Here is a 57,034-nt window from a genome sequence, read left to right as displayed (position 1 = left end):
TCGGCGTCACGTGGTGCAAGGTCGGGTCGTCCGTGTTCGGATGCAGTTTCAGGCCCAGCTTGGCCATGGCGCGGATCGGGTGGTCGAGGGCCCAGCGCTCGGGCGCCAGGGTGCGCAGATAATACGAATTGGTCGGCACGACGGTAAACACCAGGCCCCGCTCCACGCAGCGCTGCGCCAGCTCAGGGTTATCGACGATCGTGTAGCCATGGTCGACCCGGTCCACCTGCAGCTGCTCGATGGCCGTCGCCACGTTCATCCACGGCATGCCGAATTCGCCCGCGTGGGCCGTGCACTTGAAGCCGGCCTCGCGCGCGGCGCGGTAGGCTTCGATGAAGAGTTCCGGCGGGCGGTCGTTTTCGCGGTAATCGATGCCGATGCCGATCACTTCCGGCGCGCGGTGTGCCTTCATCCATTCCACCATCTGCACGGCTTCGGCGGGTGCCGCTTCGCGGTCGATGCTGGGGATCAGGCGGCCGATGACGCCGAAATCGCGCTGCGCGTCGCGGATGGCGGCCACGATGGCGTCTTGCGCTGCGTCATAGCGCAGACCCGACACGCGCACCGTGCCGGTGGGGTTCCAGAAGAACTCCGCGTAGCGCACGCCGTGGCCATGCGCGTCTTCCAGGTATTCGTAGGCCAGGCAATACAGGTCCGTGGGCGAGACGATCAGGTGCGCGTCGAGCGCGCGCAGCACGCGCAGCACGCCCACGGGCTTGTCGCCGCGCGTATAGAAGGCGTCGATTTCCTCGGGGGTGACGACATTGCCCGTCTTGGCGGCCAGCGCGCGGAAAGTGGCCTGTCGCACCGTGCCGAACAGGTGGCAATGCAGCTCCACTTTCGGCATGGCGCGTAAAAACTGTTCGATGCTCAGGGCAGGCAGGGTGTCGGCAGGGTTACTCATGAAGCTCGCTTCGCTAGTGGATAAAGACTCAAAATCACATCAGGATGGCCGTCAGGCGGCGCATCAGCAGGTCGATGGCGGCGGGGCCATCGGCCAGCATTGCCACCTGCGCGTTGATGGGTGCGCGGCGCGGCACGCGGAACTCGCACACCGTCATGCCGCGCGTCAGTTCGCCCGTCAATTCGATGGCCACGTGAGCCGGCTGGAACTGGAACAGCTGCGGCGCTTCCAGATACAGCGCTACCACGGGGTCGTACATGGGCATGGGCACGGAGCCGTCGTCACTGCGGATGCGCACATACGCTTCCAGGTAGCCGGCCAGACGCTGCGCGCGCGGCGTGCCGATGGCGCGCAGCTGCTGCACTTGCGCATTCGTCACCAGCAGCTGGCGGCACAGGTTCAGGCCGAACATGCGCAGCGGGATGCCGGATTTGAACACCTGGGCGGCCGCTTCCGGGTCCGCATAGATATTGAATTCGGCCGCCGCCGTATGGTTGCCCTGGTCGGTCGAGCCGCCCATGAGGACGATTTCGACGATTTTTTCGGCGATATCGGGGGCGCGCGTCAAGGCCGTGGCCAGGTTGGTCATCGGCGCAATCGCCATGATGGTGATCTGGCCGGGATACTTGCGCACGGTGGCGATCAGCGCGTCGACGGCGTGGCCGGGAGCATCCGTGGCGGCACCGGGCGGCAGGATGTCGCCCGTGGTCGGCATGCCGCTGTCGCCGAGAATGCGCTGCGCCGTCTCGATCACGCCGGCCAGCGGTTCTTCGCAGCCGCGGTAGATCGGTACCGTCAAGCCGTCATGGGCCTTGATGCGCAAGGCGTTGTCGTAGGTGATGGCGACGGGCGCATTGCCCGCCACCACGCTCACGCCCAGCCACTCGATGCCGGGATTGCTGCCCAGCAGCAACATCGTCAGCCAGTCGTCGAAGCCGGGGTCGGTATCGAGCCAGATCTTTTTCAAGGGGGTATCCATGATGGTCTCCGGTTAATACATCAGGCAGCCAAACACAGGGCGCTGTCGGATGGCAGGACGAACGAGACGGCCGTGCCTTCGCGCCAGGTGGCGCCGCCGGCCGCGCAGATGCCCTTGACCTGGCCCAGCGGGGTTTGCAGCAGGTATTCGACGGTGTCGCCCAGGAAGCCACGCGCCAGCACGGTGCCCGGATACTGGGCGGCGACATCGTCGGCGGCGCAGACGCGCACCTTGTCCGGGCGCCAGCCCAGCACCGTCGTGCCGGCATTCACCGGCGCCGTGTACGGCAGGCTGGCGCCCGCATGGTGCAGCGCGCCGTCGCGGTAGTCGAACAGGTTTTCAAAACCCATGAAGTTGGCGACGAAGCGCGTCGACGGCGTATTGAAGACGGCTTCCGGCGCGGCCAGCTGCTCGATGCGCCCGCCGTTCATGACGACGATGCGGTCGGACAGGGCCAGCGCTTCTTCCTGGTCATGCGTCACGTACAGCATGGTGATGCCCAGTTCGCGCTGGATGCGGCGCAGTTCGGCGCGCATCTGCACGCGCAGCTTGGCGTCCAGGTTCGACAGCGGTTCGTCGAGCAGCAGCAGTGCCGGTTCGACGACGATGGCGCGCGCCAGCGCCACGCGCTGCTGCTGGCCGCCGGACATCTGCGCCGGCAGGCGCGTCTCAAAACCCGTTAGTCCCACGGCGGCGATCACGGCTTCCACCTTGGTTTTCAGCAGGGCTGGCGCCACCTTGCGCAAGCGCAAGCCGAAAGCGATGTTGTCGTATACATTTAGGTGAGGGAACAGCGCATACGACTGGAAGACCATGCCGATATTGCGCTTGTTCGGCGCCAGCTTGCCGATTTCGCGGCCGTCAAGCACGATGCGGCCCGATTGCATCGGCATCAGGCCGGCGATGGCGCGCATGGTCGTGGTCTTGCCGCAGCCGCTGGGGCCCAGCAGCGAGATCAGTTCGCCCTGCTCGACGTGCAGGTCCAGGTCCTTCACGGACGTCGTGTTCTTGGCGTAGCCGAGGTTCAGCTTGTGCAGTTCCAGATAACTCATGGTGTGTTGCCTCTTACATGTATTTAGAAATGCCCAGCACCTTCTCGGTCACCATCACGAAGGCCATGGTGAACAAGACCAGCAAGGTCGACAGGGCAGCGATCGACGGGTCGAAGCTGTTTTCCATATGGCCCAGCATCTCGATCGGCAAGGTGCTGATGCCGGGGCCCGTCAGGAACAGCGACACGGGCACCTGGTTGAACGAGGTGACGAAGGCGAGGAAGAAGGCGGCGATCACGGCGTTGCGGATATTCGGCAGCACGATCATGAAGAAGGCGCGCAAACGCGAGGCGCCCAGGGTGATGGCGGCGTCCTCGATATCCACGCGCAAATTCACCAGGCTGGCGTACACGACGCGCACCGAGTATGGAATCAGGAGCGCGATATGGCCGATCAGCAGGCCCACGTAGACGGGCGCATTGATCGTCAGCACCAGGTGGTGCAGCAAGCCCAGGCCCACGAGGATGGCGGGAATGATCAGCGGCGACGTCAGGATCTGCCGGATGGCGCCGATGCCGGGCGGCGGCATGCGCGAGAACGCATACGCGACGGGTATGCCCAGCAGAAGGGCGATGACGGTGGCGATCAGGCCGATCTCCAGGCTGGTCTGGAAGGCGCGGCGGAACTCGGGCGCCGACCACACTTCGATGATCCAGCGCAGCGAGTACGATTCGGGCGGGAAGGCCAAGGTTTCGCCGCCGGAAAAGCCCGCCAGCACGACGATGGCGAAAGGCCCCAGCAGAAACAGGAACACGAGCCACAGGACGGCGCGCGAGAAGACACTTTCTTTCATACGGAACTCCGGCTCGAGGAAATACGTTTAAGGCCGGCATTCACCAGCAGGGTCATGCAGACGAGGATGACGGCGATCACATTCGCGGCGCCAAAGTCGCTCTCCACGCTGACCTTCTGGTACAGCAGGGTTTCCAGCATCAGCACCTTGGTGCCGCCCAGGAGGGCCGGCGTCACGTAGGCCGTCACGCAGCCCGTGAAGACCAGCGTGCCGCCGACGACCAGGCCTTCCTGCGTCAGCGGCAGGGTGACCTTGCAAAAGACTTGCCATGGATTGGCGCCCAGGGTGGCGGCGGCCGGTTCCACGTCGCGCGGCAGGTTTTCCAGCGCGCCCGCCAGCGACATCAGCATCAAGGGCAGCAGCAGCTGCAGCAGGCCGACAAAGACGGCAAATTCGCTGAACAGCAGGCGCAGCGGCTCTTCCGTAAAGCCCATGTTGACGAGCGCTGCGTTGACGGCGCCGTTGCGGCCCAGCAAGACGATCCACGCGTAGGTGCGCGCAATCGGCGAGACCATCAGCGGCAGGATCATCATGCCCACCACCAGCCCGCGCCACTTCGGCGACACGCGCGCCACGGCCTGCGCGGCCGGGTAGCCGAGAAGGATGGAGGCGAGCGTCACCAGCGCGGCGATGCGCAGGGTGCGCCAGAAGATGGTGCGGTTGAATTCCTGCGAGAAAAATTCAACGAAGCGGTCCAGGCCCCACTGCATGCCGTCGCCGACGCGGAAGGCGTCGACCAGCAGCGCCAGCACGGGCAGCAGGAAGCAGACGACGATAAAGATCAGCGCGGGCAGGACCAGCAACAGTCCCAGGCGCTTTTTTGGATCAGCAAACATGGTGTTCTCTCCTCGTCACCACTATTTGCTCATGGCCTTGTTCCACTGCGTCATCCAGTTCGTGCGCTGCTTGAGGATGGTTTCCGGCTTGACGAATTTCAGCGAACCGATTTGATCGGGACCATAGGTATTGAATTGCGCGGCGGCCGTCGACAGGCGCACGTCCTTGTTGACGGGCGAGTCGACCAGGTTGGTCGCCAGCTGCGTCTGCACTTCCTTGGACAGCCAGAAATCCATCAGCTGGTAGGCCAGGTCCGCGTTCTTCGAGCCGGCGACGATGCCCATCACGTTCATGCCGGCCGCCTGGCCTTCGGCCGGGATGCTCCACTTCAGGGGCAGGCCCGTCTTGAGCATCTGCGACCAGGTAAAACGCGCCACGGGCGCGGCCCAGATTTCATCCTGCGCGAACAATGCCGCCAGCTGCGCGCTGTTCTTCGAGAAGGTGACGACGTTGCCCTTCATGCCGACGATCTTGGCAAAGCCGGTGGCATAGTCGTCCGTCTTGCCGCCCCAGGCCGCATCGGCCATGCGCAGCATCAGGGGGCCCTGCGTGGTGCTCACGTCGGGGAAGGCCACGCGGCCCTTCAGTTCGGGACGCCACAGGTCTTTCCACGACGTCAGCGGGGCGATCTTGTCGCTGCGGTACACCAGGCCCACGGAATACAGGGTGTAGCCGACGGCGTAGTTGCCGCCGATGGGGTTCTTCGCCACGTCGTACAGGGCCTTGTAATTGCTCAGCTTGGAGTAATCCATGGGCTGGATCACGCCCTTCTGCGCCGCTTCCAGCATGCCGGAATCGGACAGCAGCACCAGGTCGATCACCGGATTCTTCGCGTGCACCACCAGCTTGGCGATGCGGTCCGCGTTATTCCCCGTTTCCACCTTGATATCGCAACCGCATTTGGCCTTGAACGGCTCGTACACATACTTCATGAACAAGGGTTGGGCAATCGGGTAGGCCGAAATGACCAGCTCGCGTTTTTCCGCGTGGGCGGCGTTGGCCAGCAAGCCTAGGCTCAACGCCAACATGAGGTGCTTTTTCAAGATGCTTCCTTTCAGGGGACGGCGCTGCGGGACAGCGCCTGTAAAGATGAATCAGACTCAGAAATAATGTCGCATGCCGACGATCAGGACGCTTTGCGTCTTGCCGCCGGAGGCGCCGAAGCCGAACACGCGGGCGAACGTGGCATCGCCAGCCGCTTTCTGGTAGCTCCAGGTGACGGCGACGTCGGTGCGCTTGGACAGGAAGTAATCGGCCTGGAAGTTGACCTGGTGCCATTTTGGCGTCTTGTTAACCACATCATATTTTCCTGTAGTAAAGAAATACGATGCGCCCAGGTTCAGCGCTTCCGTCAACTTGTGATTCACGTTCAGATCCACGTTTTGCAGGGTCAGATTGCTCTGATCCATGTAGTGGTAGCGCACGTTGGTGTACAGCGCGCCGAACTTGGTCCTGCCCACATTATAAAAGCCTCCGGTGCCGGCGATGGCCTGGTCGTTCACGCCGGCGCCGCTGACGGTGCTCTTGTTGAAGATCAACAAGGAACTGCCATAGTCATTGCCGATGGCGCCATTCGGCGCGTCCGGGGCATTCGGGTGGTCCATCTTGGTGTAGGCGACGGCCCAGCTGAAGGCATCGACTTTGTAGCCGGCACCCATGCTGTAGACGCGGTTGCGGTTGGAATCTGCCGGATTTTCGCTGAAGCCATACAGGCCCGTGAACGACAGGTTGCTGATGTTCGGGCTGACATACTTGACGGCATTTTGCACGCGCAGGTTGTTGTAGCCATTGTCGTTGTCGCCGATGTGCACGCCGTTACTGGCGATGACCACCGGGCCCAGCAGGTCCTTGACGGCTTCGTACTGGCGGCCCAGGGTCAGGGTGCCCTTGTCATTGCTCGACAGACCCACGTACGACTGGCGGCCGAACAGGCGGCCGCTTTGCGCCGCCGTGCCCGTCATCACGTTGAAACCGTTCTCCAGCACGAAGATGGCCTTGGTGCCGTCGCCCAGGTCTTCCTGCCCGCGGAAACCGATGCGCGGGTTCTGATTCGTGCCGCTCAGCGCATGCGTGCGGCTGCCCTTGCCTTCATCCGAGACATAGCCGATACCGGCCGACAGCAAGCCATACACTTGCACGCTGCTTTGTGCCTGCGCAACCCCCTGCGCCGCCAGCAAGCCACCCACTACCATCGTTCCAGTCATCCATTTGTTCATCGCCGCCGCCCTAAAAAGAATAAACCCTGAGTTTTTTTGGAATTATTGTTGTTGCCTGCGTCCCTTGCATGCTGGCTGCCGCGTGTGCCGGCGCCGCCTGGCAAGCACTTCTCTGAAAATTGTTGCTTTCAAGACAAGTAAAGACCAGTCCAGAATATGGTAAATTGCGGGATAAGAAAATTTGTTTATTTTTATAAATCCATTACTTTTTCTAATAAGCAACGCCCATGCATGAGTTGAGCAAGAAAATTTCCTTACGACATTTACAAGCGTTTTCCACCCTTGCCCGGGTAAACAGCTTCAGCAAGGCTGCACAGGAATTGTGCGTGACCCAGCCCGCCCTCAGCGCGTCGATCAAGCTGCTGGAAAATCAGCTGGGAAAAAAGTTGTTTAACCGCACAACCCACCAGCTGGACCTGACGCGCGAAGGCAAGCTGGCGCTCGAATATGCGACCCATTTGCTCAATACGGCGAGCAATACCTTTGCCGATATCCAGCGCGCCATCGGCAGCGGACGGCACCGCATCCGCATCGGCGCCATCCCCTCGGCCATGGCCATGACGGCGGCCGTCGTGGCGCGCTACAGCGAGCAGCATGGCGATGAAGTGGAGATCGTCCTGTCGGACATGCCCAACGATGGCTTGCTGCACGCCCTGCATTCGGGCCAGCTGGATTTTTGCGTGGGCATCGAAGTACCCGGCTCCGTCTCGCTGGAAAGCGTGGGCCTGTTCGAGGATGAGCTGGTGCTGGTGACGGCGGGACGCCATGCGCTGGCGCCGCTGAAGGAAGTGCGCTGGGAACAGCTGGCGGGCCAGGAAATCGTCGTGTTTACCAAGGGCAGCATCTGGGAGTTCGCTTCCAGCGCCCTGCGCCAGCACGGCTTGAGCCCGTCCAGCCTGTACCAGATGATCCACAGCGAGTCGCTGTATGGCGTGGTGCGCGCCGGCATCGCCGTGGGCATCATGCCCAGCCTGTACACGACCTTCCTCAACGACGAGGAACTGCACGTGGCGCCCCTGCGCCAGCCCACCTGCAAGCGCAAGATCGCCTTGATGCGGCGCAATGAAATCAGCCGCAACCACCATGTCGACGACTGCTTTTCAGCGCTGCGGCAGGATTTGCAGCAGGTCGACCAGTGGTTTTGATTGCCACTGCCGGGGTCAGCCCCCCGTTCGCGTCGACGCCCGCTCAGGCGCTGCAGGTGGAGAGGGGCTGACCCCAGCCCTTGCGATTACTGCGGTGCTTTGAGCAGGTTCGCCAGGGCCACATACTGCTCCAGCCCCACCGTTTCCGGACGCAGGGTCGGGTCGATGCCGGCCGCCTTGATCTGCTCTTCCGTGAACATGCCGGCCAGGCAGTTGCGGATCACCTTGCGGCGCTGCGAGAACGCCTTCATGACCACCGCTTCCAGGGTTTCCTGGTCGCAGGCCAGGCGCTGGGCCACGGGGATCATGCGCACGATGGCCGATTCCACCTTCGGCGGCGGGTCGAAGGCCGTCGGCGGCACGATGAACAGCAGGGACATGTCATAACGCCATTGCAGCATCACGGACAAACGGCCATACGCCTTGCTGCCCGGCTCGGCCACCATGCGCTCGACCACTTCCTTTTGCAGCATGAAATGCTGGTCCTGCACCAGCGGCGCGAAGTCCGCCAGGTGGAACAGCAGGGGGCTGGAAATGTTGTACGGCAAGTTGCCCACGATGCGCAGCTTCTGGCCGGCCGGCACGGGAATTTGCGCGAAATCAAACTTCAGCGCATCGCCCGAGTGGATCGTCAGCTTGGCCGGATTGAAGGTCTTTTCCAGGCGCACGATCAGGTCGCGGTCCAGTTCCACCACGTGCATCTGCTTCAGGTGGCGCAGCAGCTGCTCCGTCATGGCGCCCAGGCCGGGGCCGATCTCGACCATGGCATCGTCCGGCTGCGGCGCGATGGCGGCCGTGATGTCGTCGAGGACGAAGCGGTCATGCAGGAAGTTCTGGCCAAAGCGTTTGCGGGCAACGTGTTTCATATTCTGTTCTTCTATAAATGCGGGTAAGGCGCGGTGATGCGGATGAGTAGTTCAGGCCGCCTGGCTGGCGCGCAGCATGTCGAGCGCCGTCTGCAGCGCGTGCCGCATGCTGTGGTCGTCGGCCAGGCCCAGTCCCTGCGCGGCCAGGTCCAGCGCCGTGCCATGGTCGACCGAAGTGCGTATCAGCGGCAAGCCCAGGGTGATATTGATGCCGCGCCCGAAGGTGGCATATTTCAATACGGGCAAGCCCTGGTCGTGGTACATGGCCAGCACGCAGTCGGCGTCCGCCAGGTATTTGTGCTGGAACAAGGTGTCGGCCGGATACGGCCCGCGCGCATCGATGCCGCGCGCTTGTGCCGCAGCAATCGCCGGGGCGATGACATCGATTTCCTCGCGTCCCAGGTAACCGCCCTCGCCCGCGTGCGGGTTCAGGCCGGTCACGAGGATGCGCGGCGCGGCGATGCCGAATTTCTGTTGCAGATCCAGCTGGAGAATGTCCAGGGTGACGGCCAGGCTGTCCGCAGTGATGGCAGCGGACACGTCCTTCAATGGCAGATGCGTCGTGGCCAGCGCCACGCGCAGGGTCGGTTCGCCGTGCCCCGGTTCGCCGGCCAGCATCATCACCACTTGCGGCGTGCCGGTTTTTTCCGCCAGGTATTCCGTGTGGCCGGAAAAGGCCACGCCCGCGTCGTTGATCGTGCTCTTTTGCAAGGGTGCCGTGACCATGGCGCCGAACCAGCCCGCCTGGACACCTTCCACGGCCGCGTCCAGGGTCGCCAGCACGGAGCGCCCGTTTTCCTTGTCGAGCACGCCAGGAATGACATTGTTGACGGTGGGAATGTCGATCACGGCCAGGCGGCCGGGGCCGAACTGGGGCAAGCCGCTGTTGCGCACGGCTTGCAGGGACAGGGCCGCCAGGCGGATCTCCGGGTCGATCAGGCTGGCCGTCAGCGCCAGGAAAGCGGCGTCGCCCAGCAGGATGCAGTTGACCTCGTCGCGCATGGCCCAGGCGGCGCGGATCGAAATTTCCGGGCCGACACCGGCCGGCTCGCCACAGGTGATGGCGATGGCGGGACGGCGGGATGCAGGCAAGTTACTCATGCGCAAACAGTCAGCAGCATTACTGGTCGTCCGGACGGAATTCGACGTAGGCACGGTCGCGTACTTCGCGCGCCCAGTTTTCCGTCGCTTCTTCCAGTTTGCGTTCGCGCAAGGCATTGCGGGCGGCGTTGCGCTGCTTCTCTTTCGACACGTCGTCGCTCTTGCGCTCCAGCACTTCGATCAGGTGGAAACCGAAGCTCGATTCGATCGGCTCGCTCACTTCGCCCGGTTTCAGCGCATTCATGGCCGTCTCGAATTCCGGCACGGTATCGCCCGGATACAGCCAGCCCAGGTCGCCGCCCTTGGCGGCCGAGCCGTCGTTCGAGAACAAACGGGCCAGGTCTTCGAACTTGGCCGCCTTGTTGTCGAGGCGCTCTTTCAATTCCAGCAACTTGCGCTTGGCTTCCGCGGCCGACAGGGTCGGCGTCACTTTCAGCAGGATGTGGCGGGCATGCGTCTGCTGCACGGCAGCGACGGCTTGCGCCTCGGCGGCACTGCGGCGGTCCACCAGCTTCAGGATATGGAAGCCCGTGTTGCTCTTGATGATGGGCGTGATCTGGCCCGGTTTCAATTTCAGCAACTGTTCCGTGAACAGAGGCGGCAAGCGGTCGCTATTGCGCCAGCCGATATCGCCGCCGCTCAGCGCATCGCTGGCGTCGGAATACGTGGCGGCCATCTTGGCGAAATCGGCGCCCGTGCGCAGCTGGCGGCTGACTTCCTCGGCACGCGCGCGGCGCGCGGCGATCTGTTCCGGGCTGGAGTTTTCCGGGATACGCACGAGAATTTGCGCCAGGTTCAGCTCGACCTGTTCGCTGGCCGCCGCTTTTTCCGCTTCCAGGAAGTTGTCCACTTCGGAATCGGAGATCTGGATCTTGGCATCGACTTCATGTTCGCGCAGGCGCTGCATGATGATTTCATCACGAATTTCTTCGCGGAAAGTCGCAAACGGCGTGCCTTCCTTTTCCATCTGGTTGCGCAAGTCCTGCACCGTCATTTTTTGCTGTTCAGCAATACGGCCGATGGCGCGGTCCAGGGTCAGGTCATCGACGCGCACGCCCATTTCCTTGGCCAGCTGCATTTGCGCGCGCTCGACGATCATGCGCTCCAGCAATTGACGACGCAGGTCGGCAGGGTCGGGCAGGGGCACGTTCTGCGCCTTCATGCGCTGTTCCACGTTCTTGATGCGGGCCGCGACTTCGTTGCGCGTGATCACATCGTCATTGACGACGACGGCGATGGAATCGATGGTCTGGCCGCTGCTCGACGCTGGCGGCGTGAAACCCTTGACTGGCGCAGCTGCAGGTTTCGCTGCGGCGGGCGCGGCAGCGGCCGGTGTGGCAGCAGCTGGCGTGGCGGCAGGCGCTGGCGCAGCCTGTTGCGCCCAGACACTACTGGTCGTGGCGCCGGAAATGGCGCACAGCAGAACCGTTGCAATTTTGAGTTGGTGCATACTGGCATTACGCATAATGTGTAGAGCGCTCATGAGTTCAAGTGAATAAAAAAACCGGTTCGCGCCAGCGCCGGGAGTCCGGCGGCGGCGACGGTGACCATCTTAACGGAGTGGCTGGCTCAGTGCCTGATAGCCAGGTATGGTTTTGGTAAATGTTTCCAGCCCATTCGCCCCCAGGCCCAGGCCATTCGACAGGCCCGTCAGTTCCAGCTGGAAGAAGATCGGCGTCGACGCATTGTTGGCCGACGTCACGAAACGCTGGGCGCCCATGCGGAACACCCAGCAGTCGCCCTTGTATTCCAGGCCGATCAGGCTTTCCAGCATGCGGCGGTCCAGCAAGGAATAACTGATGCGGCCCACGCCATACAGGCGGTCCGTCAGCGGCCATTGCGTCGACACTTCCATGTTGCGCAAGCTGCCACGCTGAAAACGGTTGCTAAAATTCAATACTTTCTTCGGACCGGGCTGATATTGCAGCGCGTAGTTGTAACTCATCAGCTGGCGGTCGCTGGGATTGTACTGCACCAGGCTGTCGACGGTCCAAGTCTCCGACACGCGGCCCGTCGCCGCCAGCAGGATGTCCGAACGCGACTGGTTGACCGGCGTGGTCGAGTTGAGCTGCACGCGCTGGTCGGCAAAATAGAAACGCTGGCCGAAGGTCAGGCGCATGCGCTCGGCGCCATCGGGCTGCAGGAAGCGCGAGACGACGGCCGCCGTGACCTGGTTGGCATCGCCGATGCGGTCGCTGCCGACAAAGCGGTTTTCCGTGAAGATCTGCGTCAGGTTGAACGTGCCGTCGGCCGTATCGAAATTCGGGAATTGCGACTGGTCGCGGTACGGCGTGTAGACGTAGAACAGGCGCGGCTCCAGGGTCTGCGTGCCGCCCTTGGCGCCAAACAGGTTCGTGTCGCGCTCGAACACCAGGCCGCTGTCGACCGAGATGGTCGGCACGGCGCGCGTCAGCGAGGTATTCGCGAACTGCGCCTTGGTCGTCGCATCGTTGTCCAGCTGATACGCACTGGCGTTCAGCATCAGCTTGGGCGTGATGAAGTAGCCCGGGCGGACGATGGGGAAACTGACCTGCGGCACGGCCACCACGCGCGAACCCTGCACCAGGGTCGGATGCACGAAACGCGTCGCTTCCGCATCGAAGGTCCAGTCGAAGCCGCCCCAGACGTCGTATTTGCCCGCGTGGAAATTCACCGATGGCAAGCGGTCATACGGACGCGTCACGAACAGGGACGGGTCCGTGACGGCGGCGGGATCCTGCAGCACCTGGTAGTTCTGCACGCGCGCCGTCAGGCTCCAGTCCTCGGTGCGGTAATCGGTGCGCAGTTCGCGCAGCAGCTGGCGCTCCGTGGCCGACGCCACGTTTTTCGAGAAATCGCTCGGGTAATTATTGTCCGATGCGTCGCGCACATCCCAGCCATAGGTCCAGCCCTTGGCCAGCGCCTGCTCATGCTTGGACTTGATCATGTAGCGGTCGGTCTTGGTCTGCTTGTCGTTAGGCAAGAACTCGAACGACGTTTCACCGCTGTACAGGCCGGCGTCCGTCTCGCCCATGTAGCGTCCGATGGCGCCCAGCTGGATGCCGCGCCGCTGTATGTATTTCGGGAACAGGGTCAGGTCGCGGTTGGGCGCGATATTCAGGTAATACGGTACCGTCAGCTCAAAGCCGTTCTTCGAGGCAAAACCTGGCGTCGGCGCCAGCCAGCCCGAGCGGCGCGCGCCTGACAGCGAAAACGAGATGCCGGGCGTGCCCAGGATCGGCACGTCCTTGAAGTAGATGATGGTCTTGCCGCCCGTACCCACGTCGCGGCCCGTATCGAGGTTCAGGGTGCTCGACTTCAGGTACCAGTCGGGGTTCGGGCCTTCGCAGGTACTGTAGGTCCCGTCGATGACATTGGCTTCGTCGGGATTGATGAAGTCGACGCGCTCGGCCTTGCCCTGGCCATGGCCCACTTCAAAGCGGTAGGTGGGATTGAGCAGGAAACCCTTGCCCGTCTCCATGTTCAGCTTCAGCACGTCGCCCGTGTAGTAATCGCCGAAGCGCCACATCTTGATGTGGCCCTCCGCCTCGAACTGATCTTCAACTTGTTTGTAACAAGCTGTATCGGCCGTCATTTTTGTGGTTTTTCCGCGCTCGATCACGACATTCTTGTCGAGATTGATCTCCCTTTCCGGTCGGCCGTTCATGCTTTCCGCCGTCATGACGGTGGGCGCGTCCGGGTCTTCCACATGGACCGGGCGTGGCGCCTTCTGGGCGTGGACGGGCACCGTCGTGGCGGCGACGAGCGCGCTGATGGCGAAAGCCCAGCGCTGCGAAGGGGGGGAGGCCGAAAACCAGCTCATGAATTGGAAGGGGCAAGCACCATTGACAGGCGATTTTTTAATTTGAATCCCTTATTATATGGGAATACGCATCATCAACCCGATTCCACAGGCCGCTTAATGTCATTCTCCTCCAATTCCTCCACCGCGCCGGTCACCGCCGACGCTCGCCTGACCCTGTTGAAAGCCTGGTTGACCTCGCTTAACCTCGTCGCACCCGATTCCGCCCGCCCCGCTTCCAGCGATGCCAGCTTCCGTCGCTATTATCGTCTTGACATCTTACCTGACAATACTACATTGCCAGGCAAGACACTGATCGCCATGGATGCGCCGCCCGAGCGCGAAAACGTGCCCGCCTTCGTCAAGGTGGCCGGCCTGCTGAAGGCGGCCGGCGTGTCCGTGCCCGAGATCATCGCGCAAGACCTGGAGAACGGCTTCCTGCTGCTCTCCGACCTGGGCACGACCACCTACCTGGACGCCCTGAACCACGACAATGCCAGCGTGCTGTATGCCGAAGCGCTCGAGTCGCTGATGAAAATCCAGCTGGCCAGCCAGCCAGACGTGCTGCCCGAATTCGACCGCGCCTTCATCCTGCGCGAAATGCATCTGTTCCCGGAATGGTTCATCGGCAAGCACCTGGGCGCGACCTTGACGGATGTACAACAAACCCAGCTGGACAAGGTCTTCGAAGCCATCACGGCGAATATCTTATCGCAACAGCAAGTATTCATGCACCGCGACTACCATTCGCGCAATTTGATGCACATCAACGATGGCTCCCTCCCGAATCCCGGCATCCTCGATTTCCAGGACGCCGTCTTCGGCCCCGTCACCTACGACATCGCCTCGCTGCTGCGCGACGCGTATATCCAGTGGGACGAGGAACTGGTGCTCGACTGGGTGATCCGCTACTGGCAGCGCGCCAAGCAGCTGGGCTTGCCGGTGAATCCCGACATCGACGCCTTCTACCGCGATTTCGAGTTTACGGCCCTGCAGCGCCACCTGAAAATCCTCGGCCTGTTCGCGCGCCTGAACTACCGCGACGGCAAGGACCTGTACATGGGCGACCTGCCGACCGTGCTCGACTACGTGCGCAAGACAGCCAATCGCTACACGGAACTCAAGCCGCTGGTGCGCTTATTGGACGCCCTGGAGAATAAAACGCCCCAGGTCGGCTATACATTCTGATGACACCGGCTCGGCGCCCCCGTACTAGCGTACGGTTGCGCTTCTTGGCCACAAGGGGGCGCCGAGCCTCACTGCCGCTCGCTACGGTTTTGTCCGGTGTCATAACCACAGAAAAATTACTGAACAAATCAGAAAAGACTACCCATGAAAGCCATGATCTTCGCCGCAGGCCGCGGTGAACGGATGCGTCCGCTCACCGATACCTGCCCCAAACCGCTGCTGAAAGTGCGCGGCCGTCCGCTGATCGTCTGGCACGTGCTGAATCTGGTGCGCGCCGGCATCACGGACATCGTCATCAACCATTCGCACCTGGGCCATTTGATCGAGGAAACCCTGGGCGACGGCAGCGCCTACGGCGCGCGCATCGCGTATTCGCCCGAGACCACCCCGCTGGAAACGGCGGGCGGCATCGCCCAGGCGCGCCACCTGCTGGGCGAGGAACCGTTCCTGGCCATTTCCGGCGATATCTATTGTCCGTATTTTGATTTCAAGCAAGTGCTCGACGTGCTGGCCGACAAGGACGTGCTGGGCACGCCATACCCGGCCGACCAGCGCGACATCGCCTGGACCTACCTGGTGCCCAATCCCGATTTCCATCCCAAGGGCGACTTCGGCCTGACCTTGTTTTCGATCAACAATACGGACGAGACGAAATGGACCTTCGCCAATATCGGCGTCTACCGTCCTGAAATGTTCGACGGCATCGCGCCGGGCAGCCACGCCAGACTGGGCGATTTGCTGCGCCAGTATGCGGACCAGGGCCGCGTGGGCGGCGAAGTCTACCCGGGCGAGTGGACCAACGTGGGCACGCCGCAGCAGCTCGACGCCCTCAACGGCATCGCGGCCAAGGCCGGCGCAACATGATGGCCAACTACGCGGCCCGGCGCGCGGCGCTGCTGGCGCAGATGCTGCCGGGCAGCGTGGCCATCCTCGCCACGGCACCGGAAGTGCCGCGCAACAGCGATTGCGACTATCCCTACCGCCACGACAGCTATTTCTATTACCTGAGCGGCTTTACGGAACCCGACAGCGCCGTGGCCCTCGTGGCCGCCAGCGCCACGGCGCCCGCGCGCGCCATCCTGTTTTGCCGCGCCAAGAACTCGGAACGGGAAATCTGGGACGGCTTCCGCCACGGCCCCGAGGCGGCGCGCATCGCCTTCGGGTTTGACAGCGCCTTCCCCATCGAGGAACTCGACGTGGAAATGACGCGCCTGCTGGCCGACGCCCCCGCCATCTACTATGCGCTGGGCGGCAGCCTCGATGCACAGGTCAAGGTCTGGCGCCACAATGTGCGGCAAAAGGCCCGCAGCGGCGTCACGGCGCCGGCCATCGCGCATGACATCAACGGCATGCTCGACGCCATGCGCCTGCTGAAGGATACGCAGGAACAGCAGCTGATGCGCCGCGCCGCCGCCATCTCCAGCGCGGCCCACGTGCGCGCCATGCGCGCCGCGCGGCCCGGCCTGCACGAATACGCGCTGGAAGCGGAGCTGCTGTACGAATTTCGCCGCAGCGGCGCGCAGTTTCCCGCCTACTCGTCCATCGTGGCGGGCGGCGGCAACGCCTGCATCCTGCACTACAGCGCCAACAACGCCGTCCTGCAGGACGGCCAGCTGGTGCTCATCGACGCGGGCTGCGAACTCGATGGCTACGCCTCGGACATCACGCGCAGCTGGCCCGTCAACGGCCGTTTCAGCGCGCCACAGCGGGACCTGTATGAAATGGTGCTGGCGGCGCAGCAGGCGGCGCTGGACATGGTGCGCCCCGGCCTGCCCCACAGCGCCATCCACGAGGCGGCCGTGCAGGTGCTGGCGCAGGGCATGCTGGACCTGGGCCTGCTGGACCGCCAGAAAAGCGGCAGCGTGCAGGACGTCATCGCCGACAAGAGCTATGCGCCGTTCTACATGCACGGCACCAGCCACTGGCTGGGCATGGACGTGCATGACGTGGGTGCCTACCGCGACACCACCGCGCCCGGCAAGCCATGGCGTCCACTCGAAGCGGGCATGGTGCTGACGGTGGAACCGGGCATCTACGTGCGCCCCGGCGCCGGCGTGCCGGAGCAGTTCTGGCATACGGGCATCCGCATCGAGGATGACGTGCTGGTCACGCCGCAAGGCCATGAAGTCTTCAGCACGGCGCCAAAAAGCGTGGCTGAAATCGAACAACTGATGTCACAGGATTAAGCCCGCCGCATGCATACACCGTCCACTTTCGACCTCGCCATCTGCGGCGCCGGCCCCGTCGGCATGGCGCTGGCCGCCCTGCTGGTGCAGCGCGGCGGCCGCGCCGCCGGCATCGCCCTGCTCGACGCCAAATCCATCGAGCATGCCAGGCGCGATCCGCGCACCATCGCGCTGTCGTACGGCAGCCGCCAGATTCTCGAGGAAGCGGGCGCCTGGCCCGTCGAGGCGACGCCGATCCACGCCATCCACGTCTCGCGCCGCGGCCGTTTCGGCCGCAGCCTGATGGACCGCGGCGAGCATGGCGTCGACGCCTTGGGCTACGTGGCCCGCTACGGCGCCGTCGTCAGCGTGCTGGCCGACGCATGCGCACGCCTGGGCGTGGCCACGGTGCGCCCGGCGCTGGTGACGGCCAGCGCCGAAGACGCCGACGGCGTCAGCGTGACGATCGAGCAGGATGGCGTACCATCGCACCTGCGCGCCAGCCTGCTGGTGCAGGCCGAGGGCGGCCTGTTCGGCCAGCAGCAGGAACGCGCCGTCAGCCGCGACTATGGCCAGAGCGCCATCATCGCCCATGTGCGCGTGAGCAGCCCCATCGCCCACCGCGCCTATGAGCGCTTCACGGACGAGGGGCCGCTGGCCCTGCTGCCGCAGGACGACGGCTACGCGCTGGTGTGGTGCGTGCCGCCCACGCGCGCGGAACAGTTGCTGGCGCTGGACGACGCGGCCTTCCTGGCCCGCCTGGACGCCGCTTTCGGCAGCCGCCTGGGACGTTTTACCCACACGACGCCGCGCCTGGCGTATCCGCTGGGCCTGAACGCGCAGGCTGGCGGCACGGCGCGCACGGTCGCCATCGGCAATGCGGCGCAGACGCTGCATCCGGTGGCGGGACAAGGCCTGAACCTGGGCCTGCGCGACGCCGCCGTGCTGGCCCGCGTGCTGGCGCAGGACAGCAGCCCGGCGGGACTGGCGCGCTATGCCGGCCTGCGCCAGGCGGACCGGGGGCTGACCGTGCGCGTGACCGACACCATGGCGCGCATCTTCACGGGCAGCGCGCCCACGCAAGGCTTGCTGGGCCTGTCCCTGGGCTTGCTCGATGTCGTCAACCCGGCGCGCAAGGGCCTGGCGGAACTGATGATGTACGGCCGCCGCTGAGGACAGGCCAGGGCCCAGGGGCGCGGGCGAAAAAGAAGGCTCTGTCCTCGACAAGTAGGGGAACTCACAGTATGGCTGGGGTCTAACCGAGTGGACCAGCCAGATGGGAGCACCTCATGCAAGCCGCAGAATGGAAACGTTTTATTGCCCAGTTTGCCAATCTGAACCAACGCCAGCGCTTGGCGGGTATCGCCTTGCTGCACGGCGCCGCATCGCCGGATGCCGCCGTGGCACTGGCCGAAAGCGTGGCCCGGCAGCGTTTGCGCTGTCCCGCCTGCCAATCCACACACTGTCACCGCCATGGCCACGCCCACGGGCTGCAGCGCTACCGCTGCGTACCGTGCGGGCGCACCTTCAATGCGCTCACCGGCACGCCGCTGGCCCGCTTGCGCCACAAGGGACGCTGGCTGGCGTATGCCGATTGCCTGCTGGCATCCCATTCCGTGCGCCAGGCAGCGCGCCAGCTGGGCGTGCACCGCAACACCACCTTCCGCTGGCGCCACCGGTTTTTAGCCCTGGCAAAAACGGACCGGCCGCATTGCCTGCATGGCATCGCCGAGGCCGACGAACTGTATGTGCTGGAATCGCAAAAGGGTGCGCGGCATCTGACGCGTCCGGCGCGCCGCCGGGGCGGCCATGCCCGCCAGCGCGGCATTTCTAGTGAGCAAGTCTGCATCCTCGTGGCGCGCGACCGCACGGGACAGACCCTGGCTTTCGTCACAGGACAAGGCGCACTGACCACGGCGCAGTTGCACGACTGTTTGTCTCCCGTCATCGACAAGGATGTCTTGCTGGTAACGGACGGCCATGCTGCTTACCGGGCCTTCGCGCGCGCTGCGGGCATCAGCCACCATACCGTCAACTTGCGCGCCGGCATCCGCGTGCGGGGCGCCGTCCACGTGCAGAACGTCAACGCCTATCACAGCCGCCTGCGGGAATGGCTGCGGCCCTTTCACGGCGTGGCCACGCGCTACCTGCCGAACTACCTGGGATGGCGCTGGATACTCGATGCCGGGCGCATCCGCTCGCCAGAAACCTTATTGAAGGCAACGTTGGGAGCGTTCCCACACTTGATGGTGACATAGCCAAAAAGAAACAGGCGGGTCATCCGGCATGGAGTAAACGGCCCGCGGATGCGACAATGGGCCTCACCTGGATTTTGGCGACCGTTCCATGACAGATGCATTGCCCGCTGCACTACCCGAAGTCCTCTTTTCCCGCCTGCTGGAAGACGCCCTCGACGCTGTCATCATCATCGACGAGCAGTGCCGCATCCGCTACATCAATGGCGCCATGCAGGCGCTGTCGGGCTACGCCAGCGGGGAATTGCTGGGCGAGACCCTGAACGGCCTGCTGCCCGACGCCGTCGCCGTCCAGCACGACAACCATGTCATCAACTACATCCGCAGTTCGCGCCAGTCCAGCGTGCTGGGGAAAATCCGCGAATTCGCCATCCGCCACCGCAACGCGCAAATGATCCCCATCGAGATGAAGGCACTGGACCTGGGCGTGGTCGACGGCATGCGCTATTTCGGCGCCTTCCTGCTCGACGTGCGCGAGCGGCGCGAACTGGCGGCCAAGAACGCCAGCCTGCTGGCACAGCTGGAACAGCAGGCCCTGTACGATGCCCTGACGTCGCTGCCGAACCGGCGCGCCTATGAAGCCCAGGCCGGGCAGGCGATGGCGCGCGCCGCGCGCAGCGGCGCGGCGCTGACGGTGGGCGTGGCCGACCTCGATCATTTCAAGAAAATCAACGACCGCTATGGCCACGCCGTGGGCGACGCCGTGCTGCGCACGGTGGCGCAGGTGCTGCGCGACACGGGCCGCGTCACGGACGTGGCGGCGCGCATGGGCGGCGAGGAATTCGGCCTGCTGTTCCCCGACGCGCCCCTGAAGCAAGCCTACAAGGTGGCCGAACGCATCCGCGCGGCGGTGGCGGCGGCCGTCACCGTGTTGCCCGACGGCACGCCGCTGCACGTCACCATCAGCATCGGCCTGGCGCCGCTCGTCAAGGGCGCCACGCTGGACGCGGCCATGTCGGAGGCGGACAAGGCCCTGTATGCGGCCAAGCACCAGGGCCGCAACAAGGTGGTGGCGGCAGCATGAACAAGACGGCCCGCGCAAGGCGGGCCGTCTTCAGTTGGCCAAGGCATTGCCTTACTCGACGGCCTTGAGCATATCCTCGATCACCTTCTTCGCGTCGCCAAACACCATCATCGTGTTCGGCTGGTAGAACAGCTCATTGTCCAGGCCCGCGTAGCCGGACGCCATCGAGCGCTTGTTGACGATGATGCTCTTGGCCTTGTAGGCTTCCAGGATCGGCATGCCGGCGATCGGCGATTTCGGGTCCTTCGCGGCAGGGTTGACGACGTCGTTCGCGCCCAGCACCAGCACCACGTCCGTCTGGCCGAATTCGCCGTTGATGTCTTCCATCTCGAAGACCTGGTCGTACGGCACTTCCGCTTCGGCCAGCAGCACGTTCATGTGGCCCGGCATGCGTCCGGCCACGGGGTGGATCGCGTACTTGACGGTGACGCCCTTGTGCGTGAGCTTTTCCACCAGCTCCTTGAGCGAGTGCTGCGCGCGCGCCACGGCCAGGCCGTAGCCGGGCACGATGATGACGGTTTCCGCATTGCCCATGATGAAGGCGGCATCGTCGGCCGAACCCGATTTCACGGGACGCTGCTCCTGCGCGCCTGCGCTGCCGGCCGCCGGCGCATCGCCGCCGAAGCCGCCCAGGATGACGTTGAAGAAGGAGCGGTTCATGGCCTTGCACATGATGTAGGACAGGATGGCGCCGGACGAGCCCACGAGCGAGCCGGCGATGATCAGCATCGAGTTATTCAGCGAAAAGCCGATGCCGGCCGCCGCCCAGCCCGAATAGCTGTTGAGCATGGAGACCACCACCGGCATGTCGGCGCCGCCGATGGGGATGATGATCAGCACGCCCAGCGCGAAGGCGATGAGGGCCATGATGATGAACGGCGTCCACGCGGGCTGCACGCCATTGGCGAAGCAGAACGCCAGGCCCAGGCCCACCATCACCAGCGCCAGCACGAGGTTGAGCAGATGCTGGCCCTTGAAACTGACGGGCGCGCCCTGGAACAGGCGGAACTTGTACTTGCCCGACAGCTTGCCGAAGGCGATCACGGAACCGGAAAACGTGATGGCGCCGACAAAGGTGCCGATGAACAGCTCGAAGCGGTTGCCGATGGGCAGCGCCTGGCCATGCTCGGCGATGTTGAAGGCCCACGGCTCCGACACGGCCGCCACGGCGATGCAGACGGCCGCCAGGCCGATCAGCGAGTGCATGGCTGCCACCAGTTCCGGCATCTTCGTCATTTCCACGGTCTTCGCCAGGTAGGCGCCGATGGCGCCGCCCGTGACGATGCCGATGATGACAAGGCTCAAACCCATGCCGCCCGTCTGCTGTTCCTTCAGTTTCAGGATCAGCGCCACGGTGGTGACGGCGGCAATGGCCATGCCGCTCATGCCGAAGGCATTGCCGCGGCGCGCCGTCGAGGGCGACGACAGGCCTTTCAGGGCCTGGATGAAGCACACGGAGGCGATCAGGTACATCATCGTCACCAGGTTCATGGTGACGAAACTCATGGCATGACTCATTCTTTCGCTCCTTGCTTGGCCTTCGGTTCTTTCTTACGGAACATCTCGAGCATGCGCTGCGTGACGAGGAAGCCGCCGAACACGTTGACGGCGGCCAGGGCCACGGCCAGGGTGCCGGCGGCCTGCGCCAGCGGGCCATCCGTCAGGCCGGCCGCCAGCATGGCGCCGACGATGATGATGGCGGAAATGGCATTCGTGACGGCCATCAGCGGCGTGTGCAGCGCCGGCGTGACGGTCCAGACGACGTGGTAGCCGACATAAATGGCCAGCACGAAGATGATCAGGTTGGTGATGGTGTGACTGATTTCCATGATGTTGTGCTCTCCGGCGCTACATTATTGACGTAAGATCGCGCTGTCCGCGCAGACCAGGCTGGCCTTGATGATTTCATCCTCGCGGTCGATCAGCAACTGGTCGTCCTTGTCGATGATGAGCTTTAAAAAGTCCAGCACGTTGCGCGCATACAGCGCCGAGGCGTCGGCCGCCACCAGGGTCGCCAGGTTCGGCTCGCCCACGATGTAGACGCCGTGCTTCACCACCGTCTTGCCCAGCTCGGACAAGGGGCAGTTGCCGCCCTGCTCCACGGCAAGGTCGACGATGACGGAGCCGGGCTTCATGGCTTTTACCGTTTCTTCAGAAATGAGCACGGGCGCGGCGCGGCCGGGAATCAGGGCGGTGGTGATGATGATGTCGGCTTGTTTTGCCCGTTCATGCACCAGTTCCGCCTGGCGGCGCATCCAGTCGGCCGGCATGGCCCGCGCATAGCCGCCCGAACCCTTGGCGATCTCTTTTTCCTCGTCGGTCAGGAACGGCACGTCGAGGAACTTGGCGCCCAGCGATTCGACTTGCTCCTTGACGGGGGGGCGCACGTCGGACGCCTCGATGACGGCGCCCAGGCGCTTGGCCGTGGCGATCGCCTGCAGCCCTGCCACGCCGACGCCCATGATCAGCACGCGGGCCGCCTTCACGGTGCCGGCCGCCGTCATCAGCATGGGCATGAAGCGCTGGTAGGTATTGGCCGCCACCAGCACGGCCTTGTAGCCGGCGATGTTCGCCTGCGACGACAGCACGTCCATCGACTGTGCGCGCGTGATGCGCGGCACGGCTTCCAGGGCGAAGGCGGACAGCCCGGCGCCGGCCATGGCGGCGATATTGTCCCCGTCGAACGGGTTCAGCATGCCGATCAAGACCGTGCCGCTGGCCATCAGGGCCCGTTCCTGCGCATCGGGCGCGCGCACCTTCAGCACGATGGCGCAGCCGTAGGCTTCGGCGGCCGTGCCGATCTGGGCGCCGGCGGCGGCATACGCGTCGTCGGGGATCGACGCCTGCACGCCCGCCCCCGCCTGCACGATGACCTGATGCTTGGCTGCCAGTTTCTTGACTGTCTCGGGCGTCGCTGCCACCCGGGTCTCACCGGGCCGCGATTCGGCCGGTATGCCTATCCTCATGATGCCTCCGCTAATTGATAAACTGACTAGAATCTAACACGGAAAGCAGCGCGTTAAACGTTTGTGAACCAGCAACTTTTAGTTGTACGACACTAATTTCTACGTAATACCATTCCCCGTTCCGCCATGCGGTATCGCGACCATATTGTGGGAAAGGTGTGTCAATTTCACCACACAGCAGGAAACGTGCGCGCTTGTTTTGACTACGGGGAAAGCCTATATTAGCGGGCGCTTCCTGCCATCTTGCCGCCACAGCCCCCATGCTAGTGCGCGCCCCGGGAAAGACGTAAGTACCTCCCCCCGCTATTTGCTAAAACGTTGTCATTTATCAATATGTCCGCGCAACAGAACGCCGCGTTCAAACCGCGCGCGCAGAACAAGATAAAATGTCGGCTCTTTCAAGGATGGAATCATGCCGCGAATCTGGAAACCCTCTGTCACCGTTGCTGCCATCGTCGAACGCGATGGCCTGTTTTTACTGATTGAAGAAGAGACCAGCGAAGGCATCAAGATCAATCAACCGGCCGGCCATCTCGACCCGTTCGAGTCGCTGGAACAGGCGGTGATCCGCGAAACGCTGGAAGAAGCGGCCTACGATTTCATCCCCACTGCACTGGTGGGCATGTACATGTCGCGCTACCAGTCGCTGCGCACGGGCGAGGACGTGACCTATCTGCGCTTCACCTTTTGCGGCACGGCCGGCGCCGAGCATGACCGCCCGCTGGACGAAGGCATCCTGCGCACCCTGTGGATGACGCGCGACGAGCTGGCGGCGTGCCAGGAACGCCACCGCAGCCCCCTGGTGCTGCAGTGCGTGGACGAATACCTGGCCGGCCGGCGCGCGCCGCTGGCCCTGCTACACACGCATGCGTCCGTTTTTAACAGCGCATAGCAACACGCATTGCCATATTATTAAAGTAACTGGAAAGCAAGATGAGCAAGAAGAAAGTCGTTATCGGCATGTCGGGCGGGGTCGATTCCTCGGTCGCGGCATGGATGCTGAAGGAACAGGGCTACGAAGTCATCGGCCTGTTCATGAAAAACTGGGAAGACGACGACGATTCGGAATACTGCTCCACGCGCCAGGACTGGATCGACGCGGCCAGCGTGGCCGACGTCATCGGCGTCGACATCGAGGCCGTCAATTTCGCCTCCGAATACAAGGACCGCGTCTTCGCCGACTTCCTGCGCGAATACCAGGCCGGCCGCACGCCGAATCCGGACGTGCTGTGCAATGCCGAAATCAAGTTCAAGGCCTTCCTCGACCACGCCATGACCCTGGGCGCCGACCTGATCGCCACGGGCCACTATGCGCGCGTGCGCCAGGCGCCGACGGACGCGGGCCGCTTCGAGCTGCTCAAAGCCGTCGACGCCAGCAAGGACCAGAGCTACTTCCTGCACCGCCTGAACCAGGCGCAGTTGTCCAAGACCCTGTTCCCGCTCGGTGAAATCCCGAAGACGCAGGTGCGCCAGATCGCCGAAAAGCTGGCCCTGCCGAACGCGCAGAAAAAGGATTCGACGGGCATCTGCTTCATCGGCGAGCGTCCTTTCCGCGAATTCCTGAACCGCTACCTGTCGTACAAGCCGGGCCCCATGAAGACGGCCGACGGCAAGACCGTGGGCGAGCACGTGGGACTGAGTTTCTATACCCTGGGCCAGCGCAAGGGCATCGGCATCGGCGGCGTGAAGTCCTACCAGAACGCGGACGGCAGCAGCGACGCCTGGTACGTGGCGCGCAAGGATATCGCCAACAACACCCTGTACGTGGTGCAGGGCCACGACCATCCGTGGCTGCTGTCGCCATCCTTGACGGCCGACCAGGCCAGCTGGATCGCGGGCGTGGCGCCGCAGGCGGGGGCCTTGTCCGCCAAGACGCGCTACCGCCAGGCCGACGTGGCGTGCCAGTTGCTGCCGGACGGGAATGAACACTTCAGCCTGGCGTTTGACCAGGCGCAATGGGCCGTCACGCCGGGCCAGTCGGCCGTGCTGTACGACGGCGACGTCTGCCTGGGCGGCGGCATCATCGCCAGCGCCACAGGCCTGAGCGGCGCCTAGGAGTTGCCCTGCGCAGCGGCGGCCAGGGCCTGCTGCTTGCGCACCATGGCAATCACCGTGTTGCGCACGGTTTTCAGCACCGTGTCGGCCATGAAGGGTTTCACGATGAAGCCCGATACGCCCATGGCATGCGCCGCCTGCAGCGAGGCGGCGTCGATGCCGCCCGAGATCATGAAGATCAGCGTCTTCGGATACTGCTCGCGGATGGTTTGCACCACGTTCGTGCCATCTTCCACCTGCTCGCGCGCGATACACACGAAATGCGGCCGGTGCTTGACCAGCAGCGCCAGCCCCAGCGCGCTGGTATGCGTCTGGCCGCAGACATCGTAGCCGCCATCGGTCAGGACCGTGTTCAGCAGGCCGCGCGCCACGGCGCTGCTATCGATCAGGACTGCCTTTAACATCATGATTACTTCCCTTGCTTGATTGTTCTTGTCTTGCGCCAGGAGTCACTTCTCCCAGACCAGCTTGTTCCAGGTGACGCCCAGGGTCACGTCGGTTTTCAGCGCCACTAACTTTCTTGAAAGATACAGTATTTCCCGCTCTTTTCGCAGGCTTTCCCCCAGCGCACCGGGCAAAATGCCCGCGCCTGCCATCACGGCGTCGATATTGCCGTAGGCGCGCAACAGTTTCGCCCCCGTCTTCAGGCCGATCTTCGACACGCCGGGGATGCTGTCCGTAACGTCACCCATCAGCGCCAGCAGGTCGGGCAGCAGTTCCGGCGGCACGCCGAACTTTTTCTCGACCCAGGCATGGTCGTGCCAGATCCCCTTGAAATGGTCCCAGACCAACGCGCCGTGGGCGATCAGGCCGTGCAAGTCCTTGTCCGTGGTGGCGATGACGGCCGCGCCGCGCCCCTCGTGCAGCCAGCGCATGACGGCCGTGCCGATCACGTCATCGGCCTCCACCTCGGGAATACTCACCACGTGCATGCCGAAGCTGGCCAGGGTCTGGTAAAAGCCGGGCAAGGCATCGCGCAGCACCTGCGGCATGGGCTGGCGCCCCTCGCGGTAGCCCGCATACAGGGCATGGCGCCAGGTGGGGCCGCCAAAGTCGAAGGCGGGCAGGATGTGCGTCGGCTCGTGGTCGTTGATGAGCGTGCGGAACGACGACAGCGCGTGGCGCAGCGCGATCTCCGCCTTCAGGTCGGAATCGGGTTCAGGACTGGCTTCGTAGACGCGGCGTACGATATTCAAGCCGTCGATAGCGAGGAGTCTGGCCATGCGGTAAGTGGATACTGGTTGAATCGGGCATTTTACCGTATGGTTCCCCGCACATTGGCCTTGCCGCCCCTTATTTGGCGAAATCGTAGGGCCCGCCACGTTCGAGCGCGCGCTGGTAGGCCGGGCGCGCGTGGATGCGCTGCAGGAAGGCCGTCAGCTTCGGCAGGCGCGCGTCGAGGCCGCCGCGCGAGGCGGCCGCTTCCAGCGGAAAGCTCATCTGGATGTCGGCCGCCGTGAACTCGTTGCCGGCAAACCATTTGGTTTGCTCCAGTTCCGCTTCCATATAGGCCAGCTGGTTGCTGATATTCGGCAGGATGAAGCTGCTTTTCACCTTGCTGGCGATGCCGCGCGCGATCGGCTTCACGAAGAACGGCATCGGCGACGATTCGACCTTGTCGAACACCAGTTTCAGCAGCAATGGCGGCATGGCCGAGCCTTCCGCGAAGTGGAGCCAGTAGGTCCAGCGCAATTTTTCCGGCGTACCCACCGCCGGCACCAGGCGGCCATTGCCGTAGCGCTCGACCAGGTAGTCGATGATGGCGCCCGATTCCGCGATCGTATTGGCGCCGTCCGTGATCACGGGCGACTTGCCCAGCGGGTGCACGGCCTTCAGCGAGGCGGGCGCCAGCATGGTTTTCGGGTCGCGCTGGTAGCGCTTGACCTCGTATTCCAGGCCCAGCTCCTCGAGCAGCCAGAGCACGCGCTGCGAGCGCGAATTGTTCAGATGGTGGACGACGATCATGGCGGTTCCCGTTTAGCAATGGTTGAGTTCCAGTATAGCCGGGGCGGCGCGATTGCGGCGACACACGCGGAATCGTGAAAAGATTGCGAAAAACAGTAGTTTCAATTGATAACTTTTCTGTAATCCCTTATCTTGTTTTGTTTCCAACAAGTAAGGAATTTCCCCCGTGGATGTCGATGTCAACAACAACAGCTCCCGGCGCGAAGCCATCACCTTCAGCGCCACCGGCAGCGAATACTTCCGTATCTGGATCGTCAACCTGCTGCTGAGCATCATCACCCTGGGCATTTACTCGGCCTGGGCCAAGGTGCGCCGCAATCGCTATTTCTATTCCAGCACCCACCTCGCTGGCAGCAGCTTCGAATACCATGGCAATGCCATCGCCATCCTGAAGGGCCGCATCGCGGCCGTGGTGCTGATCGGCGGCTACAACATCGCCTTCCAGGTCTCGCCCATCATCGGCCTGATCATGCTCGTGCTGATGATGGCCGTGCTGCCATGGCTGATCTGGAAAAGCCTGCAATTCAAGCTGTACAACACCAGCTACCGGGGCATCCGCTTCGGCTTTGACGGCAGCGCCAAGGAAGCCTACAAGTATTTCCTGTGGCTGCCCATCCTGAATACCTTCACGGGTGGCCTGATGACGCCGTTCCTGCACCAGCGCCTGAAGCGCTTCCAGCACACGCACAGCCGCTTCGGCAGCAGCAACTTCAGCTTCGACGCCAGCGTCGGCAGCTTCTACAAGACCTACCTGCTGTTCTTCGCCCTGCTGCTGGCCGGTTTCCTGGTATTGATCTTCGTCATCTTCGCCAGCGTCTTCGCCGCGTTTGCCACCCATGCCAACGACGTCACCAAGGCCGGCAGCATCGTCGGCGCCGTGGCCGCCCTGTATGCGTGGACCTTCATCGTCCTGCCGCTGTTCCTCACCATGATCCAGAACCTGATCTGGAACCATACGCGCCTGCAGCAGCACCAGTTCCAGTCGCAGCTGACGTGGGGCCGCACCACCTTCGTCATGCTGACCAACCTGGTCGGCGTGGTCATCACCCTGGGCCTGTTTACGCCGTTTGCCCACGTGCGCTGGCTGAAATACCGCCTGGAAGCGACGTCCATGCAGGTACACGGCAGCCTGGACGCCTTTGTGGCGGCCACCGGAGAGCAGGTATCGGCCACCGGCGAAGGCGTGGTCGACCTGCTGGACTTCGACCTGTCGCTGTAAGATGCCGAGCGACAACCCTGACGCCACGCCGGCACTGGCCGCCCGCTATTTCGACGGCCAGAGTTCGCGCCTGTACCACGTCACCCTGAGCGTGCGCGATGGCATGGCCGTGCTGGCGGGCGACATCGCGCGCAGCTGCCCCCTGGGCGAGCTGCACGTGTCCGAACGCAGCAGCCACGCCGCGCGCAAGGTCAGCTTTCCCGACGGCGCCTACCTGGAAATCGCCGACCAGGCCGCCTTCAATGCCCTGCTGCACGCCACGGGCCACCGCGACGGCTGGGTGGTGCGCCTGCAGCAAAGCTGGCGCGGCGCCCTGCTGGCGACAGTGGCCACCGTGCTGGCCCTGTGGCTCAGCTATCAATACCTGCTGCCCGTGGTGGCGAAGGGGGTCGCGTATGCGATTCCCCAGTCCGTCGAGCGCCAGCTGGGCCAGGGCGTGCTCGACTTCCTCGATGGCCACGTGTTTGCGCCAAGTCAACTCGATGCGGCCCGCCAGCAAGCCTTGCGCGCCCGTTTCGCGCGCCTGGCCACGCCCGGCGACAGCGCCCCGGCACACCGCATCGTTTTCCGCAAAAGCAAGATCGGCCCGAACGCGTTTGCCTTGCCGTCCGGCGACATCGTGCTGACCGATGAAATGGTGCAGCTGATGCCGGACGACGACGCCATCATGGGCGTGCTGGCGCATGAACTGGGCCACTTGCAGCAGCGCCACCTGACGCGGCGCCTGATCCAGACCTCGGCCGTGGGTGCCGGCGCGGCGCTGCTGTTCGGCGACGTGTCGACCGTGGTGGCCACCCTGCCGCCGCTGCTGCTGGACCTGAAGTACTCGCGCGACGTCGAGCGCGAGGCGGACGACTATGCCATCGCCATGCTGCGCCAGAACGGCATCGCGCTGGAACACCTGGCGCAGGTGTTTGTCGCCCTGGGCAAGCTGGGCGACGGCACGCCCTACCTGTCGAGCCATCCGGCCAGCGCCGAACGCATCGCACGCATCCGCGCCGCACAACGGTGAACACCTGACCAAACCTACTGCGCGTCGCGCTTTGCGGCCGGCGATGCTCACCGTACTAAAGTACGGTTGCGCTTCTCGGCCACAAATCACTGCCGCTCGCTACGGTTTTGTCAGGTGTCGCATGCGTGGATAGCGTCGCTCCAACCGCACACTTTCCCATTCAGCAAGATCCACAAATCACCGGTACACTCAGCAGTATCAGTCTGACTTCCCCGGAGTGCCCATGCACCTAGTACCATTTCGCTACCTGACCTTCATTGCGACGGCCGCCATCTTTGTCCTGTCCCTGTTTTACTACGACCACTACTGGTTGCCCCTGCTGGCCGGCGCGCTGACCCTGCTGGGCATCAGCGACATGCTGCAGACGAAGCGCGCCCTGCGCCGCAACTATCCCATCCTCGCCCACTTCCGCTTCTTTTTTGAGAGCATCCGCCCCGAGATCCGCCAGTATTTCCTGGAAAGCGACACGGAGGCGACGCCGTTCTCGCGCAGCCAGCGCAGCATCGTCTACCAGCGCGCCAAGGAGCAGACGGACAAGCGCCCGTTCGGCACCCAGCTCGACATGTACCAGGCCGGCTACGAATGGATCAACCACTCCATCGCCCCCGCCAAGGTGACGGGCCACGACTTCCGCATCGAGATCGGCAACCATCCCGACTGCCCGCGCGCAAAACCGTATTCCGCCAGCGTCTTCAACATCTCGGCGATGAGCTTTGGCGCCCTGTCGGCCAACGCCATCCTGGCCCTGAACGGCGGCGCGCGCAGCGGCGGCTTCATGCACGACACGGGCGAAGGCAGCATCAGCCCCTACCACCGCGAAAACGGCGGCGACCTGGTATGGGAAATCGGTTCGGGCTATTTCGGCTGCCGCAACCAGGACGGCACGTTCTCCGAAGAGCGCTTCGTCGCCAACGCCAGCTCCGGGCAGGTCAAGATGATCGAGCTAAAGATGTCGCAGGGCGCCAAGCCGGGCCACGGCGGCGTGCTGCCCGGCCCGAAAGTGACCATCGAGATCGCCACCACGCGCGGCGTGATGGCGGGCGAGGATTGCGTCTCGCCGGCGGCGCACAGCGCCTTTTCCACGCCCCTGGAAATGCTGCATTTTATCGAGCGCCTGCGCAATCTCTCGGGCGGCAAGCCGACGGGCTTCAAGCTGGCCATCGGCCACCCCTGGGAGTTTTTCGCCATCGTCAAGGCCATGCTGGAAACGGGCATCACGCCCGACTTCATCGTCGTCGACGGCAGCGAAGGGGGCACGGGTGCCGCGCCCGTGGAATTCACGGACCACGTGGGCACGCCACTGCAGGAAGCGCTGGTGCTGGTGCATAACACCCTGGTGGGCGCCAACCTGCGCGACCGGATCAAGATCGGCTGCTCGGGCAAGATCATCACGGCCTTCGACATCGCCCGCCTGCTGGCGCTGGGCGCCGACTGGTGCAACTCGGCGCGCGGCTTCATGTTCGCCCTCGGCTGCATCCAGTCGCAAAGCTGCCACACGGACCGCTGCCCCACGGGCGTGGCCACGCAGGACCCGCAGCGCCAGCGTGCCCTGGTGGTGGACGACAAGATCGCCCGCGTGGCGCACTTCCACCAGAACACCATGAAGGCGCTGGCCGAACTGATCGCCGCCGCCGGCCTGGAACACCCGCAGGAGCTGCGTCCGCACCACCTGGTGCGGCGCATTTCGCCGAACCAGGTGAAACTGGCTTCCGCCCTGCTGCCCTTCCTGGAAGCGGGCCAGCTGCTCGACCCGAGCCAGCTGACGCAGCTGCCGCCCGTGTTCGGCCTGTACTGGCCGAAGGCGCAATCGGCATCGTTCAAGCGCCTGGATTAGCGGGCATTGCGCCAGCGGAGCAATACCACTTAATAACCACTTGCGCAATTATCCAAATCCAATACAATACCAAAATAAGCACAAAATATGGCAGCGTTTCCGGTGTTCGCCCAGATGCGTCACCCGGGGCCAGAATACGGACTTGTCGTCATCAGAATGAATACCGGAGGAGTTGCAGCATGGAGCAGGGTTTGCGCGAGAAAGTAGGACAGTTGTTCATGGTGGGCTTCGACGCCCTGCAGGCGGACGAGCATATCAAGACCTTGATACGCGACAAGAAAGTGGGCGGCGTGATCCTGTTCCGCCGCAATGTGCACACGCCGGCGCAAGTGTCGGCCCTGTGCCGCGAACTGCAGGAAATCAACGCGGAGGTGTCCGACACGCCGCTGCTCATCTCCATCGACCAGGAAGGCGGCATGGTGATGCGCATCGAGCAGGGCGTCACGCCGATTCCCGCCGCCATGGCCTTCCAGGCCGCCGGTTCGCCGGTCGACTGCGAACGCATGAACCAGATCAGCGGCGACGAGATGCGCCAGGTCGGCATCAACATGCTGCTCGCCCCCGTGCTGGACGTGAACAACAACCGCAACAATCCCGTCATCGGCGTGCGCGCCTATGGCGAGGATGCCGCCACCGTCATCGAATACGGCATGGCCGCCATGCGCGGCCAGCGCGCCAGCGGCCTGGCCGTCACGGCCAAGCACTTCCCCGGCCACGGTGACACGGCCATCGACACGCACTACGCCATGGCCCTCGTCCCGCACGACAAGGAACGCCTGCGCGCCGTGGAGCTGGCGCCGTTCCGCGCGGCGATTGCCGGCGGCGTCGACGCCATCATGACGGCGCACGTGGTCTTCCCCGCCTTCGAGGCCGACACCAGCGTGCCGGCCACGCTATCGAAGGGCGTGCTGACGGACCTGCTGCGCGGCGAGATGGGCTATCAGGGCGTCGTCATCACCGACTGCCTGGAAATGGCGGCCATCGCCGACGGCATCGGCATTCCCAAGGGCGCCATCGCCACCTTGCAGGCGGGCGCCGACATCGTCCTCATCTCGCACCGCCAAGCGCAGCAGACGGCCGCCATCGACGCCGTCCTCGCCGCCGTGGAAAGCGGCGAGATCGCCATGGAGCGCATCGACGCGGCCCTTGCCCGCGTGGCTGAACTCAAGCGCAACCGCGCCGTGCGCGACTGGCGCGAACGTCCCGTCGCCCCGCCGGCGCTGATGCAGCCGGCCGCCATGGCCCTGTCGCAGCTGCTGCAAAAGGCCGCCTTGCGCGTGCAGGGCGGCTACCGCCCCCTGGACGCGGGCCTGCCCGTGACCCTGCTGACGGTGGAAGTGCGTTCGCGCAGCGAAATCGACGAAGTGGCGCTGGGCCGCAACAAGGAGGCGCGCAGCTCCATGCTGCCGGCGCTGCTCGAAGCGGGCCTGGACGTGCGCGAATATGCCCTGTCGGCCGAAGCACTGGACGACGAAGTCAACGAAGCCATCGCCTTTGCGCAAGGCGCGCAGCAGATCGTGCTGCAAACGTATAACGCCATGTTCATCGACGGCCAGCGCCGCCTGGTCGAGGCCCTGCCGCAGGATAGACTGTGGCTGGTGGCGGGACGCCTGCCGTATGACCTGGACCTGGCGCCGCACGCGCAAGGCCGCCTGGCCGCCTTCGGCTGCCGCCCGGCCGCGCTGGCGCCGGTGGTGGAAAAACTGGCCGGCAAGGCCTAAGCGCAGTGCCGGCGTAAAAAAACCCGCAGCAGCGGGTTTTTTTTCGTTCAGGGCCGCGTAACGGGCGGCAGGGCCGCCACCACCAGCAAGGCAAAGGGCCCGAGGAGCAGGCCGATGCCGAACCAGAGTCCCCCGTGGCGGCCGCGCCGGCTGGCCAGCAGCCAGGTGGCGACGGCAAACAAGAACATGAAGATCAACAGTATCGCCATTGCCACTCCTTGCCATGCGGAAAGCCCAGTGTAGCCCACAGGCGCGCCCGTGGCCAGACGTACATCAGTCCTGGCGCTGCACCTGCATCAGGATCACGCGCTTGCTGCTGCCGTCGGCGGGCGGCGTGGCGGACGGCGGCGGCGGGCTGTCGCAGGAGCCGCAGGAGCCGCAGCCGCTGCCGCAGCCCGGCGCCACCTTGAAAAAGGCCGACAGCTTCGCCTCGTCGAGGCCGCAGCGCACGAGGCCCCGCACGATGGCGCGGCGCACGCCCGCCGGCAGGTACTTGGTCGAGAAATGCAGCAGCGCGGCTGCGACGATCAGGGCGACGATGATGGTTTGCCACATGGTGTGCTCCTAGGCGCCGAACAGCAGGGCGACGCGGTAAGTGATGAACGAGGCGGCGTACGCCAGCGCGAACATGTAGCCGGCCATCAGCAGCGGATAGCGCCAGCCGCCCGTCTCGCGCTTCACCACGGACAGGGTCGACAGGCACTGCGGCGCGAACACATACCAGGCCAGCAGGGACAGCGCCGTGGCCATCGACCACGAATGGGCGATCAGCGGTTCCAGCGTGGAGGCCAGCGCATCGCCCGTCTGCGACAGCGCATACACGGTGCCCAAGGCGCCGACGGCCACTTCGCGCGCCGCCATGCCAGGCACCAGCGCGATGCAGATCTGCCAGTTGAAGCCGATGGGCGCGAAGATCACTTCCAGGCCGCGGCCCAGGATGCCGGCCAGGCTGTAGTAGATCGGCGGGTGGATGGCGTTGTCCGGCGCGCCGGGGAAGGTGCTGAGGAACCACAGGATGATCATCAGGCTCAGGATGATGGTACCGACGCGCGTGAGGAAGATCTTCGCGCGCTCCCACAGGCTGACGGCCAGGTTGCGCAGGTGCGGCCAGTGGTAGGCGGGCAGCTCCAGCAGCAGCGGCTGGTTGCCGCGCACGCCCATGCTGCGCTTCATGACCCAGGCCACGGCCATGGCCGAGACGATGCCGGCAAAATACAGCACGAACAGCACCAGGCCCTGCAGGCTCAGGTAGCCCCACACCTGGCGCTCGGGAATGAAGGCGGCGATGATCAGCGCATACACGGGCAGGCGTGCCGAGCACGTCATCAGCGGCGCGATCATGATGGTGACCAGGCGGTCGCGCGGGTTCTGGATGGTGCGCGCCGCCATCACGCCGGGAATGGCGCAGGCAAAGCTCGACAGCAGCGGGATGAAGGCGCGGCCGGACAGGCCCACGCCGCCCATCAGGCGGTCCAGCAAAAAGGCCGCGCGCGGCAGGTAGCCGCAGTCTTCCAGGCTGAGGATGAAGAAGAACAGGATCAGGATCTGCGGCAGGAACACCAGCACGCTGCCGACGCCGCCGATGATGCCTTCCACCAGCAGGCTTTTCAGGTGGCCGTCGGGCATGTTCGCCGTCAGCACGGCGCCCAGGTGGCCCACGCCGTCCGTGATCATTTCCATCGGCGTGGCGGCCCAGGCAAACACGGCCTGGAAGATGAGGAACATCAGCACCGCCAGGATGAGGGGGCCGAAGACGGGGTGCAGCACCACGTCGTCGATCTTTTCCGTCAGGTTGCCGCGGTCGCCCGCGTCATTGCTGGCGGCGGCCAGGATACGGCGCACTTCGCGCTGGGTTTCTTCGACGCTGACGGCGTCGATGGCCGCCAGCGGCTTGGCGTCCACGACGGGCAGCGGCAGCATGGCGTCGATGGCGCGCAGCAGGGCTTTTTCGCCGTCGTGCTGCACCGCCACGGTTTCCACCACGGGCATGCCCAGTTCCTGCGACAGCCTGGCCGCGTCGATCAGCATGCCGCGCTTGCGCGCCACGTCCGTCATGTTCAGCGCCAGCAGCATCGGCAGCCCCAGGCGCTGCACTTCCAGTACCAGGCGCAGGTTCAGGCGCAGGTTGGTGGCGTCGACGACGCAGATGATGGCGTCCGGACGCGGGTCGCCCTTGCGCAATCCGCCCACCACGTCGCGCGTGATGGCTTCATCGGGCGTGGTGGCCGACAGGCTGTAGGCGCCCGGCAGGTCGAGCAGGCGCACGGGCGTGCCGCCCGGCGAGGTGAAATGGCCTTCCTTGCGCTCGATGGTCACGCCGGCGTAGTTCGCCACTTTCTGGCGCGCGCCCGTCAAGCGGTTGAACAGGGCCGTCTTGCCGCAGTTCGGATTGCCCAGCAAGGCGATTTGTGGCTGATGCGGCGGCTTGTGCACACCCGCATCGACGATAGTTTCGACAGCACCCATGGTTATTCCGGTTGAATCAGCGGTTGAATCGTGATCAGCGCCGCTTCGAAGCGGCGCAGTGCGAACGTGGCATTGCCGACCTTGATGGCGAGCGGATCGCCACCGGGCAGGCCGCGCTTGAGCATGCGGATGCGTTCGCCGGGAACGAATCCCAGCTCCATCAACCGGCGGGCCAGGTCGACCCCGTCCTCCGTCTGTCCTGCCGTGTGGGGCGTGATATGCAACACCGTGCCGCTCTGGCCGACTGCCAGCGCATCGAGCGTCATCAGGGGTGGAACTAGAGTCATGAGCAAATTCCGTTCAAATTAAGCACACGGGGGACAGCCTGCTGCGCGTGGCGCACGCCCCGGTGTTGTGAGGTAAAACGCAACTGTTGCGCATTACCGACAAGCGGCCTTTCAGTATGTCCAGACGGCGACCGTCCGAGACAATACCAGCATTATAAACATGAATGCGAATTGTTTTTATTTGGCCCGGAGAGCCGCCCCTGTCAAGGGCTGCGCCATGCGTTTACGCAACATCACGAGGCCCCCGCAGCCGCCCGCCTGCAGCCGCACGTTTCATCAAAATCGCTTGCATTGTCCTGCGCTTTGCGCGACAATGAAACGCAATGATAATGATTCTCATTAAAACACTAGCAACAATGCTTCGTAGCACTAGTGTCTTTTCATCATCCAGCCAGAAGGTGTATCAATGATTGTATGTGTCTGCAACAACATATCTGATCGTGAAATCCGTCAAGCCGTCGATCTTGGCCTGTCCAGCATGGCCGAACTGCGCCGCGACCTGGGCGTGGCCACGTGCTGCGGCAAATGCCATACCTGCGCACGGGAAGTGCTGAACGATCACCTGAGCGCCACCGTGGTGCTGCAAGAAACCGTATTGATGCGAGCTGTGCTGACAAACTAAGGAAAGTGATGAATGCCATGACGATGATGCCCCCGCCCGTAACGGTGCAGGCCGTGCAACCATTTGCCGATTTCGACAAGAAGCGCAGCAAATTCGCGCCGCTGATGGCCATCGTCGTCCTGCATATCGCCGGCTTTTACGCCATCCAGAGTGGCTTGCTAAGCCGTGTCGTCACGGCCGCCATGCCGACCATCACCACCATCAGCATCATCGCGCCGCCGGCGCCGCCAAAACCGCCGGCGCCGTCCATCCCGAAAACCGTGGAACTGAGCGCCCCCCTGCCGCGCGCCGTGATCCCGCCGCTGCCGCTGATCGCCGTGGCGCCGACCGAACCGACGATCACGCCGCCGCAGCCGACGCGCGCCGAAGCGGCGCCCGTGGCCACCGCCGCGCCGACGGCGCCCGCCACACCGGCACCATCGCCGCCGGCCCCGTCCACGCCGCGCACCGTCAGCAGCGTGGAATACATCAAGGCGCCGCAGCTGGTCTACCCGAACCTGTCGCGCCGCCTGGGCGAGAGCGGCACCGTGGTGCTGCGCATCCTGATCAATGAAAAAGGCTTGCCCGAGCAGATCCTCGTGCACAAATCGACGGGCTACAGCAACCTCGATGAAGCGGGCCGCCAGGCAGCGCAGCGCGCGCTGTTCAAGCCCATGATCGAAAACGGCAAGGCCGTGCCCGTCTACGTGCTGGTTCCCCTGACCTTCCAACTGAGCTAGCCTTCCTGCGGCCGCGCGCCGCTGCCAGCCCGCAAGCATCGCACCGCGTGCCCTGCTTGCTTTTTTGCGCCCTGTTTTTAGTCAAGCGATTTGCTTGTTTCAGTCTGCCAGCCTACATCCCCGGGCCAGGCAGACTTTTTTTTGGGCGGGCAGGTCCAGGGTTAGCTGCATGCAAAACAGCCGTACACTCTTTTTCACCCTGAAAAAACTGGGGGCGGACGGGGACGCCTGGTCCCGCAGGGTCCGCCCCCTTTCTACGCTACATCTCCGCCCACATCCGCAGCAGGTTGTGATAATGCCCCGTCAAGCCCACCGTGGCCGGCGAATCGCCGTGCTCGCCGCGCACGCTCTGGATGTTTTGATCCAGCTCAAACAGCATGCTGCGCTTCCAGTCTTCGCGCACCATGCTCTGCGTCCACAGGAAAGAGCAGATGCGCTCGCCGCTGGTGACGGGCAGCACCTGGTGCACGCTGCTCGACGGATACACGATCACGTCGCCGGCCGGCAGTTTCACTTCATGCGTGCCGTACGCATCGACCACCACCAACTCGCCGCCTTCGTACTCGTCCGGTTCGCTCAGGAAGACGGTTGACGAGACGTCGGCGCGCATCGACTGCATGCCGTTTTTCGGCGTGCGGATGGCGCCGTCGATATGCAGGCCATAGTGTTCGCCGCCCGCGTAGCTGTTGAAGAAGGGCGGCAGGATGCGCAGCGGCAGCACGGCCGAGAAAAACAGCGGATTGGCCATCAGGGCGCGGCTGACGATCTCGCCCAGTTCCAGCGCCAGCGGCGAGCCTTCGGCCAGCTGGCGGTTGCGCTTGACCTGCGCGCCCTGCGCGCCCACGCTGGCGCGCCCGTCGACCCAGTCCGTCTGCGCCAGGCGCTGGCGGAAGTGCGTGACCTGTTCCGGCGTCAGTACGCCGGGTATGTGCAGCATCATCTTGCTATCCTTTGTAATAAATTCCCCTTGGGATTATCGCATCGCCGCCAGCGGCCAAGTATGCATAAAGGCAAGAACGGTGCAAACATTTCCGCCTTTGCCGCATCGCCGCACCGGCCAGCCGGACATGCAAAAAAGATAGCATGAACGCGAATGAGAATGGCCTCCATTTGCCTTGACAAATAAAAAACGGAGAACGGTGGAAATTTACTTGAGAATGGGTTTTATTCGCACGATATTTACGTTAAAAAGACGGAAAAACGCCGTTTCGCAGCAAAAATCGCCCACATTCTGCGCTATCATGCGGGCATAGCGAGACCGGCAATATGCGCGCCACCAGGCAGCCCTTCGCCACCCGGCAGTGACCGCCAGCAGCCACCGGTTTCATCATCGAACGCAAGACAGAACAAAGGAAATCCCATGAAGGGCGATAAAGAAGTCATCCGCTTGCTCAACGCACAGCTCACCAACGAATTGTCCGCCATCAACCAGTACTTCCTGCATGCACGCATGTACAAGCACTGGGGCCTGGAAAAGCTGGGCAAGAAGGAATACGAAGAGTCGATCGGCGAAATGAAACACGCCGACAAGCTGATCGACCGCATCCTGATGCTCGACGGCCTGCCCAACCTGCAAGCGCTGCACAAGCTGCTGATCGGCGAGAACACGCCGGAAATGCTGGAATGCGATCTGAAACTGGAACGCGCCGCGCACGCCACCGTCAAGGAAGGCATCGCCACCTGCGAAAAAGCGGGCGACTACGTCTCGCGCGACCTGTTCCTGATGATCCTGGAAGACACGGAAGAGCATATCGACTGGCTGGAAACGCAGATCGACCTGATCGCCAAGGTCGGCATCCAGAACTACCTGCAAAGCCAGATGGCTGTTGAGGAGTGATGACACCGGATAAAACCTGCTGCGCGTCGGCATAAGCTTCCTGCGATGCTCACCGTACTCCAGTACGGTTGCGCTTCTCGACCACCTCTTCCTTCCGCTCGCGACGGTTTTATCAGGCGTCGTCACCTTGGTGGTGAAATAAAAAAACCGGCAGCTGCCGGTTTTTTTACGTCCGCGCCCTATTGCGGCACGGTATCCTTGAACGATTGCCGCTCGGACAGCTTGTCGAACAGGCGCGCCAGCGCGGGGTGATCGGCGCGCCAGTCGATTTCCGGGAAGCGGAAGCTGAGCCAGCCCAGGGCGCAGCCCACGGCCACGTCGGCCAGGGTGTAGTTCTTGCCGGCGCAATAGGCGCTCTCGCCCAGGCGCGCTTCCAGCGCCGCCAGGCCCAGGGTGATCTTGTCCAGCTGGCGCGCGATCCAGGCCGCGCTTTGCTGCTCGGGCGGACGCTGCGTGCGCTCCAGGCGCACCAGCACGCCCGCGTCGAGGATGCCGTCGGCCAGCGCTTCCCAGTTCTTGATATCGGCCCGCTCGCGGCCATTGCCGCCGGCCGGCAGCAGCTTGCACACGGGCGTGAGCGTATCGAGGTATTCGACGATGACGCGCGAGTCGATGAGCGCGCTGCCATCCTCCATCACCAGGCATGGCACTTTGCCCAGCGGATTGGCCTGGGCGATGCGGGTTTCCGGCACCCACACGTTTTCCAGCTCGAAGACATAGTCGAGCTTTTTTTCCGCCAGCACGATGCGGGCTTTGCGGACATACGGGCTGGCGAGGGAACCGATCAGTTTCATAGACACTTTAAGGTAAAGGAGCAGCGGCCAGTATAGCATCGGCGGCAGCCGCATTTGGCAGCGCGCGCCCGGTGCGCCCCGCAGTGTGGCAGGCACGCCGCATCGGCGCCCGATTCGGCCCGATTGCGGTGCGCCGGCGCCCGGCGCACGTCTGCCAGGGCGCCAGCGGTGGTAAAATCGCCCTTTACTGTGGCGCCGCCAGTGTTGCTTTATTGCAATAGCCCTGCCCTCCCCGCGCGCCACGCGCCAACCGTTTCTTTAACTTGCGTCCGCTCTCATGACTTCTACTACTCCGTATTCCACGCTGTCGGCCCTGTCTCCGCTCGATGGCCGCTACGCCAGCAAGACCGACCTGCTGCGCCCGATCCTGTCCGAAGCCGGTTTCATGCACCACCGCGTGAAAGTGGAAATTTCCTGGTTGCAAGCGCTGTCGCAAGCCGGTTTCGCGGAAATCAAGCCGTTCTCGGCAGAAGCGAACGCCCTGCTCGACAAGATGGCGGCCGATTTCTCGGAAGCCGACGCGGCCCGCATCAAGGCCATCGAAGCGGTCACCAACCATGACGTCAAGGCCGTCGAGTACTGGCTGAAGGAACAGGTCGCGGACGTGCCGGAACTGGTGGCGGCGTCGGAATTCATCCACTTCGCCTGCACCTCGGAAGACATCAACAACACCTCGCACGGCATGATGCTCAAGGCCGCCCGCGACGGCGTGATGCTACCTGCCTTGACCGGCCTGGTGGCCAAGCTGACGCAGATCGCGCACGACAATGCCGACGTGCCGATGCTGTCGCGCACGCACGGCCAGACGGCCAGCCCGACCACCCTGGGCAAGGAGTTCGCCAACGTCGTGGCCCGCCTGCAGCGCGCCGTGAAACGCATCGCGCAAGTGGAAATCCTCGGCAAGATGAATGGCGCCGTCGGCAATTACAACGCCCACCTGTCCGCCTACCCGGGCTTCGACTGGCCGGCGTTCTCTCAGGCCGTCATCGAACAGCGCCTGGGCCTGGTCTTCAATCCGTACACCATCCAGATCGAGCCGCACGACTACATGGCCGAGCTGTTCGACGCCTTCGCGCGCGCCAACACCATCCTGCTGGACCTGAACCGCGACATCTGGACGTATGTCTCGCTGGGCTACTTCAAGCAGAAACTGAAAGCGGGCGAAATCGGCTCGTCGACCATGCCGCACAAGGTCAACCCGATCGACTTCGAAAACTCGGAAGGCAACCTGGGCCTGGCCAACGCCGTGCTGAAACACCTGTCGGAAAAACTGCCCGTCTCGCGCATGCAGCGCGACTTGACCGACTCGACCGTGCTGCGCAACATCGGCGTGGGCCTGGGCTACACCCTGCTGGCGTATGACAGCTGCCTGCGCGGCCTGAACAAGCTGGAAGTGAACCACGCGCGCCTGGCGCAAGACCTGGACGCCACCTGGGAAGTCCTGGCCGAGCCCGTACAAACCGTGATGCGCCGCTATGGCATCGAAAATCCGTACGAGCAGCTGAAAGAGCTGACGCGCGGCAAGGGCATCTCGAAGGAAGCGCTGCAGGAATTCGTCAACGGCCTGGCCATTCCGCAGGACGCCAAGGATGTCTTGCTGACCATGACGCCGGCGAACTACATCGGTATCGCGGCGCAGCTGGCCAAAGCCATCTAAGCAGTTTCCACATCGGGATCCCGCAGATCCCCTCCCGCGGGGCGGCCAGCACACAAATGCTGCCCGCCCCGCGGTTTTTCCGTCCGTCTTTCTTGTAGAATCTCCAGCACGCAGCGCAATTTGCTTTTCTTTGGTATATTAGGCCGAATTAGTCCTAATACGTACTACTTTCAAGAAAGCCCCGCCGATGCAACGCTACACCACCACCGCCATCATCCTGCACTGGCTGACGGCCCTGCTGATCATCAGCGCCTTCATCATGGGCCTGGTCATGACGGATATTCCCGGCCTGACGCCCACCAAGCTCAAATATTTCTCGTGGCATAAATGGCTGGGCGTGACCGTGCTGGCCATTGCCGCCATCCGCTTGCTGTGGCGCAAGGCCAACGTGCCGCCGCCGCATCCGGCCAGCATGGTCGCGTGGCAAAAGAAGGCGGCCGACGCCATGCACGTGCTGCTGTATATCCTGATCTTTGCCGTGCCCGTCTCCGGCTACCTGTACACCCTGGCCGCCGGCGTGCCAGTGGTCTACCTGGGCCTGTTCCAGCTGCCCGTCTTCATGGCGCCGAATCCGGAACTTAAGCCACTTTTAAAAGAAATTCATTATGTTCTGAACATGACGATGGCTGCCGCCGTGGCCGCCCACGTACTGGCGGCGCTGAAGCACCAGTTCATCGACCGCGACGGCGTGCTGAAACGCATGCTGCCCTGAGAACATCGAACCAGACCTGCTGCACGTCGCCATCTGCATGCGCTCGCTGCGGTTTTGTCCGGCGTTCCAAGTCCGTCTTAATCTGCTTTGCTCACTGAAACACAGGAAAAAACAAGATGAAAACCACCCAACGCATCGTCCTCGCTTCCCTGCTGGGCCTGTCCGTGGCCGCCACCGCCGCCACCCTGCTGAAAGTCGATTCCGCCAAGACCAGCGTGTCGGCCGTCTTCAAGCAAATGAACGTGCCCGTGGAAGCGAAATTCAAGAAATTCAATATCGCCATCGATTACAACCCGGCCACGCCGGACGCCTCGAAAGCGTCGGTGGAGATCGAGACGGCCAGCATCGATATCGGCGACCCGGAATACAACAAGGAAGTGGCGAAGAAAGAATGGTTCAATTCCGCCCAGTTCCCGAAAGCCACCTTTGTCTCGAGCAGCATCAAGGCTGCCGGCGCAGGCAAGCTGACGGTGACGGGCAAGCTGAGCATCAAGGGCAAGACCAGCGACGTGACCTTCCCCCTGACGGTGAAAGCCGACGGCGGCAAATATGCGTTTGACGGCGCCCTGCCGATCAAGCGCCTGACCTACAACATCGGCGAAGGCGAGTGGAAGGATACGAGCATGGTTGCCGATGAGGTCACGATCAAGTTCCATGTTTCGGCTCAGTAACGCCTGAGAAAACGTCCATGACTGCGTTGCTCTTGCCTGGTTTTCCACCTTGTGCTTTTCGGACCGCACCAGGCAAGGCGCCTGCCCTGAACGTTTTTCAGGCGTTAGCAAAAACAACCCCACAACCCTTTAGGATCTGCATGAAATTTTCGCACTTGATGATCGCCGTGCTGGCAGTTGCCGGCGCCGGTTCGGCCATGGCCGCTACCGAAACCTACAACCTCGACCCGACGCATACCTTCCCCAGCTTTGAGGCCGATCACATGGGCATGTCCGTGTGGCGCGGCAAGTTCAACAAGACCAAGGGCACCGTCACCCTGGACCGCGCCGCCAAGTCGGGCAGCCTGGACCTGGTCATCGATGCCGATTCCATCGATTTCGGCCTGGACGCGATGAACACGCACGCGAAAAAAGCGGACATGTTCAACGTGGAAAAATTCCCGGAAATCAGCTACAAAAGTAAATCGTTCAAGTTCAACGGCGACCAGCTGGTGGAAGTCGATGGCGAGCTGACCCTGCTGGGCGTGACCAAGCCCGTCAAGCTGAACGTGAGCAAGTTCAAGTGCATCATGCACCCGCGTTACAAGCGCGAAGTGTGCGGCGCCGATGCCAGCGCGGAATTCAAGCGCAGCGACTTTGGCCTGAGCTACGGCCTGCCGGCGTTCTCGCCGGAAGTCAAGCTGGCCATCCAGGTGGAAGCCATCAAGGCCGACTAAGCACGACCTTGCCACATGACAAGCCCGCCTCGCTGTCCGCAGCCAGGCGGGCTTTTGCGTGCAGGCGTAAATGCGCTGGACTTTTCTATCGTGCGGCATCAGTATCGATTTGCCATGATGTTTTTCTAACACGGCACAACCACTTATCCATCGCGCGGAGGATTACATGAATTTCATTATATGGATCGTTATTGGCGGCGTCATCGGCTGGCTGGCCAGCATGGTCATGAAAACCGATGCGCAACAGGGCATCTTCCTCAACATCGTCGTCGGCATTGTCGGCGCCTTCCTCGGCGGCTGGCTGCTGGCGCCCCTGTTTGGCACGGGCACCATCAATAGCGACAACTTCAGCCTGTCCTCGCTGCTGGTCTCCTTCCTCGGTGCCGTGATACTGCTGGGTATCGTGAATCTCTTGCGCCGCGGCAAAATACGCTGAGGCTGGCGCGGCAACACATCACACACGGGCCGGACCGCGCAAGCGCCCGGCCATTTTTATTGCCTGTAAAACAATTGTCTGGACAATACCACGGTCGCCGGCACGGGAAAATGCGCCCTGCCAGCCTGATTTGCCCCCTGCCAGGACATGAAATATTTCCTTAAATAAAACACCCTCCGACATACCCTGAGGAAAATGTCATTGACTAGTCACAGTTCGATACGGATACTCTAGGTCGCCCGCTGAGAAAACCACTGGGTACGTACGCTGATTCCGACTTCCCACCATGTAAAAAGACAAGAAATCGAATGAAAAAATCTTTAATCGCGCTCGCCATCCTGAGCAACTTCGCACACGCCGACGAAGGCATGTGGATGCCCCAACAGCTGCCACAAGTAGCCAAGGAACTGAAAGCGGCCGGACTGAAACTGGACCCGACCACCCTGACCAAGCTGACCGAGTTCCCGATGGGCGCCATCGTCAGCCTGGGCGGCTGCTCGGCGTCGTTCGTCTCGCCGCAAGGCCTGGTCGCCACCAACCACCACTGCGTCTACAACAGCGTGGCGGTGAACTCGACCAAAGAGCGCGATTTGCTGGCCAACGGCTTCCTGGCCAAGACCTACGCTGAAGAACTGCCGGCCGCCCCGGGCAGCCGCATCTTCGTCACCTCGGCCGTGACGAATGTCAGCGACAAGATCATCACCGCCGACGTGGCCAAGCTGCAAGGCAAGGCACGCATCGACGCGATCGAGAAAAACCAGAAGAAACTGGTCGCCGAATGCGAAAAAGAAGCGGGCTTCCGCTGCACCGTGTCGAGCTACTACGGCGGCCTGGAGTTCTACCTGATCAAGCAACTGGAAATCCGCGACGTGCGCCTGGTGCATGCACCGCCGGCCGGCGTGGGCAAATTCGGCGGCGACACCGACAACTGGATGTGGCCACGCCACACGGGCGACTACGGTTTCTACCGCGCCTATGTCAGCAAGGACGGCAAGGCTGCCGACTTCAGCAAGGACAACGTGCCGTACCAGCCGAAACACGTGCTGAAACTGGCCAAGGATGGCTTGAAGGAAGGCGATTTCGTCATGGCGCTGGGCTACCCTGGCCGCACCAACCGTCACCGCCTGCCATCGGAAGTGGCATTCACGTTCGACTGGAACTATCCGGCCTTCGTGAAGGCATCGGGTGAAACCCTGGCCATCATCGCGCGCGAAACCAAGGACAACAAGGATGTTGCCCTGAAATACGCGGGCCAGGTGGCTGGCGTGAACAATTACTACAAGAACCGCCAAGGCATGCTGGACTCGTACGCGGGCAGCGACTTCCTGGCACGCAAGACGGCCGAACACGACGCCCTGAAAACCTGGGTCAACGCCAATCCTGCCCGCAAGGCGGAATTTGCCGGCGACATCGAGCAGGTGGAAAAGCTGATCGCCGAGCGCGATGCCGACATCAAGCGCGACTTCTTCCTGGGCTACGCACAGCCACGCCTGCTGAACACGGCACGCAGCCTGTACCGCCTGGCCAATGAAAGCACCAAGGCCGACACGGAACGCAAGTCCGGCTACCAGACGCGCGACTTGCCACGCCTGGAAGCGGGCATCACCTCGGTCGAGCGCACCTACGATGAAAAAGTCGACAAGGCGCTGGTACTGAACAGCCTGGCCAAGTACGCCGCGCAGCCGGCAGCACAGCGCCGCGCCAGCTTCGACGCCGCCATCGCCATCAAGGATGGCATGTCGCAAGCGGACCTGGTTGCCGCCCTGGACAAACTGTATGCCGGCAGCAAGCTGGGCGACAAGGCCGAGCGCGCAGCCTGGCTGAAACGCACGCCAGCCGAATTCCAGGCCAGCAAGGACAGCTTCATCCAGGCCGCCGTCGCCATGTACCCGGATTCGCTGAAAAACGAAGCGGAAGACGAAGAACTGGCCGGCAAGATCCAGCAAAGCTATGCCAACTACATGAAAGCCAAGATCGCCTTCATGAAGAGCAAGGGCCAAGCCGTCTATCCTGACGCCAACAGCACCCTGCGCGTGACCTTCGGCCGCGTTGCCGGCCGTGACCATGGCGCCGACGGCACCACCTGGACCGCGTTCACCACCGTCAATGGCGTGGTGGCCAAGGCCACGGGCGAAGGCGAGTTCAATGCACCAGCGAAACAACTGGCCGCGATCAAAGCCAAGGACTTCGGCAAATTTGTCGATCCGAAGCTGAAAACCGTGCCGGTCGACTACCTGGCCACCTTGGACATCACCGGCGGCAACTCCGGTTCGGCTGCCCTGAACTCGAAAGGCGAATTCATCGGCCTGGCGTTCGACGGCACCCTGGACTCGATCATTTCCGACTGGGACTACAACAAGGCCAATACGCGTTCGATCCAGGTCGACCTGCGCTACATGCTGTGGAACATGAAACACATCGACCACGCAGACAACCTGCTGAAGGAAATGGGCGCCGAGTAATTTTCGGATAACAACAACGAATAAGCCCGGCAACGGGCGGTTGTCGCCTGAGCCACTCCTGCGGGAGTGGCTTTTTTTCGCCTAGCGTTTTACCTTGGCAAAGCGGTAAGGAACGGCTTGCTCCGCGCCAAACACCTGCGCCTGGCGATTGCCCAGCGGTAGCATCACGCGCCGCCCCCCTTCCAGCAGCAGGGCCAGGTCGGCGCCGGGAAAACGCTGCGCCAGCGCGGCATGGTCTTGCCGGGCAATGGGGGCGGCGGGAATCACGATGCGGTAATCGCCGTCGCCAAAGTCCAGCAGCAGTGCGGGAACCTCATCCGGCCCCGGCAGCGCCGTGATGCGCAGGCGCACGCTCCCCTTGACGAGCTCGCAGGCCGCCCACAGGGGCACCTCGCGCGCCAGCTTGCCTGCCTGCAAGCGCGGGGCTTGGCCCTCTTTCGCCGAGCTCAGCAGGACATCGGGCGGCGCTGCCGACGCCGCCCCATCGACGGCCAGCAGCCAGCCCCGGTAGCGTATCAGCGCGCCCTGCGCGGTGGCCGTGACGGAGCCGCCCTGCGCCACGGGTTCCTTGCCGGTAGGCAAGCGCAACGGCGCCGCCTGTGCCGCCAGGCAAATCCACCACACCAGCACCGCCATCGCCGTCCTGCCCATGCCGCCTCCTTGCCCGTGAAACGTATTCATACCACAAGTGAGGCGCCCCCCTCCTGCCGCACATCAAGGCAGCGGCGCCGGTGCTACAATTGGCGCCTCATGGGCGTACTTACCCAGCGCGCCTTCCCCCTCCCAGACTCAGACCGCTATGCCATCAGACTTGCGCACGACCTACGAACTCGGTAACCACAACCAGACCACAACCTGGCTGGAATGCATCACCTTCTACAAAGATCTCGCCGCACGCTATCCGCAAGTGCTGCATTTCGAACAGATCGGCCTGTCCGACTCGGGCGTACCGATCCACGCTGGCGTCGTCAGCGCCGATGGCGTGTTTGACCGCGAACAAATCAAGCGCGCAGGGCGCACCGTGTTCTTCAACAATAACGGCATCCACCCGGGCGAGCCGGAAGGCATCGACGCCTGCATGGCCATCGTGCGCGACCTGTGCACGGATTCTGCACGCCTGGCGGCGCTGGGCAGCACCGTGCTGCTGTTCATTCCGGTCTACAACGTCGATGGCAGCCTGAACCGCGCCAACACGTCGCGCGTGAACCAGGATGGCCCGGAGCAATTCGGTTTCCGCGGCAACAGCCGCCACCTGGACCTGAACCGCGATTTCATCAAGTGCGACAGCCTGAACGCGCAAGTGTTCAACCGCCTGCTGGCCAGCTGGGACCCGGACGTGATGGTCGACACGCACACGTCGAACGGCGCCGACTACCCGTACACGATGACCCTGATCCACACGCAGACGGATAAGCTGGGCAATGGCCTGGGACCCTTCCTGCAAGACACCATGCTGCCGCACATCTTTGCGGCAATGGAAAGCGCCGGCTGGCCCACCTGCCCGTATGTGAATCCCGTCAAGGACAGCCCCGACCACGGCATCGCCGAATTCCTCGAAGTACCCCGTTTCTCGACGGGCTTTGCGGCCCTGCATCACGTCATCGGTTTCATGCCAGAAACGCACATGTTGAAACCATTTGCCGACCGCTACGCTTCCATGCGCGCCCTGCTCGACATCACCATGGCCTTCACGGTCAAACACGGCGAACAGATCAAGCAGTTGCGCGCGCAAGCGAAGGCGGCGGGCCGCACGCAAGCCCAATGGCCCATCCACTGGACCATGAACGAAGCACAACCGTCGACCTTCCCCTTCAAGGGCTATGCGGCGCAATACACGGCTAGCGTGCTGGGCGACTACCAGCGCCTGTCCTACGACCGTTCGCAGCCGTGGGAGCGCGATATCGCCTATTACAACCGCTTCGATGCGGACGTCACCGTGGCCGCCCCCAAAGCCTACGTCGTGCCGCAGGCGTGGCGCGAAGTCATCGAGCGCCTGCGCTGGAATGGCGTCGACATGTCGCGCATCACCGCCGAACAGACGGTAACGGCACGCTACTACCACGTAAAAAACGTCGGTACGCGCGCCACGGCCTACGAGGGCCACATGTTCCACGACACGGTGGAGTTGGAAGCGCGCACGGGCGAATTCACCCTGCAGGCGGGCGACTATGTGGTCAGCCTGGACCAGGACAATGCGCGCTACGCCGTGGAAACCCTGGAACCCGAGGCGCACGACAGCTTCTTCCGCTGGGGCTTCTTCAACAGCGTGCTGGAGAAGAAAGAAGCGTTTTCCGATTATGTGTTCGAGGACATGGCATCCGAATTGCTGCGCGACGAACCGGCGCTGGCGGCAAAGTTTGCCGACTGGAAAGCGGCGAATCCCGCCTTGCTGAGCAATCAGGAAGCCGTGCTGGATTTCATTTTTGAACATTGCCAGCGCTTTGCCGAGCCGGAATGGCGGCGCTATCCCGTCATCGCCCTCATGTAACTCGGGACTGTAGCGAATGCAACATCCTGGCGCCGCATCGGAGACCCCGCTGCGGCGCCTCTTTCTGTGCTCTACCCACAAGGTACACCCATGCACTACGCACTGAACCTGCGCACCTTTATTTACAGCCATTATTTTTACCTGGGCTTGCGCGTGGCGATCGGCCTCGTCGGCCTGACCTTGCTGACCCTGGAAATCAGCGACAGCGCCACCGCCATGACGGTGTGCATCGGCGCCCTGTGCACGACCCTGATGGACATGCCCAGCCCCCTGCGCCACAAGTTCAATGAAATGCTGGCCTCGGTGCTGCTGTGCAGCGCCGTGACGCTCCTGATCAGCCTGTGCGGCCCCGTGCACTGGCTGCTGCTGACCGTGCTCGTGCTCGTCAGTTTTCTCGCCAGCATGATGGTGGTGTACGGCAAGAAATCCATGCCCTTGCAACTGGCCGCCCTGTTCATCATGACCATGTCGATGGAACACCAGATGACATGGCAGCAATCGTTTCACCATGCGGGCCTGTTCATGCTGGGGGGATTGATCTATCTCGCCTACGCCATGGCCATCGCCTGGGTCTTGCGCCACCGCATCAAGCAGCAAGTGCTGGCCGAAGCCCTGTTCGAACTGGCCGCCTACATCGACATCAAGGCCGATTTCTACGACACGCGTTTTAACCTGACGGAGCAGTTCAACAAGCTGGTGCGCCATCAAAGCATCCTGGCCGACCGCCAGCAGGCGTCGCGCGACTTGATCTTGCGCAGCCACAAGAACAGCAAGGATGCCATCGTCGTGCAGGTGCACGTCTGCATGCTGGATCTGTATGAACTGATCCTCTCCACGCACACGGATTACGCCCTGCTGCGCCAGCACCTGGCCGACTCCGACGTCTTGACCTCCCTGCACGACCTGGCCTACAAGGCGGCGCGCGACATCGAATCCGTGGCCTACGCCGTCACGCGCAAGCGCGCCTCGTATGCGCAGATCAGCTACGACAAGGAATGGGGCGATATCGAGGCGGAAATTGCCCGCCTGCAAGCGAAAGGCGACGGCGCGCAGGAAGCGCTGGCCACCCTGCGCGCGCAGCGCAACAAGATCCGCGCCATCCTGAAGATGATCGGCGAATTGCACCTTGCAACGCAGAAAGTCTACGCCGACGTGCCATTCTGGAGCGGCGCGGACATGGCGCCGTTCCTGTCGCAGCAGAAATACGAACTGAAAACCCTGCTGTCGAATCTGCGCCTGGATTCGCCCGTGTTCCGCTTCGCCCTGCGCGTGTCGATGGCCATTTCGGTGGGATTGCTGATCGGCCACTGGCTGCCGTACGCGGCGCACAGCTACTGGATCGTCTTGACCATCGTCATCATCCTGCGCCCCACCTTCAGCATGACGCGCCAGCGCCGCGCCGACCGCATCATCGGCACCATCATCGGCTGCGTCATCACGGCCATCGTGATCCGCTTCGTGCACAGCAATATCGCCCTGATGGCCATCCTCTTCCTCTCCATCGTGGCCACGCCCACCTTCATCTATTTGCGCTACCGCTACACGGCCATCGCCGTCAGCCTGATGATCTTGCTGCAAATGCACCTGGTGGCGCCCAGCAACCCCAATCTCGTCAGCGAGCGCCTGATCGATACCCTCATCGGTGCGGCGGTCGCCACCGTGTTCAGCTTCGTGCTGGCCAACTGGGAATACCAGAGCCTGCCACGCCTCGTGCGCCAGGTACTGAACGTGAACCTGAGCTATATGCAAGCCAGCTTCGAGCTGCTGCAGGGCAAATGTTTTGATGATTTCGCCTACCGCATCGAACGCAAGCGCCTGATGGACAGCCTGGCCGCGCTCAGCTCGGCGCTGGTGCGCATGCTCGACGAACCGGCCAGCAAGCAGCGGGCCGTGGAAGACATCAACCTGTTCATCGTGCAAAATTACCTGCTGGTGGCCCACGTGGCGGCGCTGCGCTCCATCCTGGGGCGCCATGCCAGCCAGCTGCCCGTCGCACCCGTCAACGCCTTGCTCAGCCACAGCCATACGCAAGTGTGTTTGACCCTGTCGCGCGCGCTGGACCAGCTCGACAACAAGGCCACGATCAGCGCACCGTTGGCGGCCCCCGCAGCACCGCCCGTCAGCGAAGTGGACTGGTCGGGCTGGCCGCTGGTCAAAAGACGCATCCGATTGTTGCAGGCAGATGCCGACAAGATCGTGGTGCATAGCGCGGCGATCGTGCACATCGTGTCACCACGCTAAGCCGGCACATCTTACTTCAGGTAACGCTCGAACCAGCCGATGGTGCGCTGCTGCAAGTCGCGCTGGTGCTCGGGCTTGCGGAAAGAGTGCCCCTCGCCATCGTAGATGAACAGGCTCGATGGCACGCCCATGGCGCGCAAGCCGTGCCAGAATTCCAGCGACTGGGCGGCAGGCGTTTCCACGTCGCGCTCACCCACGTAGATCAGGGTGGGCGTCTTCGCTGCCTTGATCGATTCAATGGGCGAAGCACGGCGGTAGACCTCGGGCTTGTCGTACGCGGAGGCGCCGAAGAAGGGGATCATCCACTGGTTGATGCCGTTCTGGCCGTAATAGCTGATCCAGTTCGCCACACCCGCGCCCGCCACTGCCGCTTTGAAGCGGTCGCTGTGCGTGACGCCCCACATGGTCATGAAGCCGCCGTACGAGTGGCCGATCAGGCCCAGGCGCTGGCCGTCGACGGGCGCCACTTTTTGCACGGCATCGATGCCGGCCAGGATGTCGCGCCAGTCACCGCCGCCAAAATCCGCCATGTTCGCGCGCGTAAAGGCCTGGCCCTGGCCAAAGCTGCCGCGCGGATTAGGCAGGAAGACAAAATAGCCTTTCTGCGTCAATTCCTCGATCACGGTGGCCGCTTCCACGTAGCGGGGCGCAGCGGCAGCGCCCGGTCCGCCGTGCACGTTGACGATCATCGGATACTGCTTGCCCGCGTCCGTCTGCAACGGCCCCAGCAGCCAACCTTGCACCCGGTATTGCTCATTGCTCCAGCCCACGTTTTGCACGCTCACCCGTGGCGCAAACTGGTCATTGTCATGCGTAATCTTTTTCAGCTGGCCGAGCTGCCCCGCCACCAGGTGGCTGGCGTGCGTAAAATCTTCCTGCACGGCCGCAGCCTGCCGGCCATCGGCACTGAACGACAGGCGGCCATCGCTGCCGCTGCTGCTCAATTCACCGAGCAACACGGGCTGGGCTGGGCCGGCCTGCGCGTCGACGGGCACCAGCGCCAGCTGCGAATCGATCAGGGCCGTCGCCAGCAGGCCGGCGCCGCGCCAGACGACGCTATTGAAGGTACCGCGGTAGTCGGGAGTCAGGTTGCGCGGCGTGCCGCCGGCCAGCGGCACCGTATAAATGTCGCCGCCGATGGAGCCGAAGTCGCTCATCAGGCCGCCGATGAAGGCCACCGTCTGGCCATCCGGCGACACCGAGGGCAGGTTCAGCTGCATGGCCGGCGAGGCGATCACGCGCAGGACGCCCGAGGCCGCATCAATATGGCTGAGCTTGGCGACCCACCAGTTGCTGTCGCCATTGCCCTGCGCGCTGGTGGCCACGAAGCCGCGGCCATCGGGGGTCCAGTTGTATTCATACACATAGGTGTCGGCGGGCGACAGCAAGCGCAGCTCGCCGCCGCCGGCCGGCACCACGGCGATGCGCTGGGCGTCATCCTCGCTGCCCACTTCGCCCACCTGGCGCGCGCCCGCTTCCACGGCGCCGGCCAGCTTGCGCGCCCCCACGGTGGCCAGCAGGGCCAGCTGCTGGCCATCGGGCGACCAGCGCGCCGTACTGGCCACGCCTTTGATACTGATCAACATCCTGGCCTGCGCCTGTGTCATCGTGGCCAGATACAGATGCGCCTTGCCCGCCTTGGCATCGTAAGCGATGAAGGCCAGTTGGCGGCCGTCCGGCGACCAGCTGGGCTTGTCGTAGGAACACGCGGCGCAAGGATCGAACTGTTGCACGATGGCGCCGTTGGCGGCGTCGCGCACGATAATGGCCGCATGCGGGCGTTGCGGCTGCTCGCCCGCCTTGACGGACTCAATGGCGGCGATGCGCTGGCCATTGGCGGACAGGGCCACGGCGCGGTAATCGCGCAAGGCCGGCGCCGCGCCGTTCGCTGCAGGGGCTGCTTGTACCGCCACGCCCAGGAAGAGGCTTGCGAACAAGCCACAGATGACCACATCAGTTATTTTCATCATGTAAATTCCGGTTAGAAATAAAAAAACCGCCGGCAAGCGCGGCGGTTTCTGAGTGAACAACACAACATCACTTGGCTTGCTTGCCCAGGTGCGAGTGCCGCACGCTGTACAGGAAGTAAATGGCCACCGTCACCGCCATCCAGATGCTGAAGACGACAAACGTCGTGTGCGGCAAGTCGCGCATGATGTACAGGCAAGCGAGCACGCTCAGGCCGGGAATCACGTAAGGGCCAAAGGGCACGCTGAAGCCTTCGATGCGGTTGGCGCCCTGCTTGCGGCGCAGCACGGGCACGGCGATCGACACCACCATGAAAGCCGTCAGGGTGCCGATGCTGACCATGTCCCACAAATATGTCGCGTCCACCGTGCCCGCCACCACGGCCACCACCAGGCAGACCATGATGGTATTGCTGACTGGCACCAGGGTGCGCGGGTGGATTTTCTGGAACGATTTCGGGATCAGGCCATCGCGGCTGACGGCAAACAGGATGCGCGTCTGGCCGTAGATCGTCACCAGGGTGACGCTGAAGACAGAAATGACGGCGCCGGCCGACAGCACCAGCGCGGGCCAGGTCTTGCCCGTGACGTTTTGCAGGATCACCGCCAGGCCCGCTTCCTGGCCTTCGAACAGCTTGGCCTGTTGTGCGCCCAGGGCAGCCACGGCCACCAGCAGGTAAAACACGGTGACGATCAGCAAAGCGCCGAGGATGCCGCGCGGCACATTGCGCGTGGGATTTTTCACTTCGTCGCCGGCCGTGGCCACCGTATCGAGGCCGATGAAGGAGAAGAACACGGTGCCGGCCGCCGCCGTCACGCCCGTCATGCCGGCAAAGCCCTTGCTGTTGTCGGCATTGAAGAAGGGGAAGAAATTGTCGGCATTGAAACCGGAAAACGCGATGACGATGAAAAACACGAGGATCGCCAGCTTGATGATGACCATGATGGCATTCATCAGGGCGGACTCCTTGGCGCCGCGCAGCAGCAGGAAGCCGCACATGCAGATCAGGAAGATGGGCGGCAGGTTGATGTGGCCGGCCCGAAATTCCATGCCGTGGGGGCCGGACACGATCATCGGCGTGCGCAGCATCTCGGGGATATGCCAGCCAAACGCATTTTCCAGGAAGTTGTTCAGGTACGATGACCAGCCGATGGCCACGGCACTGCCGGCCAGCCCGTATTCGAGCAGCAGGCAGGCAGCCATGATGAAGGCCAGGAACTCACCCACGGTAGCGTAGGCAAACGAATACGAGGACCCGGAGGCGGGAATGCGGAACGATAGTTCCGCATAGCACAAGGCCGTCAAACCGGCCGTGATGGCGGCGATCAGGAAGGACAGGACGACCGACGGGCCTGCCTTGGGCACGGCTTCGACCATGGTAAAGAAAATGCCCGTGCCGATGGTGGCACCGACGCCGATCATGGTGAGGGAAAACAGGCCGATGGAACGGCTCAAGCCACTACTGCTGAGGCCTTCACCATATTCGACCGTGGTATCGATCGGCTTGGTGCGGCAAATTTTCTGGACCAGGGTTTGGCTCACTAGACTTCCTTTATGAGGCATGCATTCGTATACATGACGGGTAAAAACACTTAAAAACGGCGCTCCGGCCCTACCTGGCAAAAAACCGGAAAGATGGCGTCCATTTTCAAAACTAAGCGATTATAGGGCTTTCATCGGCTCAGCTAACCAGAACTTTGATGTAAGGAAACAACGTCAGGCAGGCGCCATCAAACGCGCACTGGCGCTAGCGCTGCATGGAATTGCCAATATTAAAGAAAAAGCGCGCCGCTGCAAGAGTAGGGGCGCGCTTTTGATTCAGCTCAACTACGCTGGATTACTTTTTACCGTGCGGCACGTCGGCCGGTGGCCAGCCTGCTTCGTAGCCTTGCGGCACTTCATCGCGGCGCTCTTTCGGCGCCAGGCCCAGCACGTAGTACAGCACCGTCAGCAGGATCAGCCAGGCTGGTCCGATCATCAGGGCGATGCGCGTATCGGGGAAATACGCCATCAGGCCGATCACCAGCGCCAGGAAGGCCAGCGAAATCCAGGAACCGTACGGCGCGAACGGCATGCGGAAGGCCAGGTTCTTGATTTCCAGCGGGCTCAAGGTCTTGCGGAACTGGATCTGCGTCACCAGGATCACGCCCCAGGTCCAGACGGCGCCGAAGGTGGAAATCGAGGTGACCCAGATAAACACTTTCTCCGGCACCATGTAGTTCAGCAGCACGCCGATCAGCAGCGCCACGACGGATACGAGGATGGCGCGGCGCGGCACGCCGCTGGCCGTCGTTTCCGCAAACGCTTTCGGCGCCTGGCCTTGCAGCGCCAGGTTGTACAGCATGCGGCCCGTGCTGAAGATGCCGCCGTTGCACGAGGACAAGGCCGCCGTCAGCACGACGAAGTTGATGATGCCGGCCGCCGTCTTGATGCCCAGGCGCTCGAAGGTCATGACGAACGGGCTGCCCGAGGTGCCGATTTCATTCCATGGGTAAATCGACAGGATGACGAACAAGGCGCCGACATAGAAGATCAGGATGCGCCAGAACACGGAATTGATGGCGTCCGGGATCGATTTCTTCGGATTGGCCGCCTCACCGGCCGTCAGGCCGATCATTTCCACGCCCAGGTAGGCAAACATCACCATCTGCAAGGACATCAGCACGCCCTGCGCGCCGTTCGGGAAGAAACCGCCATGCGTCCACAGGTTGGAAATGCCGACGGCCACGCCGCCATTGCCGAGACCGAAGATGATCATGCCCGTGCCGCCGACGATCATCAGGATGATGGTGACGACCTTGATCAGGGCAAACCAGAATTCGAACTCGCCGTAGGCTTTCACGGCCAGCAGGTTGATGGCGCCCATGGAACCCAGGGCGGCTAGGGCCCAGATCCAGCGCGGCACGTCCGGGAACCAGATGCCCATGTAGATGGCGACGGCGGTAATTTCCGCCACGCAAGTAACCAGCCACAGGAACCAGTAATTCCAGCCCGTCAGGTAGCCTTGCAGGGGGCCCAAGTAATCCTGGGCATAGCGGCTGAACGAGCCGGCCACCGGGTTGTGCACGGCCATTTCGCCCAGGGCGCGCATGATCATGAAAATGACCGCGCCACCGATAATATACGACAGCATGATGCCGGGACCGGCCATCTTGATTGCATTGCCGGAACCCAGAAACAGGCCCACGCCAATCGCGGCACCCAGCGCCATCAGGCGGATCTGCCGCTCACCCAGGCCGCGGTGCAAGCCCTCTTCACTCGTTTTCATTACGTGTCTCCGTTTTTTCTTGAATACAGCTCTCCCTCCACCCCGATGGCGGTTCCGCTCTTGCTGGAATGGAGGAAAGGGCTGGCCGGCGGCTGAGCGCCGGCATGCTCATGTGGTCAGGCTACTGCCTCAGGCCAGTTCGGCGATCAGTTCGATCTCGACGCAAGCGCCCAGCGGGATTTGCGCCACGCCGAAGGCGGAGCGGGCGTGCTTGCCGCTGTCGCCGAAGACGTCGACGAACAGCTCCGACGCGCCGTTGGTGACCAGGTGCTGTTCCGTGAACTCGGAGGTGGAATTGACCAGGCTCATGACTTTGACGATGCGCTTGACCTTGTTCAAGTCTCCGCCGCAGGCGTCTTGCAGGGTCGCGATCAGTTCGATGGCGATGCCGCGTGCGGCCACTTTGCCTTCTTCCGTGGTGACATCCTTGCCCAGCTGGCCAACCCAGACCTTGCCATCCTTCTTGGCCAGGTGGCCGGACAGGAAGACGGTATTGCCCGTGCGGGCATGCATCACGTAGGCTGCGGCGGGCGCGGCAACGACGGGCAATTCGATGTTGAGGGCCTTGAGTTTTTCGTAAAACGACATGCTATTTCTCCAAGAAAACAATAT

The 57,034-nt window shown here is 63.1% G+C and carries 52 protein-coding genes (1 of these 52 running past the window's edge); 24 read left to right on the top strand and 28 right to left on the bottom strand.

From position 1 onward, the window contains the following. The 7 genes in view from AC07VL_RS04980 to AC07VL_RS04950 are tightly spaced (at most 57 nt apart) and all read right to left on the bottom strand, a layout consistent with a single transcriptional unit that may run on beyond the window. Positions 1-904, bottom strand: the 5' portion of a protein-coding gene (locus AC07VL_RS04980; protein WP_494804852.1) for an adenosine deaminase family protein. It extends 173 nt beyond the left edge of the window; the window shows 904 of its 1,077 coding nt (coding positions 1-904); it begins with the start codon at positions 902-904; its stop codon lies off the left edge, out of view. Positions 905-938: 34 nt separating this feature from the next. After that, the gene (locus tag AC07VL_RS04975; RefSeq protein ID WP_494804851.1) at positions 939-1,883 is read right to left on the bottom strand and encodes a nucleoside hydrolase; all 945 of its coding nucleotides are present in this window, start codon (positions 1,881-1,883) and stop codon (positions 939-941) included. A gap of 20 nt (positions 1,884-1,903) precedes the next feature. Continuing rightward, entirely contained in the window at positions 1,904-2,935 is a 1,032-nt protein-coding gene (locus AC07VL_RS04970; RefSeq protein WP_494804850.1) for an ABC transporter ATP-binding protein, read from the bottom strand. Positions 2,936-2,948: 13 nt separating this feature from the next. After that, positions 2,949-3,728 (bottom strand): ABC transporter permease, encoded by a 780-nt coding sequence (locus AC07VL_RS04965; protein WP_494804849.1) that lies wholly within the window; start codon positions 3,726-3,728, stop codon positions 2,949-2,951. Continuing rightward, positions 3,725-4,564 (bottom strand): ABC transporter permease, encoded by an 840-nt coding sequence (locus AC07VL_RS04960; RefSeq protein WP_494804848.1) that lies wholly within the window; start codon positions 4,562-4,564, stop codon positions 3,725-3,727. Before AC07VL_RS04960 ends, AC07VL_RS04965 begins: the two co-directional genes overlap by 4 nt. 21 nt (positions 4,565-4,585) lie before the next feature. Further along, positions 4,586-5,608 (bottom strand): ABC transporter substrate-binding protein, encoded by a 1,023-nt coding sequence (locus AC07VL_RS04955; RefSeq protein ID WP_290599893.1) that lies wholly within the window; start codon positions 5,606-5,608, stop codon positions 4,586-4,588. Positions 5,609-5,665: 57 nt separating this feature from the next. Next, the gene (locus AC07VL_RS04950) at positions 5,666-6,769 is read right to left on the bottom strand and encodes a porin (protein ID WP_494804847.1); all 1,104 of its coding nucleotides are present in this window, start codon (positions 6,767-6,769) and stop codon (positions 5,666-5,668) included. A gap of 239 nt (positions 6,770-7,008) precedes the next feature. On the opposite strand from AC07VL_RS04950, the gene AC07VL_RS04945 reads away from it, so the two are divergent. Continuing rightward, positions 7,009-7,926 carry a LysR family transcriptional regulator gene (locus AC07VL_RS04945; protein ID WP_131373325.1) on the top strand — a complete coding sequence of 306 codons (918 nt, stop codon included), beginning with the start codon at positions 7,009-7,011 and terminating at the stop codon, positions 7,924-7,926. Between the two features lie 86 nt (positions 7,927-8,012). Here the strand turns inward: AC07VL_RS04945 and rsmA are convergent, their stop codons facing one another. The 4 genes from rsmA to AC07VL_RS04925 all read right to left on the bottom strand — a co-directional run bounded on the left by rsmA (position 8,013) and on the right by AC07VL_RS04925 (position 13,695). Next, complete coding sequence (gene rsmA, locus AC07VL_RS04940) at positions 8,013-8,792, bottom strand: 16S rRNA (adenine(1518)-N(6)/adenine(1519)-N(6))-dimethyltransferase RsmA (protein WP_494804846.1); 780 nt, start codon at positions 8,790-8,792, stop codon at positions 8,013-8,015. A gap of 51 nt (positions 8,793-8,843) precedes the next feature. After that, positions 8,844-9,884, bottom strand: coding sequence for a 4-hydroxythreonine-4-phosphate dehydrogenase PdxA (gene pdxA / locus AC07VL_RS04935; protein ID WP_494804845.1), 1,041 nt, complete (start codon positions 9,882-9,884; stop codon positions 8,844-8,846). 28 nt (positions 9,885-9,912) lie between these two features. Then, positions 9,913-11,343 (bottom strand): peptidylprolyl isomerase, encoded by a 1,431-nt coding sequence (locus AC07VL_RS04930; protein WP_494804844.1) that lies wholly within the window; start codon positions 11,341-11,343, stop codon positions 9,913-9,915. A 102-nt stretch (positions 11,344-11,445) separates the two neighbouring features. Next, positions 11,446-13,695: an LPS-assembly protein LptD gene (locus tag AC07VL_RS04925; protein ID WP_494804843.1), complete on the bottom strand. Its 2,250-nt coding sequence runs from the start codon at positions 13,693-13,695 to the stop codon at positions 11,446-11,448. Positions 13,696-13,794: 99 nt separating this feature from the next. Between AC07VL_RS04925 and AC07VL_RS04920 the strand changes: the two genes are divergently transcribed. The 6 genes from AC07VL_RS04920 to AC07VL_RS04895 all read left to right on the top strand — a co-directional run bounded on the left by AC07VL_RS04920 (position 13,795) and on the right by AC07VL_RS04895 (position 20,306). Beyond that, the gene (locus tag AC07VL_RS04920; RefSeq protein WP_494804842.1) at positions 13,795-14,862 is read left to right on the top strand and encodes an aminoglycoside phosphotransferase family protein; all 1,068 of its coding nucleotides are present in this window, start codon (positions 13,795-13,797) and stop codon (positions 14,860-14,862) included. Between the two features lie 144 nt (positions 14,863-15,006). After that, on the top strand, positions 15,007-15,726 hold the full coding sequence (murU, locus tag AC07VL_RS04915) for an N-acetylmuramate alpha-1-phosphate uridylyltransferase MurU (RefSeq protein WP_494804841.1): 720 nt from the start codon (positions 15,007-15,009) through the stop codon (positions 15,724-15,726). Then, positions 15,726-17,048 carry an aminopeptidase P N-terminal domain-containing protein gene (locus AC07VL_RS04910; protein WP_494805066.1) on the top strand — a complete coding sequence of 441 codons (1,323 nt, stop codon included), beginning with the start codon at positions 15,726-15,728 and terminating at the stop codon, positions 17,046-17,048. The genes murU and AC07VL_RS04910 overlap by 1 nt, the downstream gene beginning before the upstream one ends. Positions 17,049-17,057: 9 nt before the next feature. Continuing rightward, entirely contained in the window at positions 17,058-18,200 is a 1,143-nt protein-coding gene (locus AC07VL_RS04905) for a UbiH/UbiF/VisC/COQ6 family ubiquinone biosynthesis hydroxylase (RefSeq protein ID WP_494804840.1), read from the top strand. Positions 18,201-18,316: 116 nt separating this feature from the next. After that, on the top strand, positions 18,317-19,285 hold the full coding sequence (locus AC07VL_RS04900; protein ID WP_494804839.1) for an IS1595 family transposase: 969 nt from the start codon (positions 18,317-18,319) through the stop codon (positions 19,283-19,285). A gap of 88 nt (positions 19,286-19,373) precedes the next feature. Continuing rightward, positions 19,374-20,306, top strand: a complete 933-nt coding sequence (locus tag AC07VL_RS04895) for a GGDEF domain-containing protein (protein ID WP_494804838.1) — start codon at positions 19,374-19,376, stop codon at positions 20,304-20,306. Positions 20,307-20,357: 51 nt separating this feature from the next. On the opposite strand, the gene AC07VL_RS04890 is transcribed toward AC07VL_RS04895, so the two are convergent. Genes AC07VL_RS04890 through AC07VL_RS04880 form a run of 3 tightly spaced genes read right to left on the bottom strand, consistent with a single transcriptional unit; the run spans position 20,358 to position 23,272 of the window. Beyond that, positions 20,358-21,812 carry an NAD(P)(+) transhydrogenase (Re/Si-specific) subunit beta gene (locus AC07VL_RS04890; RefSeq protein WP_494805065.1) on the bottom strand — a complete coding sequence of 485 codons (1,455 nt, stop codon included), beginning with the start codon at positions 21,810-21,812 and terminating at the stop codon, positions 20,358-20,360. Between the two features lie 8 nt (positions 21,813-21,820). Next, on the bottom strand, positions 21,821-22,135 hold the full coding sequence (locus AC07VL_RS04885) for an NAD(P) transhydrogenase subunit alpha part 2 (RefSeq protein WP_071321726.1): 315 nt from the start codon (positions 22,133-22,135) through the stop codon (positions 21,821-21,823). Positions 22,136-22,159: 24 nt separating this feature from the next. Beyond that, positions 22,160-23,272, bottom strand: coding sequence for a Re/Si-specific NAD(P)(+) transhydrogenase subunit alpha (locus AC07VL_RS04880; RefSeq protein ID WP_494804837.1), 1,113 nt, complete (start codon positions 23,270-23,272; stop codon positions 22,160-22,162). A gap of 412 nt (positions 23,273-23,684) precedes the next feature. On the opposite strand from AC07VL_RS04880, the gene AC07VL_RS04875 reads away from it, so the two are divergent. Beyond that, entirely contained in the window at positions 23,685-24,164 is a 480-nt protein-coding gene (locus AC07VL_RS04875) for an NUDIX hydrolase (protein WP_131373314.1), read from the top strand. A 41-nt stretch (positions 24,165-24,205) separates the two neighbouring features. Beyond that, positions 24,206-25,327: a tRNA 2-thiouridine(34) synthase MnmA gene (gene mnmA, locus AC07VL_RS04870; RefSeq protein ID WP_494804836.1), complete on the top strand. Its 1,122-nt coding sequence runs from the start codon at positions 24,206-24,208 to the stop codon at positions 25,325-25,327. Here mnmA and AC07VL_RS04865 read toward each other — a convergent pair. The 3 genes from AC07VL_RS04865 to AC07VL_RS04855 form a co-directional block, all read right to left on the bottom strand. Then, positions 25,324-25,731, bottom strand: coding sequence for a response regulator (locus AC07VL_RS04865; RefSeq protein WP_092803097.1), 408 nt, complete (start codon positions 25,729-25,731; stop codon positions 25,324-25,326). The two genes, mnmA and AC07VL_RS04865, sit on opposite strands and share 4 nt — an antisense overlap. A 45-nt stretch (positions 25,732-25,776) precedes the next feature. Then, positions 25,777-26,550, bottom strand: coding sequence for a 5'-3' exonuclease (locus AC07VL_RS04860; RefSeq protein ID WP_494804835.1), 774 nt, complete (start codon positions 26,548-26,550; stop codon positions 25,777-25,779). Positions 26,551-26,620: 70 nt separating this feature from the next. Beyond that, the gene (locus tag AC07VL_RS04855) at positions 26,621-27,292 is read right to left on the bottom strand and encodes a glutathione S-transferase (protein WP_494804834.1); all 672 of its coding nucleotides are present in this window, start codon (positions 27,290-27,292) and stop codon (positions 26,621-26,623) included. Positions 27,293-27,458: 166 nt separating this feature from the next. On the opposite strand from AC07VL_RS04855, the gene AC07VL_RS04850 reads away from it, so the two are divergent. The 4 genes from AC07VL_RS04850 (at position 27,459) to nagZ (ending at position 33,078) form a co-directional block, all read left to right on the top strand. Continuing rightward, a complete protein-coding gene (locus tag AC07VL_RS04850; RefSeq protein ID WP_494804833.1) occupies positions 27,459-28,511 on the top strand; it encodes a YjgN family protein in 1,053 nt (350 codons plus the stop codon). Position 28,512: 1 nt separating this feature from the next. Continuing rightward, the gene (locus AC07VL_RS04845; RefSeq protein WP_494804832.1) at positions 28,513-29,523 is read left to right on the top strand and encodes a M48 family metallopeptidase; all 1,011 of its coding nucleotides are present in this window, start codon (positions 28,513-28,515) and stop codon (positions 29,521-29,523) included. Positions 29,524-29,746: 223 nt separating this feature from the next. Continuing rightward, the gene (locus AC07VL_RS04840; RefSeq protein ID WP_494804831.1) at positions 29,747-31,357 is read left to right on the top strand and encodes an FMN-binding glutamate synthase family protein; all 1,611 of its coding nucleotides are present in this window, start codon (positions 29,747-29,749) and stop codon (positions 31,355-31,357) included. A 179-nt stretch (positions 31,358-31,536) separates the two neighbouring features. After that, positions 31,537-33,078, top strand: coding sequence for a beta-N-acetylhexosaminidase (gene nagZ, locus AC07VL_RS04835; RefSeq protein WP_494804830.1), 1,542 nt, complete (start codon positions 31,537-31,539; stop codon positions 33,076-33,078). A 47-nt stretch (positions 33,079-33,125) separates the two neighbouring features. Here the strand turns inward: nagZ and AC07VL_RS04830 are convergent, their stop codons facing one another. The 4 genes from AC07VL_RS04830 to AC07VL_RS04815 form a co-directional block, all read right to left on the bottom strand. Further along, positions 33,126-33,287: a hypothetical protein gene (locus tag AC07VL_RS04830; protein ID WP_494804829.1), complete on the bottom strand. Its 162-nt coding sequence runs from the start codon at positions 33,285-33,287 to the stop codon at positions 33,126-33,128. Between the two features lie 64 nt (positions 33,288-33,351). Next, positions 33,352-33,633 (bottom strand): hypothetical protein, encoded by a 282-nt coding sequence (locus AC07VL_RS04825; RefSeq protein WP_290599863.1) that lies wholly within the window; start codon positions 33,631-33,633, stop codon positions 33,352-33,354. 9 nt (positions 33,634-33,642) lie between these two features. Next, a complete protein-coding gene (gene feoB / locus AC07VL_RS04820; protein ID WP_494804828.1) occupies positions 33,643-35,544 on the bottom strand; it encodes a ferrous iron transporter B in 1,902 nt (633 codons plus the stop codon). A gap of 2 nt (positions 35,545-35,546) precedes the next feature. Then, positions 35,547-35,831 (bottom strand): FeoA family protein, encoded by a 285-nt coding sequence (locus AC07VL_RS04815; RefSeq protein WP_290599860.1) that lies wholly within the window; start codon positions 35,829-35,831, stop codon positions 35,547-35,549. A 406-nt stretch (positions 35,832-36,237) separates the two neighbouring features. On the opposite strand from AC07VL_RS04815, the gene AC07VL_RS04810 reads away from it, so the two are divergent. After that, positions 36,238-36,453, top strand: coding sequence for a (2Fe-2S)-binding protein (locus tag AC07VL_RS04810; protein ID WP_071075208.1), 216 nt, complete (start codon positions 36,238-36,240; stop codon positions 36,451-36,453). 17 nt (positions 36,454-36,470) lie between these two features. Continuing rightward, positions 36,471-37,172 (top strand): energy transducer TonB, encoded by a 702-nt coding sequence (locus tag AC07VL_RS04805; protein ID WP_494804827.1) that lies wholly within the window; start codon positions 36,471-36,473, stop codon positions 37,170-37,172. Positions 37,173-37,431: 259 nt separating this feature from the next. Here AC07VL_RS04805 and AC07VL_RS04800 read toward each other — a convergent pair whose 3' ends face one another. After that, positions 37,432-38,112, bottom strand: coding sequence for a Fe2+-dependent dioxygenase (locus AC07VL_RS04800; protein ID WP_131373301.1), 681 nt, complete (start codon positions 38,110-38,112; stop codon positions 37,432-37,434). 420 nt (positions 38,113-38,532) lie between these two features. Here AC07VL_RS04800 and bfr point away from each other — a divergent pair, with 420 nt between their 5' ends. Beyond that, positions 38,533-39,009, top strand: a complete 477-nt coding sequence (bfr, locus tag AC07VL_RS04795; protein ID WP_092802915.1) for a bacterioferritin — start codon at positions 38,533-38,535, stop codon at positions 39,007-39,009. Positions 39,010-39,188: 179 nt separating this feature from the next. On the opposite strand, the gene AC07VL_RS04790 is transcribed toward bfr, so the two are convergent. Beyond that, a complete protein-coding gene (locus tag AC07VL_RS04790; protein WP_494804826.1) occupies positions 39,189-39,803 on the bottom strand; it encodes a glutathione S-transferase N-terminal domain-containing protein in 615 nt (204 codons plus the stop codon). A 277-nt stretch (positions 39,804-40,080) separates the two neighbouring features. Between AC07VL_RS04790 and purB the strand changes: the two genes are divergently transcribed. The 6 genes from purB (at position 40,081) to AC07VL_RS04760 (ending at position 46,457) form a co-directional block, all read left to right on the top strand. Further along, positions 40,081-41,460 (top strand): adenylosuccinate lyase, encoded by a 1,380-nt coding sequence (gene purB, locus AC07VL_RS04785; RefSeq protein ID WP_494804825.1) that lies wholly within the window; start codon positions 40,081-40,083, stop codon positions 41,458-41,460. Positions 41,461-41,647: 187 nt separating this feature from the next. After that, positions 41,648-42,172, top strand: a complete 525-nt coding sequence (locus AC07VL_RS04780) for a cytochrome b (RefSeq protein WP_290599847.1) — start codon at positions 41,648-41,650, stop codon at positions 42,170-42,172. A gap of 116 nt (positions 42,173-42,288) precedes the next feature. Further along, positions 42,289-42,843, top strand: a complete 555-nt coding sequence (locus AC07VL_RS04775) for a YceI family protein (protein WP_494804824.1) — start codon at positions 42,289-42,291, stop codon at positions 42,841-42,843. Between the two features lie 140 nt (positions 42,844-42,983). Continuing rightward, a complete protein-coding gene (locus AC07VL_RS04770; protein WP_494804823.1) occupies positions 42,984-43,559 on the top strand; it encodes a YceI family protein in 576 nt (191 codons plus the stop codon). Positions 43,560-43,725: 166 nt separating this feature from the next. Continuing rightward, complete coding sequence (locus AC07VL_RS04765) at positions 43,726-43,995, top strand: GlsB/YeaQ/YmgE family stress response membrane protein (RefSeq protein WP_071075198.1); 270 nt, start codon at positions 43,726-43,728, stop codon at positions 43,993-43,995. Between the two features lie 308 nt (positions 43,996-44,303). Beyond that, positions 44,304-46,457, top strand: a complete 2,154-nt coding sequence (locus tag AC07VL_RS04760; protein ID WP_494804822.1) for a S46 family peptidase — start codon at positions 44,304-44,306, stop codon at positions 46,455-46,457. Positions 46,458-46,538: 81 nt separating this feature from the next. Here the strand turns inward: AC07VL_RS04760 and AC07VL_RS04755 are convergent, their stop codons facing one another. Next, entirely contained in the window at positions 46,539-47,108 is a 570-nt protein-coding gene (locus tag AC07VL_RS04755) for a hypothetical protein (protein ID WP_494804821.1), read from the bottom strand. A gap of 148 nt (positions 47,109-47,256) precedes the next feature. Here AC07VL_RS04755 and AC07VL_RS04750 point away from each other — a divergent pair, with 148 nt between their 5' ends. Next, a complete protein-coding gene (locus AC07VL_RS04750; protein ID WP_494804820.1) occupies positions 47,257-48,945 on the top strand; it encodes a M14 family zinc carboxypeptidase in 1,689 nt (562 codons plus the stop codon). A gap of 90 nt (positions 48,946-49,035) precedes the next feature. After that, entirely contained in the window at positions 49,036-51,186 is a 2,151-nt protein-coding gene (locus tag AC07VL_RS04745; RefSeq protein ID WP_494804819.1) for an FUSC family protein, read from the top strand. An 11-nt stretch (positions 51,187-51,197) separates the two neighbouring features. Here AC07VL_RS04745 and AC07VL_RS04740 read toward each other — a convergent pair whose 3' ends face one another. From AC07VL_RS04740 to AC07VL_RS04725, 4 genes are all read right to left on the bottom strand, one after another. Beyond that, the gene (locus AC07VL_RS04740; protein ID WP_494804818.1) at positions 51,198-53,156 is read right to left on the bottom strand and encodes a S9 family peptidase; all 1,959 of its coding nucleotides are present in this window, start codon (positions 53,154-53,156) and stop codon (positions 51,198-51,200) included. Positions 53,157-53,223: 67 nt separating this feature from the next. Next, on the bottom strand, positions 53,224-54,696 hold the full coding sequence (locus AC07VL_RS04735; RefSeq protein WP_494804817.1) for an amino acid permease: 1,473 nt from the start codon (positions 54,694-54,696) through the stop codon (positions 53,224-53,226). Between the two features lie 295 nt (positions 54,697-54,991). Beyond that, a complete protein-coding gene (locus tag AC07VL_RS04730) occupies positions 54,992-56,422 on the bottom strand; it encodes an amino acid permease (RefSeq protein WP_494804816.1) in 1,431 nt (476 codons plus the stop codon). A gap of 129 nt (positions 56,423-56,551) precedes the next feature. Then, entirely contained in the window at positions 56,552-57,010 is a 459-nt protein-coding gene (locus AC07VL_RS04725; RefSeq protein WP_494804815.1) for a RidA family protein, read from the bottom strand. Positions 57,011-57,034: the final 24 nt, after the last annotated feature.

Source organism: Janthinobacterium sp. GW821-FHT03C08 (assembly GCF_059420905.1).
The sequence above is the reverse complement of the archived record's forward strand: the minus strand, read 5'-3'. Positions and strand labels throughout refer to the sequence as shown.

What these genes read in the sequence shown, in the direction of transcription:
- AC07VL_RS04880 (WP_494804837.1), bottom strand. Translation starts at nt 23,272, where the DNA reads ATGAGGATAGGCATACCGGCCGAATCGCGGCCCGGTGAGACCCGGGTG.
- AC07VL_RS04805 (WP_494804827.1), top strand. Translation starts at nt 36,471, where the DNA reads ATGACGATGATGCCCCCGCCCGTAACGGTGCAGGCCGTGCAACCATTT.
- AC07VL_RS04970 (WP_494804850.1), bottom strand. Translation starts at nt 2,935, where the DNA reads ATGAGTTATCTGGAACTGCACAAGCTGAACCTCGGCTACGCCAAGAAC.
- AC07VL_RS04910 (WP_494805066.1), top strand. Translation starts at nt 15,726, where the DNA reads ATGGCCAACTACGCGGCCCGGCGCGCGGCGCTGCTGGCGCAGATGCTG.
- nagZ (WP_494804830.1), top strand. Translation starts at nt 31,537, where the DNA reads ATGGAGCAGGGTTTGCGCGAGAAAGTAGGACAGTTGTTCATGGTGGGC.
- AC07VL_RS04885 (WP_071321726.1), bottom strand. Translation starts at nt 22,135, where the DNA reads ATGGAAATCAGTCACACCATCACCAACCTGATCATCTTCGTGCTGGCC.
- AC07VL_RS04865 (WP_092803097.1), bottom strand. Translation starts at nt 25,731, where the DNA reads ATGTTAAAGGCAGTCCTGATCGATAGCAGCGCCGTGGCGCGCGGCCTG.
- AC07VL_RS04830 (WP_494804829.1), bottom strand. Translation starts at nt 33,287, where the DNA reads ATGGCGATACTGTTGATCTTCATGTTCTTGTTTGCCGTCGCCACCTGG.
- AC07VL_RS04765 (WP_071075198.1), top strand. Translation starts at nt 43,726, where the DNA reads ATGAATTTCATTATATGGATCGTTATTGGCGGCGTCATCGGCTGGCTG.
- AC07VL_RS04925 (WP_494804843.1), bottom strand. Translation starts at nt 13,695, where the DNA reads ATGAGCTGGTTTTCGGCCTCCCCCCCTTCGCAGCGCTGGGCTTTCGCC.
- mnmA (WP_494804836.1), top strand. Translation starts at nt 24,206, where the DNA reads ATGAGCAAGAAGAAAGTCGTTATCGGCATGTCGGGCGGGGTCGATTCC.
- AC07VL_RS04780 (WP_290599847.1), top strand. Translation starts at nt 41,648, where the DNA reads ATGCAACGCTACACCACCACCGCCATCATCCTGCACTGGCTGACGGCC.
- AC07VL_RS04945 (WP_131373325.1), top strand. Translation starts at nt 7,009, where the DNA reads ATGCATGAGTTGAGCAAGAAAATTTCCTTACGACATTTACAAGCGTTT.
- AC07VL_RS04755 (WP_494804821.1), bottom strand. Translation starts at nt 47,108, where the DNA reads ATGGGCAGGACGGCGATGGCGGTGCTGGTGTGGTGGATTTGCCTGGCG.
- AC07VL_RS04740 (WP_494804818.1), bottom strand. Translation starts at nt 53,156, where the DNA reads ATGATGAAAATAACTGATGTGGTCATCTGTGGCTTGTTCGCAAGCCTC.
- AC07VL_RS04730 (WP_494804816.1), bottom strand. Translation starts at nt 56,422, where the DNA reads ATGAAAACGAGTGAAGAGGGCTTGCACCGCGGCCTGGGTGAGCGGCAG.
- AC07VL_RS04960 (WP_494804848.1), bottom strand. Translation starts at nt 4,564, where the DNA reads ATGTTTGCTGATCCAAAAAAGCGCCTGGGACTGTTGCTGGTCCTGCCC.
- AC07VL_RS04775 (WP_494804824.1), top strand. Translation starts at nt 42,289, where the DNA reads ATGAAAACCACCCAACGCATCGTCCTCGCTTCCCTGCTGGGCCTGTCC.
- AC07VL_RS04840 (WP_494804831.1), top strand. Translation starts at nt 29,747, where the DNA reads ATGCACCTAGTACCATTTCGCTACCTGACCTTCATTGCGACGGCCGCC.
- AC07VL_RS04900 (WP_494804839.1), top strand. Translation starts at nt 18,317, where the DNA reads ATGCAAGCCGCAGAATGGAAACGTTTTATTGCCCAGTTTGCCAATCTG.
- AC07VL_RS04860 (WP_494804835.1), bottom strand. Translation starts at nt 26,550, where the DNA reads ATGGCCAGACTCCTCGCTATCGACGGCTTGAATATCGTACGCCGCGTC.
- AC07VL_RS04905 (WP_494804840.1), top strand. Translation starts at nt 17,058, where the DNA reads ATGCATACACCGTCCACTTTCGACCTCGCCATCTGCGGCGCCGGCCCC.
- AC07VL_RS04810 (WP_071075208.1), top strand. Translation starts at nt 36,238, where the DNA reads ATGATTGTATGTGTCTGCAACAACATATCTGATCGTGAAATCCGTCAA.
- AC07VL_RS04855 (WP_494804834.1), bottom strand. Translation starts at nt 27,292, where the DNA reads ATGATCGTCGTCCACCATCTGAACAATTCGCGCTCGCAGCGCGTGCTC.
- AC07VL_RS04790 (WP_494804826.1), bottom strand. Translation starts at nt 39,803, where the DNA reads ATGAAACTGATCGGTTCCCTCGCCAGCCCGTATGTCCGCAAAGCCCGC.
- AC07VL_RS04815 (WP_290599860.1), bottom strand. Translation starts at nt 35,831, where the DNA reads ATGACTCTAGTTCCACCCCTGATGACGCTCGATGCGCTGGCAGTCGGC.
- AC07VL_RS04950 (WP_494804847.1), bottom strand. Translation starts at nt 6,769, where the DNA reads ATGACTGGAACGATGGTAGTGGGTGGCTTGCTGGCGGCGCAGGGGGTT.
- bfr (WP_092802915.1), top strand. Translation starts at nt 38,533, where the DNA reads ATGAAGGGCGATAAAGAAGTCATCCGCTTGCTCAACGCACAGCTCACC.
- AC07VL_RS04725 (WP_494804815.1), bottom strand. Translation starts at nt 57,010, where the DNA reads ATGTCGTTTTACGAAAAACTCAAGGCCCTCAACATCGAATTGCCCGTC.
- AC07VL_RS04890 (WP_494805065.1), bottom strand. Translation starts at nt 21,812, where the DNA reads ATGAGTTTCGTCACCATGAACCTGGTGACGATGATGTACCTGATCGCC.
- murU (WP_494804841.1), top strand. Translation starts at nt 15,007, where the DNA reads ATGAAAGCCATGATCTTCGCCGCAGGCCGCGGTGAACGGATGCGTCCG.
- AC07VL_RS04750 (WP_494804820.1), top strand. Translation starts at nt 47,257, where the DNA reads ATGCCATCAGACTTGCGCACGACCTACGAACTCGGTAACCACAACCAG.
- rsmA (WP_494804846.1), bottom strand. Translation starts at nt 8,792, where the DNA reads ATGAAACACGTTGCCCGCAAACGCTTTGGCCAGAACTTCCTGCATGAC.
- AC07VL_RS04875 (WP_131373314.1), top strand. Translation starts at nt 23,685, where the DNA reads ATGCCGCGAATCTGGAAACCCTCTGTCACCGTTGCTGCCATCGTCGAA.
- AC07VL_RS04825 (WP_290599863.1), bottom strand. Translation starts at nt 33,633, where the DNA reads ATGTGGCAAACCATCATCGTCGCCCTGATCGTCGCAGCCGCGCTGCTG.
- AC07VL_RS04965 (WP_494804849.1), bottom strand. Translation starts at nt 3,728, where the DNA reads ATGAAAGAAAGTGTCTTCTCGCGCGCCGTCCTGTGGCTCGTGTTCCTG.
- AC07VL_RS04845 (WP_494804832.1), top strand. Translation starts at nt 28,513, where the DNA reads ATGCCGAGCGACAACCCTGACGCCACGCCGGCACTGGCCGCCCGCTAT.
- AC07VL_RS04930 (WP_494804844.1), bottom strand. Translation starts at nt 11,343, where the DNA reads ATGCACCAACTCAAAATTGCAACGGTTCTGCTGTGCGCCATTTCCGGC.
- AC07VL_RS04800 (WP_131373301.1), bottom strand. Translation starts at nt 38,112, where the DNA reads ATGATGCTGCACATACCCGGCGTACTGACGCCGGAACAGGTCACGCAC.
- AC07VL_RS04920 (WP_494804842.1), top strand. Translation starts at nt 13,795, where the DNA reads ATGTCATTCTCCTCCAATTCCTCCACCGCGCCGGTCACCGCCGACGCT.
- AC07VL_RS04975 (WP_494804851.1), bottom strand. Translation starts at nt 1,883, where the DNA reads ATGGATACCCCCTTGAAAAAGATCTGGCTCGATACCGACCCCGGCTTC.
- AC07VL_RS04770 (WP_494804823.1), top strand. Translation starts at nt 42,984, where the DNA reads ATGAAATTTTCGCACTTGATGATCGCCGTGCTGGCAGTTGCCGGCGCC.
- purB (WP_494804825.1), top strand. Translation starts at nt 40,081, where the DNA reads ATGACTTCTACTACTCCGTATTCCACGCTGTCGGCCCTGTCTCCGCTC.
- AC07VL_RS04760 (WP_494804822.1), top strand. Translation starts at nt 44,304, where the DNA reads ATGAAAAAATCTTTAATCGCGCTCGCCATCCTGAGCAACTTCGCACAC.
- AC07VL_RS04895 (WP_494804838.1), top strand. Translation starts at nt 19,374, where the DNA reads ATGACAGATGCATTGCCCGCTGCACTACCCGAAGTCCTCTTTTCCCGC.
- feoB (WP_494804828.1), bottom strand. Translation starts at nt 35,544, where the DNA reads ATGGGTGCTGTCGAAACTATCGTCGATGCGGGTGTGCACAAGCCGCCG.
- AC07VL_RS04745 (WP_494804819.1), top strand. Translation starts at nt 49,036, where the DNA reads ATGCACTACGCACTGAACCTGCGCACCTTTATTTACAGCCATTATTTT.